Origin of the sequence: Streptomyces sp. NPDC005898 (genome assembly GCF_040629635.1) — a bacterium.
In the GTDB taxonomy this organism is placed as follows: Bacteria; Actinomycetota; Actinomycetes; order Streptomycetales; family Streptomycetaceae; genus Streptomyces.
The window spans coordinates 1-57,671 of sequence record NZ_JBEXWC010000032.1 but is presented as its reverse complement, the minus strand read 5'-3'; the positions used below and the strand labels follow the sequence as shown (position 1 = coordinate 57,671).

The 57,671-nt window shown below is 72.4% G+C and carries 40 protein-coding genes and 1 pseudogene (1 of these 41 running past the window's edge); 19 read left to right on the top strand and 22 right to left on the bottom strand.

The genetic code is table 11. From position 1 onward, the window contains the following. The 5 genes from ABZ385_RS30005 to ABZ385_RS29985 form a co-directional block, all read right to left on the bottom strand. Positions 1-4,515, bottom strand: the 5' portion of a protein-coding gene (locus tag ABZ385_RS30005; RefSeq protein WP_358913882.1) for an SDR family NAD(P)-dependent oxidoreductase. The gene continues 1,680 nt to the left of window position 1, outside the view; the window shows 4,515 of its 6,195 coding nt (coding positions 1-4,515); its start codon is at positions 4,513-4,515; the stop codon falls past the left edge of the window. Positions 4,516-4,648: 133 nt separating this feature from the next. Continuing rightward, the gene (locus ABZ385_RS30000; protein ID WP_358913881.1) at positions 4,649-5,527 is read right to left on the bottom strand and encodes a class I SAM-dependent methyltransferase; all 879 of its coding nucleotides are present in this window, start codon (positions 5,525-5,527) and stop codon (positions 4,649-4,651) included. Positions 5,528-6,096: 569 nt separating this feature from the next. Continuing rightward, complete coding sequence (locus ABZ385_RS29995; protein ID WP_358913880.1) at positions 6,097-6,828, bottom strand: hypothetical protein; 732 nt, start codon at positions 6,826-6,828, stop codon at positions 6,097-6,099. Continuing rightward, entirely contained in the window at positions 6,825-7,172 is a 348-nt protein-coding gene (locus tag ABZ385_RS29990; RefSeq protein WP_358913890.1) for a DUF6114 domain-containing protein, read from the bottom strand. Before ABZ385_RS29990 ends, ABZ385_RS29995 begins: the two co-directional genes overlap by 4 nt. Then, complete coding sequence (locus ABZ385_RS29985; RefSeq protein ID WP_358586830.1) at positions 7,169-7,801, bottom strand: DUF6230 family protein; 633 nt, start codon at positions 7,799-7,801, stop codon at positions 7,169-7,171. The genes ABZ385_RS29990 and ABZ385_RS29985 overlap by 4 nt, the downstream gene beginning before the upstream one ends. 275 nt (positions 7,802-8,076) lie before the next feature. Between ABZ385_RS29985 and ABZ385_RS29980 the strand changes: the two genes are divergently transcribed. Genes ABZ385_RS29980 through ABZ385_RS29970 form a run of 3 tightly spaced genes read left to right on the top strand, consistent with a single transcriptional unit; the run spans position 8,077 to position 11,498 of the window. Continuing rightward, positions 8,077-8,247 (top strand): hypothetical protein, encoded by a 171-nt coding sequence (locus tag ABZ385_RS29980; protein ID WP_358586832.1) that lies wholly within the window; start codon positions 8,077-8,079, stop codon positions 8,245-8,247. A gap of 12 nt (positions 8,248-8,259) precedes the next feature. Continuing rightward, positions 8,260-8,610 (top strand): GNAT family N-acetyltransferase, encoded by a 351-nt coding sequence (locus ABZ385_RS29975; RefSeq protein WP_358586834.1) that lies wholly within the window; start codon positions 8,260-8,262, stop codon positions 8,608-8,610. Continuing rightward, the gene (locus ABZ385_RS29970) at positions 8,592-11,498 is read left to right on the top strand and encodes an AAA family ATPase (protein WP_358913879.1); all 2,907 of its coding nucleotides are present in this window, start codon (positions 8,592-8,594) and stop codon (positions 11,496-11,498) included. Before ABZ385_RS29975 ends, ABZ385_RS29970 begins: the two co-directional genes overlap by 19 nt. Before the next feature lie 15 nt (positions 11,499-11,513). Here ABZ385_RS29970 and ABZ385_RS29965 read toward each other — a convergent pair whose 3' ends face one another. After that, positions 11,514-14,231 carry a LuxR family transcriptional regulator gene (locus tag ABZ385_RS29965; RefSeq protein ID WP_358913878.1) on the bottom strand — a complete coding sequence of 906 codons (2,718 nt, stop codon included), beginning with the start codon at positions 14,229-14,231 and terminating at the stop codon, positions 11,514-11,516. Positions 14,232-14,436: 205 nt separating this feature from the next. Between ABZ385_RS29965 and ABZ385_RS29960 the strand changes: the two genes are divergently transcribed. Further along, positions 14,437-15,300, top strand: a complete 864-nt coding sequence (locus tag ABZ385_RS29960; RefSeq protein ID WP_358913877.1) for a helix-turn-helix domain-containing protein — start codon at positions 14,437-14,439, stop codon at positions 15,298-15,300. On the opposite strand, the gene ABZ385_RS29955 is transcribed toward ABZ385_RS29960, so the two are convergent. Then, entirely contained in the window at positions 15,271-16,368 is a 1,098-nt protein-coding gene (locus tag ABZ385_RS29955; protein WP_358913876.1) for a helix-turn-helix domain-containing protein, read from the bottom strand. The two genes, ABZ385_RS29960 and ABZ385_RS29955, sit on opposite strands and share 30 nt — an antisense overlap. Positions 16,369-16,720: 352 nt before the next feature. On the opposite strand from ABZ385_RS29955, the gene ABZ385_RS29950 reads away from it, so the two are divergent. After that, positions 16,721-17,716 carry an alpha/beta hydrolase gene (locus ABZ385_RS29950; protein WP_358913875.1) on the top strand — a complete coding sequence of 332 codons (996 nt, stop codon included), beginning with the start codon at positions 16,721-16,723 and terminating at the stop codon, positions 17,714-17,716. A gap of 13 nt (positions 17,717-17,729) precedes the next feature. Here ABZ385_RS29950 and ABZ385_RS29945 read toward each other — a convergent pair whose 3' ends face one another. Continuing rightward, entirely contained in the window at positions 17,730-18,686 is a 957-nt protein-coding gene (locus ABZ385_RS29945) for an AraC family transcriptional regulator (protein WP_358913874.1), read from the bottom strand. Positions 18,687-18,732: 46 nt separating this feature from the next. Further along, positions 18,733-20,136: a PLP-dependent aminotransferase family protein gene (locus tag ABZ385_RS29940; RefSeq protein WP_358588549.1), complete on the bottom strand. Its 1,404-nt coding sequence runs from the start codon at positions 20,134-20,136 to the stop codon at positions 18,733-18,735. A gap of 125 nt (positions 20,137-20,261) precedes the next feature. Here ABZ385_RS29940 and ABZ385_RS29935 point away from each other — a divergent pair, with 125 nt between their 5' ends. The 5 genes from ABZ385_RS29935 to ABZ385_RS29915 all read left to right on the top strand — a co-directional run bounded on the left by ABZ385_RS29935 (position 20,262) and on the right by ABZ385_RS29915 (position 25,827). Further along, positions 20,262-20,714: a carboxymuconolactone decarboxylase family protein gene (locus ABZ385_RS29935; RefSeq protein ID WP_358588533.1), complete on the top strand. Its 453-nt coding sequence runs from the start codon at positions 20,262-20,264 to the stop codon at positions 20,712-20,714. A 157-nt stretch (positions 20,715-20,871) separates the two neighbouring features. Continuing rightward, complete coding sequence (locus ABZ385_RS29930; protein ID WP_358913873.1) at positions 20,872-23,286, top strand: excinuclease ABC subunit UvrA; 2,415 nt, start codon at positions 20,872-20,874, stop codon at positions 23,284-23,286. A 74-nt stretch (positions 23,287-23,360) separates the two neighbouring features. Then, the gene (locus ABZ385_RS29925) at positions 23,361-23,894 is read left to right on the top strand and encodes a GNAT family N-acetyltransferase (protein ID WP_358588528.1); all 534 of its coding nucleotides are present in this window, start codon (positions 23,361-23,363) and stop codon (positions 23,892-23,894) included. A gap of 200 nt (positions 23,895-24,094) precedes the next feature. Beyond that, positions 24,095-24,394: an alpha/beta fold hydrolase gene (locus tag ABZ385_RS29920; protein ID WP_358588526.1), complete on the top strand. Its 300-nt coding sequence runs from the start codon at positions 24,095-24,097 to the stop codon at positions 24,392-24,394. Between the two features lie 110 nt (positions 24,395-24,504). Further along, entirely contained in the window at positions 24,505-25,827 is a 1,323-nt protein-coding gene (locus tag ABZ385_RS29915) for a cation:proton antiporter (protein ID WP_358913872.1), read from the top strand. 30 nt (positions 25,828-25,857) lie between these two features. Here the strand turns inward: ABZ385_RS29915 and ABZ385_RS29910 are convergent, their stop codons facing one another. Continuing rightward, positions 25,858-26,145 (bottom strand): NUDIX domain-containing protein, encoded by a 288-nt coding sequence (locus ABZ385_RS29910; protein WP_358588521.1) that lies wholly within the window; start codon positions 26,143-26,145, stop codon positions 25,858-25,860. A gap of 297 nt (positions 26,146-26,442) precedes the next feature. Here ABZ385_RS29910 and ABZ385_RS29905 point away from each other — a divergent pair, with 297 nt between their 5' ends. The 8 genes from ABZ385_RS29905 to htpG all read left to right on the top strand — a co-directional run bounded on the left by ABZ385_RS29905 (position 26,443) and on the right by htpG (position 37,559). After that, on the top strand, positions 26,443-30,045 hold the full coding sequence (locus ABZ385_RS29905; protein WP_358913889.1) for a nitrate reductase subunit alpha: 3,603 nt from the start codon (positions 26,443-26,445) through the stop codon (positions 30,043-30,045). 1 nt (position 30,046) lies between these two features. After that, positions 30,047-31,696: a nitrate reductase subunit beta gene (narH, locus tag ABZ385_RS29900; RefSeq protein ID WP_358582072.1), complete on the top strand. Its 1,650-nt coding sequence runs from the start codon at positions 30,047-30,049 to the stop codon at positions 31,694-31,696. After that, the gene (gene narJ, locus ABZ385_RS29895) at positions 31,693-32,319 is read left to right on the top strand and encodes a nitrate reductase molybdenum cofactor assembly chaperone (RefSeq protein ID WP_358913871.1); all 627 of its coding nucleotides are present in this window, start codon (positions 31,693-31,695) and stop codon (positions 32,317-32,319) included. Before narH ends, narJ begins: the two co-directional genes overlap by 4 nt. Beyond that, complete coding sequence (gene narI / locus ABZ385_RS29890) at positions 32,316-33,074, top strand: respiratory nitrate reductase subunit gamma (protein ID WP_358913870.1); 759 nt, start codon at positions 32,316-32,318, stop codon at positions 33,072-33,074. The genes narJ and narI overlap by 4 nt, the downstream gene beginning before the upstream one ends. Beyond that, a complete protein-coding gene (locus tag ABZ385_RS29885; RefSeq protein WP_358913869.1) occupies positions 33,074-34,192 on the top strand; it encodes a tellurite resistance/C4-dicarboxylate transporter family protein in 1,119 nt (372 codons plus the stop codon). The genes narI and ABZ385_RS29885 overlap by 1 nt, the downstream gene beginning before the upstream one ends. Before the next feature lie 289 nt (positions 34,193-34,481). Next, positions 34,482-34,811 carry a MerR family transcriptional regulator gene (locus ABZ385_RS29880; protein WP_358582082.1) on the top strand — a complete coding sequence of 110 codons (330 nt, stop codon included), beginning with the start codon at positions 34,482-34,484 and terminating at the stop codon, positions 34,809-34,811. 90 nt (positions 34,812-34,901) lie between these two features. Further along, positions 34,902-35,651 carry an endonuclease/exonuclease/phosphatase family protein gene (locus tag ABZ385_RS29875; protein ID WP_358582084.1) on the top strand — a complete coding sequence of 250 codons (750 nt, stop codon included), beginning with the start codon at positions 34,902-34,904 and terminating at the stop codon, positions 35,649-35,651. Positions 35,652-35,720: 69 nt separating this feature from the next. After that, complete coding sequence (gene htpG / locus ABZ385_RS29870) at positions 35,721-37,559, top strand: molecular chaperone HtpG (RefSeq protein WP_358582086.1); 1,839 nt, start codon at positions 35,721-35,723, stop codon at positions 37,557-37,559. A gap of 93 nt (positions 37,560-37,652) precedes the next feature. Here htpG and ABZ385_RS29865 read toward each other — a convergent pair. Together ABZ385_RS29865 and ABZ385_RS29860 are read right to left on the bottom strand one after the other, a co-directional pair. Further along, a pseudogene (locus ABZ385_RS29865) lies at positions 37,653-37,802 on the bottom strand (DNA recombination/repair protein RecA); the annotation flags it as partial. A 28-nt stretch (positions 37,803-37,830) separates the two neighbouring features. Then, positions 37,831-39,108 (bottom strand): erythromycin esterase family protein, encoded by a 1,278-nt coding sequence (locus ABZ385_RS29860; RefSeq protein WP_358700131.1) that lies wholly within the window; start codon positions 39,106-39,108, stop codon positions 37,831-37,833. Positions 39,109-39,457: 349 nt separating this feature from the next. Here ABZ385_RS29860 and ABZ385_RS29855 point away from each other — a divergent pair, with 349 nt between their 5' ends. Then, a complete protein-coding gene (locus ABZ385_RS29855) occupies positions 39,458-40,681 on the top strand; it encodes an MFS transporter (protein WP_358913868.1) in 1,224 nt (407 codons plus the stop codon). A 50-nt stretch (positions 40,682-40,731) separates the two neighbouring features. Here the strand turns inward: ABZ385_RS29855 and ABZ385_RS29850 are convergent, their stop codons facing one another. From ABZ385_RS29850 to ABZ385_RS29805, 10 genes are all read right to left on the bottom strand, one after another. After that, positions 40,732-41,706: an aldo/keto reductase gene (locus ABZ385_RS29850; RefSeq protein WP_358913867.1), complete on the bottom strand. Its 975-nt coding sequence runs from the start codon at positions 41,704-41,706 to the stop codon at positions 40,732-40,734. A gap of 92 nt (positions 41,707-41,798) precedes the next feature. Continuing rightward, the gene (locus ABZ385_RS29845; protein WP_358913866.1) at positions 41,799-48,077 is read right to left on the bottom strand and encodes an amino acid adenylation domain-containing protein; all 6,279 of its coding nucleotides are present in this window, start codon (positions 48,075-48,077) and stop codon (positions 41,799-41,801) included. 131 nt (positions 48,078-48,208) lie between these two features. Further along, positions 48,209-49,192, bottom strand: coding sequence for an amidohydrolase family protein (locus ABZ385_RS29840; RefSeq protein WP_358913865.1), 984 nt, complete (start codon positions 49,190-49,192; stop codon positions 48,209-48,211). After that, positions 49,189-49,437 (bottom strand): phosphopantetheine-binding protein, encoded by a 249-nt coding sequence (locus ABZ385_RS29835; protein WP_358582101.1) that lies wholly within the window; start codon positions 49,435-49,437, stop codon positions 49,189-49,191. Before ABZ385_RS29835 ends, ABZ385_RS29840 begins: the two co-directional genes overlap by 4 nt. Then, positions 49,434-50,507 carry an amidohydrolase family protein gene (locus ABZ385_RS29830; protein WP_358698346.1) on the bottom strand — a complete coding sequence of 358 codons (1,074 nt, stop codon included), beginning with the start codon at positions 50,505-50,507 and terminating at the stop codon, positions 49,434-49,436. The genes ABZ385_RS29835 and ABZ385_RS29830 overlap by 4 nt, the downstream gene beginning before the upstream one ends. Continuing rightward, a complete protein-coding gene (locus tag ABZ385_RS29825; protein WP_358698352.1) occupies positions 50,504-52,018 on the bottom strand; it encodes an AMP-binding protein in 1,515 nt (504 codons plus the stop codon). Before ABZ385_RS29825 ends, ABZ385_RS29830 begins: the two co-directional genes overlap by 4 nt. An 89-nt stretch (positions 52,019-52,107) precedes the next feature. After that, positions 52,108-53,817 (bottom strand): aminotransferase class III-fold pyridoxal phosphate-dependent enzyme, encoded by a 1,710-nt coding sequence (locus tag ABZ385_RS29820; RefSeq protein ID WP_358913864.1) that lies wholly within the window; start codon positions 53,815-53,817, stop codon positions 52,108-52,110. Next, entirely contained in the window at positions 53,789-54,454 is a 666-nt protein-coding gene (locus tag ABZ385_RS29815) for a GNAT family N-acetyltransferase (RefSeq protein WP_358582109.1), read from the bottom strand. Before ABZ385_RS29815 ends, ABZ385_RS29820 begins: the two co-directional genes overlap by 29 nt. A 20-nt stretch (positions 54,455-54,474) precedes the next feature. Then, a complete protein-coding gene (locus ABZ385_RS29810) occupies positions 54,475-55,431 on the bottom strand; it encodes a fatty acid desaturase (protein ID WP_358913863.1) in 957 nt (318 codons plus the stop codon). 164 nt (positions 55,432-55,595) lie between these two features. Next, positions 55,596-56,954 (bottom strand): condensation domain-containing protein, encoded by a 1,359-nt coding sequence (locus ABZ385_RS29805; protein WP_358913862.1) that lies wholly within the window; start codon positions 56,952-56,954, stop codon positions 55,596-55,598. Positions 56,955-57,671 lie beyond the last annotated feature (717 nt).

Genomic DNA, 57,671 nt, shown 5'->3' with positions numbered 1-57,671 from the left:
CTGCACGCTCCAGGATGTGATTCCTCGTGCGCCGCCGGTGACGAGCAGGAAGTCGTCCGCGGTGAGTTCGACGTCGACGTCGGGGGCCGGCAGGACGGGATCAGGCGACCGGGACAAGATCGGTGTCCGCCGTCCGCCGTCGGTGTCGAGTCCGACTTCGCACACGTCCGTCGCCAGGTCAGCGATCTCGGCCGCGAATGCCGTGCCGATCTGCTCGGTGGTCGACCCTGGGGCCAAGTCCACAGCCCGGCAGAAGAGGGTGGGTGCCTCGAGGGCGGCGACCTTGACCAGTCCACCGATGCCACCGGCCAGTGCCTGGAGCGCGTCACCGCCCGTGCCGGCGTGACCGAGGGCGCCGTCCAACTGGGTCACGGAGACCAGGGCGGCGCGGGTGCCGCTTTCGGCCGCCGACTGCAGACGGGGCAGCACGTGCTTGGTCATGAGGACGGCGTGACAGAGCCGTTGCGTCATCCGGCACCTGTCGTCGTCCGCGTCGCGGCTGAACGGCAGGACGCACAGATCCACGCGCGGGTCGTGGGCGAGGAGCTCTGTGAGACACGAGACAGTGCTTGCCTCGTCCCAATCGGGGAGCACGGCGTGGTCCGCGGTTGCCGGGCCGTCGTACGTCGTGACACCGGGGAGGTACAGCAGACGTGTGCGCCAGCCGAGAGCCGTCAGCGTCTGTGACAGCACGGTCGCCAGCTCGCCGCCGTCATCGAGCAGCAGGGCGGACGGCCGGTCCGGGTAGAGACCGACGCAGACGTCCACAGGAGGAAGAGGACGGAGCGTGACGAAAGTGGGGCCGGTGTCAGAGCTCAGTGGCGTGATGACCAGTTCCGACCGGGGTTCCGTCCGGGTCAGGACGCTGCGTAGCATGTCCGTCAGTTCCCCGACCGTCCTGGCCTCGGTGAAGCGGTACAGATCATCGCGGCCGATGGCGGGATAGCGGCGCCAGATCTCCGCACCGATCTCGACCTGCTTCAGCGAGTCGATGCCCAGCTCCTCCTGGATGTGCATCCCGGGCTCGATCATGTCGATGACGTAGCCCGTCTTCTCGGCGACGACGGCGCGGCAGACGTCCTCGAGTTCCGCCAGGTCCACTTCCTCGGTCGCCACCGCGAGCTTCGTGAGCCCGGCCCCGCCCTGGTCGGCCGCCCAGAGTTCAGCGAGAGCCGTTTTCGTGGGCGGTGGTGTCCGGTCTTCGCCGGACCTGGGGTGTGCGGCAGGTGCGCTCGGCTGCGTGGGCAGCGCCGGCGTCGCGCCTCCCTCGACGGCGAGGGGCGCCAGGCTGTCGCCGTTGGAGCGGGGCGAGGTGAGCGCTGGATTCTCACCCCCTGACTGATCCGGGACGTCTCCCACAGAGGGAATGCGCAGCAGACGTGACACGACCTCGCTCGCCCGCTCGTGCGTCCGACCCACCGCCATGCTGTGCTCGGCGACAGTGTGCACGGCTGTGGCCAGCGTCGTGTCGAGCCCTTCGCCCTGGCTGCCCCGCTGGAGCAGGTCCGTCAGCTGCTCCGCCGTCCGCAACTGGGCGTCCAGGTAACGGGTGTGCACCGCCAGATGTTCTGCTGCCGCACGAGCCAGGGGATCGTCCTGAGCCGCTGTGGCGCCGACCGTAGGGTTCCCTGACGAGTTCCCTTCGCCCCACTCGGCGGGCGCGGCCACCCGTGCGGTGTCCTCGGCGAGCCGCTGCTCATGGGCCGGCCGCAGATCTTGCATCGCGAACATCGGTCCCTCCAAGGTGCGTGCGACCTTGGAGGGTTGCGCCTTGTCTTTTCGCGCGACCTGAGCACACGGGTCGACCACCGATGCCATGACTCCCAGAACGGCCAGCCTTACCGCTGCTTCCTTCAGCACGGCGGCACCGTTCGTCCCGGGACCGTGGTCGCAGGCGATCGTCTCCACCTCGCGGTCGCCCAACGTCCGCTCCACCAGCTGTGTCAGCATGCGCCGCGGCCCGAACTCGACGAAGACACGCACTCCGTCCGCGTACATTTCCTCCAGACGCGCGGCGAAGTCCACGGGTTCGAGTAGCTGTTCGACCAGCGTGCGACGGTCGGCGTTCTCATCCCCGGTGTACGCGGCGCCCCTGGTGGCGCTGTAGACCTGTAGGGACGGCGCGGTGAAGGCGGTCGCGGAGCAGGATGCCGCGAACGCCTCGGCTGCGTGGCCCACGAGCGGCGTATGGAACGCAGCCGCCACATCCAGCCGCTTGGCACGCACACCGCGGGTGGCACACAGCTCGGCGAACCGGAGGGCGGCCGCGGTCGGGCCCGCGACCGTGTACTGCCCCGGAGCGTTGTAACCGCTGACCGTCAGTCCGGGGATCTCGCCGAGCAGAGCCTCGAGTTCGGCGCAGGACGCCTGGACCGAGATCATCGTTCCCGGGTCGGTGTCCGCACCGGCCGGCAGCTCCATGGCCCGCCCGCGGGCGCGGGCCAGTTCTGTGAAGGCGCCGTCGTCCAGCACCCCGGCTGCCCACAGTGCGGTCAGCTCACCGAAGCTGTACCCGAGTACGCCCTGGGGTGTGAAACCCATCGTCCGCAAGTACCGGTACTGCCCCATGGACAGAGCTCCGATGGCTGACTGGGCGTGTCCGGTCCGACGCAGCCTCTCGTGCCCGGTGTCCGGCTCCTCCGCCACTGGAGGGGGGAAGACCGCTTCGGCGAGGCTGTCGTTCGAGGGGAAGTGGACGTTGGCGTCGTCGAAGGCGGCGCGGACGGGGGGGACCGCCAGAGCCGTGCTCAGTCCCATGGTCACGTACTGGCTGCCCTGACCGGCGAACAGAGCGCCGACGCCCGTCTCGGGCGGCAGTGCCGAGGAGCGGTAGTGGATTCCGCGGGGGTGCCGCCATTGGGGCAGGCCGGTGTCGTGTCGCAACCGGTCAGCAGCGAGAGCGAGCAGCTCGTCGTACTCCTCCACGCCAGTCGCCACGAAGCCGATGCGGGCGTGCTGGGGCGGCGGCGGTTCGGTGGCCGGGGGGTTCCCCCGCTCAAGACACCGCAACAGCTCCTGCCCATCCGGTGCGTGCCACAGGGCCAGGCGAGGGACGTCGTGCAGGGGGTGCTCACGATGGTCGCCCGAGCCTGGATACTCCTCCAGAACGGCGTGGTAGTTCACCCCGCCGAAACCGAACGACGAGACCCCGGCCCGACGTACTGGCCGGGACGGATCGAGCACCCACGGGCGGGCATACGTATTCAGATAGAGGGCGCTGTCCCCGCCCACCGTCTGGGCATGGGGCTGTCGCACGTTGATGGTGGGCGGCAGCAGCCGGTGGTGCAGTGCCAGCGCCGCCTTGATCATTCCTGCGGCACCCGCCGCGGCCTTGGTGTGTCCGATCTGGGACTTCACACTGCCGACCGCCGCGAAGTGATGTTCTTTCGACCCGGACAGCACCTCGCTGAGCGCCTTCAGCTCGACATCGTCACCCGCCCGAGTACCAGTGCCATGGGCCTCGATCAACTGGACCGCCTGGGGAGGGCAGTCCGCGTCGCGGTAAGCCCGTCGCAGCGCCGTGACCTGCCCGTCGATGTGCGGGGCGTAGATGCTGCCCGTTCTGCCGTCGCTGGAACTGCCCAAGCCCCGCAGAACCGCGTAGACGCGATCACCGTCACGCTCAGCGTCCGCGAGGCGCTTGAGCACCAGGATGCCGATGCCCTCGCCCACCAGGGTGCCGTCGGACTTGGCATCGAACGGACGGATCTGTTCGCTCGGGGACAAGGCGGGAGTTTTGCTGAAGCACATGAACGACACGATCGCGTTGTCCGCGTCGCAGCCACCGGTGAGCATCAGGTCCGCCCGTCGGCTCTGCAGCTCATCCACGGCTGAACGCAGCGCGGCCAGGGAGCTGGCACAAGCGGCATCCACTGTGTGGTTGGCCGCTCCCAGGTCCAGCCGATTGGCGATTCGTCCAGAGACGACATTGCCGAGGACGCCGGGGAAACTGTCCTCCGTCCACTTCGGAAAGGCCGCCAGTTGGCTGCGCACGACGGCGTCGACCGTGTCCTCCGGCACGCCCTGGGCGCGCATGACCTCGGCCACTTGGGGCACGAACAGCCGGGCGGCCAGCGGCAGGAGAGTGGAGTTGGTGCCGCACACTCCGAGCACCACGCCGGTGCGTGCCGCCTCGTACCAGTCCGCTCTGCCCTGCCCCGCGTCTTCGAGGGCCTCCTTGGCCACGACAAGACTCAGAAGTTGCACCAGCCCTGTCGAGTCAAGGGTGTTCGGCGGCATTCCGAACTCCTTGGGATCGAACACCTCGGGGGTCAGGAAACCGCCGCGTCGGCAGTAGGTCTTGTCCTGGGCGAACGGGTCCGGATCGTAGTACTCGTCCGTGCGCCACCAACTGGACGGCACGACGTCGGAACAGTCGCGCGCGGACACGACATTGTTCCAAAACTCCCGGACGTCGCCTGCTTTGGGGAAGCGTCCCGCGAGCCCGACGATGGCGACGGGGTCTTTGGCAAGCCGTCGGTCAACAGTGGATGGTTCAGGGGCAGTGTGTTGCACCAGGACCTCATGGTGTGGGCGTAGGAGTGGGATTACGTCAGCCGCTGCTTACTTGTTCGGAGGTCTGCACATGCAGCAATGGAGGTATTGCAGAGCCGTCGCGCGCCTGTGGAAGGATGCCATCCGCGTTATGTCAAGGGGTTTCCGCGTGGCAGAAAGTCGTGTCGAGAGGTGGACCATTCCGGGTGTCTCCCGCACGCGGGAACGTGATGCGCACAGTCGCGGGAATGCACCCGCCTACGAGGGGGACACGGTGGCCGAGGCGGTGGAACAGCCGAAAAGGACCAGAACTGTGCTGGGCTGGGACATGTGCCACGGATGTTCCTGCGGGCAACTGGGACCGCAAGTGTCCCAGGCTGCGCGGTGACAGGCTGCTGGACATGGCGGGGACACGGAATTCCCCGCACCGCAGCTTCTTGAGCCGGGACAAACCGACGAACCACCAGGGCGCGGTGTCAAAAATGGCGGTGTGGCCGGGATACCTCTGCCCGAGTGCGCGGAGCAGGCCAATGACCTGCCCGGGTTTGAAGTACATGAACAGACCCTGGGCGGTGATCAACAACGGAGCACCGCTCGGCACTTGTTCCGTCCAGTCGAGGGCGAGCACTGAACAGGGAATGTGGGTAACGCGGTCCGATGGCGGCATCAGCTCCTGTCGCAACCGAATGACATCAGGCATGTCGACACCGATCCAGCGCAGTTGACCGTTATCTACTCGCCAGAACTGTGTGTCGAGACCCTCGCCCAGATTCACGACTACGGCGTCGGAATGGCGAGACAGGAACAGCCGGATCTCGGCATCGAAGACCCTGGCACGTTGTGCGAAGTAGTGCGCCATGAGCGAAGTGCGACGTCCCATGACGGGGCCCAGCGTCTGTCGCCTGCGCTGAATCTTGAGGAGAACCTCCTGGGCCACGGTGTCGTGCAGGTGCATGGTGCGGTGATGCAACGCCCACACGGCCGTCAGAGCAACTCCGCTCAAGGGGGCGATGCGAGGTGGCTCCTGACCCATAAAAGTCTCCTTGTCACGCGCTGCGGATCGGGCTACAGCCGTTATGCAAACTGTCCTCTCGGTACAGCAACACCAGTCGAGGAGGGTACCGGCAGGAAAGGACTCGGCCCGGGCCAACTCTTTGCAACCGGCGGGAACCGGCGAGCCGTTACTGGCGTCGCCCAGAGCTTTCGTGCCAGGTGAGAGGCGGTCGTGCGGGAGGCGGTGCGCTCCTGTGAAGCGGCAGTCTTAATACCCGGACGGGTGAGGAACGTGGCATGTGAGCGACGCTGTAAAAGGGATTATGAATACGATCGACAAATTCCGGACGCCCGCTCATGCCCGGCTCCGAGCCAGCTCGCTCGCCATGGCAGGTCCGGCCACGCGGGGCGCGAAGCGCATGACCGGACCCGTGGCGCAGGACGAGGGCGTGAGGGCCGCCGAGTTGCTCTGGCTGCACGTACAAGGCGATTGCCACACGGCAACGCGCGCTCGTCCAGCACGCTCCGGGCCCTCGCGCGGTCCTTGGTAGCCGCAGGAAGGCTGAGCGCGGGGACGGCGCGAAGACAGTGTCGACGGCGAAGAGGGCGTCATACGTCCCCTGGGACCGGACCCGCGCCGTCCGGGGCGGCGTCCCCGCAGACGCCGCTGCCCGGGCCGATCGTCACCGCCGTGCCCGCAGCCTCACCGGCCTTCGCCCACAGCCCGTGCGCGACCACCGCGTCCAGCCGCAGGAACGGGACGGGCACGGGCGGCAGTGCCCGGGTGGAGACGGTCAGGGGCAGGACGCCCAGGAGCCTCCCGCGCAAGATCGCCGCACGGAAGAGGACAGTGCCGGTCAGGGAGAACTCCTCGGCGACCAGGCACGAAGCTGCCTCACCGCGCCCGTGACGGATGCGGGCCCTGGACAGGTGGATCGAAGAGGCCCGGCACAGGTCCGCGGCGGGCGGACAGTAGAGGCCCGTGACGGACAGGGTGGCCGCCCGCAGCGTCGTCCCGCCGGACTCTGCGGTCCGTCCGCCCGGTGCGGCTGAGGTCAGGCAGTCGGCCAGTGCTCGCGCCGCCGTCTCACGCTGCCCTCGCCGGGGTTGAGCGGAGGGCAGGGTGCCGGGAGCACAGCCGCGGTCAGGCCCCGCTCCGTCAGCGGAAGCGGCGCCCCTCGGCCCGCCGGAGGGCGCGGCACTCTCCGGGGCGGGAGCGAAGACCTCACCGGAGGGGCCGGCCCGCCCCGCCTCGTCGGCAGTACCTACCCAGGCCGACGTGAGGGAGGCGGTCAGGCCCGCGCCCACAGCGAGCCACAGCCGCGCACGACCAGGGCTCACCCGCCGTTCCCCGCGGCCTGGAGGGACGCGGGTCGCCAGGCCACTGCCAGGGCTCCGCCGACCAGCGCGAGCAGCATGCCCAGGAGGAAGCCGCCCAGGTTGGCGAACGGATAGGAAAGGACACCCAGGGCGATGGCGGCAGCTCCGCTGAAGCGGGCGCGTGCCGGCGCGGTCCACAGGTGCACCGCGCAGCCGACCAGCGCGAGCGCGAGCATGACGGTGGCCGCCCCGCTCACTCCCTGCACCGGCAGCAGACCGACCTGGGCCAGTGGAAAGTAGCCGATCTCCGCCCCGGCGGCGGCGACGCACACGATGGCCCCCCGCGGGCGGTGTCCCCGCCTCACGCGCACGGGTGCTCCCCCGCGCGGACGTCCATGGTGGCGTCGCCCAGCGTGAACAGCCCGGCGGTCAGCGACCAGGCGTCCATCCTCATGTGCCGGATCGTCAGTGAGTCCGCGTACTGACCGTACGTTCCCGGCGCTCCTCGGGCGCCACGCAGCGTGGCGGCGTCACGCCCCATCTCCACCGCGTGGAACCGCATGTCGCCCCGGATGGACGACAGGTCCAGCGCCAGCGACGAAGCCTTCACCGCCCGGTGGTCACCGGATCGGATCCGCAGCGTCGCCGTGCCCAGCGGGGTCCGTGCCACCGCGGACTGGCACAGCCCGTACAACGCGGCCTCCTCCAGCCCGACCGCGGCGACCGCGTGCCGCCTCCCCGACGTCTCCTGACGGAACGAGGCGAACTGCGTCACCCCTTCGGCCTCCAGCCTGTGCGCCGTGACGGTGAACGGGCTGCCCGCCACGGCGAACGACACCGGGATCGCCGCCGCCGTCGTGGCCGCGACCATCGCACCGGCCAGCACCAGCGCACCGGTCACGGCGAGCGCGAAACGCCGCCAGTCCGTCCGTCCGCCGGCGCTCCGGTGACGGGGGCCGGTGACACCTGGTACGCGTACGCCACTGCGCCTCATGAGGTTGCCTCCCGGAAGACGGTCTCTCGCCGGTTAACGTGCCGTGTCCGGCGCAGGTATGCCGCCCATCCGGGTGATCGGCGACACGGCCTACGGGCAATACCGGTGATCTGACCGTACGCCAGGGGCCCTTGGCGCCCCTGGCGTGCTCCACGTGCAGGGGAACAACCGCGTGGGGGAAACTGCGCACCCGTCCATCACCTGATGCCGGCCTTTTGCTGCCCTCTCCCAGCGAACTAGGCTGTTGACGTGCACGAACGCCCCGTCGGTATGAGATGTCATGGAACTTCATCGGCCGCCGCCATGACGACATCGTCGAGGCCGCGCGGGCATGGCAGGACGCCTTCGACCGCTTTGGCACCGTCCCGGGCTACGCGCGCGGACGACTGCCCGGCCCCGCCCTGACCCGTGTACGCCTCACGCCGCGCGCCGACCCACGTCCCTGAAAGGCCACCCCCATGACACGCCCCGTCCCCGCCCCCGTCGTCCGCCGCGTGGATGCCCGGCACCGTTACGAGATCCTCGTCGGCGACACCACCGCCGGCTTCACCGCCTACCGCGACCAGGAGGACCGGCGCGTCTTCCACCACACCGAGATCGACGAGGCCTTCGCGGGACAGGGCCTGGCCGCGACGCTCGTACAAGAGGCGCTGACCGACGTGCGCGCCGCGGGCAAGCGGATCGTGCCGGTCTGCCCCTACGTGGCGAAGTACCTCCACAAGCACGGCGACTTCGCCGACATCACCGACCCGGTGACCCCCGAGGTGCTCACCTGGCTGCAGGACAGGGCGTGGCAGCGGACCTCATGAACGACGGCGGCGGTGAGCGGACCGCCGAGGTGCTCGCCGGGCGGGACGCGCACCTCGCCGCCATCGGAGCGGCCCTGGCCGGTATCGCCGACGCGGGGACGTCCGTACTGCTGCGGGGCGACCCCGGCATGGGCAAGACCGCGCTTCTGGCGGCCGCGGAGGCAATGGCGCGCGACGCCGGACTGCGGGTGCTGCGGATGACCGGCGCCGAGGCGGAGACGGGCCTTCCCTTCGCCGCCCTGCACCAGGTGCTCTGGCCGCTGCTCGACGGCACCCGGGCGCTCCCCGACGAGCAGCGCGACGCCCTGGAGAGCGCGTTGGGCGTGCGCGAGGGCATGCCGCCCGAAGGGTTCACCGTGGCGGGAGCCGCGCTCGCGCTGCTTGCCCACGCCGCCGCCCGGCGCCCCGTCGTCGTACTCCTGGACGACCTCCAGTGGGCCGACCCCTCCAGCGTCGCCGTCTTCGGGTACCTGCGACGGCACCTGACGCCCCTGCCCCTCGTCCTCGTCGGCGCCACCCGGCGCGAGGGCGACGCGGGCGGCGGGGCCGGGGGTACGCAGGGGAGCGGGGACACCGAGAGCCTGCCGGGCCGGGTCATGGATCTGGAGCCCCTCGACGCGGAGCAGGCCGAACGGCTGCTGCGCACGCTCCACCCGTGGCTGCCCGCCCCCGCGCACCGCCGCGTGCTGCGGGCGGCCGCCGGAAACCCTCTCGCCCTGCACGAACTCCCGGCCCAGCTCAGGAGGTTGGCGCCCGACCATCCCGCCCTCCTCGCGGGCGCCCGCGCCGAGGACGGCGACGAGCTCTTCGGTGAACTGCCGCTCGGCGCCCGGCTGGGGCGGCTCTACGAGGACGGGCTGCGCGCCCTGCCGGACGACGCCCGCCAACTGCTGCTGGTCGCGGCCGTCGGCGGCTCCTTCGCCCAACGCGTCGGCGCCCTGCGCGCCATGGCGCGCGAGGTCACGACCACGCCATGGGACCGCACGCAGCGCCACATCGAGGCGTCCGGCCTCGCCCGCGTCGACCTCAAGCGCGACCGCGTACTGTTCCACCACCCCCTGGTGCGCGCCTGCCTGGCGCACATCGCCTCCCCGGCGGAGCGCCGCGCCGCACACCGGCTGCTGGCCCGGCACCTGCCCGCGAAGAGCCCGCAACGCGTCACCCACCTCGCGGCCGCCGCCGTCGGCACCGACGACCACCTCGCGGAGCTGCTGCACGCCGAGGCCGACAACATGGCCGCGCAGGGCGGGGACGCCGAGGCCGCCGGGATGATGGCGCGCGCGGCGGGCCTGACCCCCGACCCCGCGCGGCGGGTGGCGCGCCTGGTCGCCGCCTCGGTCATGGCCGCCCGCGGCGGGCGGCTGCGCCTGGCGGCGGAACTCGTCGCCCAAGCGGAGACCGAGGCCCGCCCGGAACCTCCCCGGCCCGCCGCCCCGCACGCCTTCGCCGTCGCCTACACCCGGCTCCAGCTGGCGGGCGACCCCGCACCCGCCGTCGAACTGCTGCCCGGCGCACTGGACCTGCTGGCGGCACCCGAGGGCCGGGACCAACGCGCCGGGCTGCTCGAACCGATGCTGTTCCTGCTCATCGTCGTCGCCGTCCACACGGGGGACGAACGCGCGTGGGCCGCCGCCGAACGCCACGCACCTGGCGCCTCGCGAGCGGCGGCGCTGTGCCGGCGCGCCTGGGCGGGGCCACCCCCGCACACCGCGACCGGCACGCCTCGCGACACCGGACGCGCCGTCGCCGGCACCGACGACCTGGCGGGGCGCCTGCGCGAGGCCGTCGCCGCGCTGCCCGAGGACCGGGAGACTCCCGCCGCCTGGCTGCTGCTGTGGGCGGCCGCCGCGCTCGACGCCGTCGGCGAGCACGAGGCGCTGTCCCGCCCCTTCGCGCGCGGCCACGCGGTCGCCACCCAGGCCTTCCTCGACGGCCTGCGCGCCCACGACGACTTCCTGCACGGCCGCTGGGACGCGGCCCTCGCGCTCGCCCGCGACGGCGCGACGACGTCCCGCTCCCACGGCCATGTCTTCAACGAACTGCTGTTCCTGCAACACACCGGTCAGGTCCTCGCGGCCCGGGGCGAGTGCGAGGCCCTCGCCGCCCTGGAAGCCCCGCTCGTGGGCGCGGCACGCGGGCAGCACGCGCGCCGCGTCGCCGAGCGGCTGCACGGCCTGAAAGCGCTGTGCGCGCTCGGTCACGGCCGGGCCGACGAGGCATGGGACCACGCGCGCTCGCTCACCGCACCCGGCGTGCTCCCGCCGCGCTCCCCGTGGTTCCACCTCGGCCTCCTCGACTGGATCCAGGCCGCGGTCGACAGCGGCCACCGGGCGGACGCCCTGCGCCACCTGCGGGCGATCAGGGACGCCGGCACCGCGCCCACCTGCGCCCACCACGCCTTCCTGGCGGCCGTCGCCGAAGCCGTCGCGGCCGACGACGACGCGGCGGACACGCGCTTCGAGGCCGTCTACGCCTTCCCGGACGCGGCACAGTGGCCCTTCCCGCTCGCCAGGGCCCAACTGGCCCACGGCGCGGGGTTGCTGCGGCGCGGACAACACGTCACGGCGGTCACTCTGTGCCGCGCCGCACGCGACACCTTCACCCGGCTCGGCGCCACGTCCTGGGCGGCACGAGCGACGCGCGAACTCGACACGGCGGCCGCGCGCCCCAGCGGCCATCCCCTGCTCTCCGCACAGGAGTTCCGCATCGCCGAACTCGCCGCCCAAGGACTGACGAACCGGCAGATCGGGGACCGGCTCGGCCTGTCGCCGCGCACCATCGGCGCACACCTCTACAAGGTCTTCCCCAAGCTGGGCATCACGACCCGGGCCGGAGTGGCCCGCGCCCTGGCCCTGACCCGCGCCGAGCGGCCGGGCGGTCCCGCATAGGGGCGCCGGGACGGCTCAACCGCCCGGCAGCGCCCTGGCCAGTGCCGCCCGTGAGGAGATGCCCAGCTTCGGGAAGATCCGGTAGAGGTGGGCCCCCACCGTGCGCGGGGACAGCCGCAACGCGGCACCGACCTCCTTGTTCGTCAACCCGGTCGCCACCAGGCGGGCGATGCGCAGCTCCTGCGCCGTGAGCCCACCGCCATCCGCCGAACCACCGCCCAAGGGGGCCTCGACGGCGCGCAGTTCGGACCGGCACCGCGCCACCCACGGCTCGGCCTCCAGGGCGCGGAAAGTACGGCAGGCGGCCCGCAGTACGCCGCTCGCCTCGGCGCCCCGCCCCCTTCGCCGCAGCCAGGAGCCGTGCGCCAGCCGCAGCCGCGCCCTCTCGAACACCCACTGACAAGAGCCCCGCACGGCGTACGCGGCCGCATAGGCCGTATCGGCCTCGCCGTCGTCGGCCGTCATCGCGGTCGCCGCCGCCAGCAGGAAGGCGTGGTGCGCCGAGATGCCGTCCATCCGCGCCGCCCGGCCCGCCGCCACGTGCGCCAGCGCCTCGGCGCGGCGCCCGGACCCCAAGCAGGCGTCCACCAGGTCGAAGAAGGGCAGATGGAACCACGCCAGACCGCACGGCAGCTCACCGGGTGCCATCAGGCGGCGCAGCCGCGCGTACGCCTCCTCGTGCCGGCCGTTTGCCAGCAGGACCAGCGCCTCCAGCCGCTCCAAGTGGTCGGTGACCAGCCGCATCCGCGCCCTGGCGGCGGCCGGCCCGATCCGCTCGCGCACCTCGCGCAGCGCCGGCGCGTCCCCGCGACCGGCAAGGAAATGGGCGTAGTAGAACCGGAACAGCAGCGCGTTGCAGTGATACCCGGCCTCGTCCGCACGCTCGGCTGCGGCCACGGACTCCTCGGCCGCCTCCCACTCGCCCCGCAGGAACGCCTGGTGGTACCGCGCCTTGGCCACCGAGCCCTGCGTGGCGTACGCGTGCTCCCCGCCGAAGAGCCGCCACAGGTCGGCGTCCGCCGCGTCGACGGCCGCCGCCGCCCACAGCACCAGCCAGGAGTTCCCGGCCTCCCGCCCGGCCGTCATGCGTGCCGTCAGCACCCGCAGATCGGCCTGCGCGCCATGCGCCGTGCGCGGCGGGTCCGCCCAGGCGCGGTGGCACAGCCGGGCGGCGGGGGAGACATGCGCCGTGTACCGCTCCAGGGCCCGCCGGCCCCGGGCGTCGCCCGTGTACGACACGGCCAGCAGCAGCTTGAAGAACATCTGCTCCACGAGGTCGCCGCTGTCGGGAGCGCCCGGCGCGGTCAGCGCGGCCAGCGCCCCGGGCAGCAGCTCGATCGACGACGCGAAGTCGACGTGGTAGCTCTGATCGACGTACACGACCGCGTAGGCGAACAGCGGGGCCACGTCCTCGGGCACCGGCCCGCGCCGCACCTCCTCGACGAGGCTCGCCGCGTACGCGAGCCGCCCGCCCCGCGCCGACATCACGGCCGCCCAGGTCAGCCGGCGCGCCCGGTCGCCGGGGTCGGGGCCGAGCGCCGCCGCGCGTTCGAGGAGCAGGGCGGCCTCCGCGTCGCCGCCGCGCAACGCGATGCGCTCTCCCGCCCGGTGCAGCCGCGCGGCGAGCCGCTCGTCGGGACCGTCGGCGGCCAGCGCCTCGTGCGTCAGCCGGCGCGGATCGTCCTCGCGCAATCGTGCGGCCAGCGTCCGGTGCGCGGCCTGCCGCTCGGCCCGTTCCGAGGAGGCGATGACGGCGCTGCGCACCAGCGGGTGCCGGAAGACCAGCCGTCCCGTGGCGTCGAGCCGGGCAAGACCGCTCACCTCGACGCGCTCGACAAGTTGCTCCGTGCCGCCGAGGCCGGGCTCGCGGAGCGCGCCGCCGCCCGTGGCGTCGATCCCGTCCAGCGCCGTGAGCAGCAGCAGCCTCCTCGCGTCGGCGGGCAGGGCGCGCAGGCGCCGGGCGAAGAGCGACTCGAGGCGCCGCCCCAGCGGCAGCCGGTCCGGCAGCGGCACCACGCCCCTGCGGTGCCCGTACGCCAACTGGCCGGGCAGTTCGGCCAGCGCCAGCGGATTGCCGACGGCCTCGTCCATCACCCGCTGCGCGGTGGAGGGCGCCAGGCCCGGATGCCAGTGCCGCAACAGCGCCCGCGCGTCCTCCCGGGACAGCACCCCCACGTCCACCGTGTGCTCGTCCCGCCCCGGAGCCGCCCCGTCCTCGGCGCGGCTCGCGCCGACCATCACCACGCGCAGCCCGGTGATCCGGCGGTGCAGGAAGACGAAGACGGCGACGCTGGAGGAGTCCACCCAGTGCAGGTCGTCGACGAGGATCAGCACCGGACGCCGGCGCGCCTCCCCGGCGAGCAGGGCCAGGACCGCTGCGCCGACCATGAAGCCGCTCGGCGGCAGGCCCTCCCGAAGCCCGAGGACCCTTTCCAGCGCGGCCAGTTGGGGCCCGGGCAACGCGCGCGCGTTCGCCCACAGCGGCCGCAGCACCTGGTGCAGCGCCCCGAAGGCGACCCCGGTCTCCGGCTCGTGTCCCGCCGCCCGCAGCACGGTGAAGCCGTCGCCGTCGGCACGCGTGGCGGTCCAGTCCAGCAGCGCGCTCTTGCCGATGCCGGGATCGCCCCGCAGCACGGTCGCCGAGCCGCCCGCGCCGGTTCGCGCGTCGTCCAGCGCCCGGCCCAGCAGCGCGCGTTCGCGCCGTCGGCCGACGAACACCGTCCCGTCGCCCATCACCGCCCCCTGTCCTCGGTCCGCCCAGGAACACCGTGACACCGCGGCATTGCCCCAGTGTGCACAGCTCCTGCCCCTGCCCGCAGAGAGCCCTCCACAGCCTCCCACCTGGGACGGAGCGACCACAGGATGGATCCGCGCGGACCCGCGCCGAGCACCGGCGACCGCGCGCAGCACCGGACCGACGCCCAGATCAGGGGGACTGATGAACCCGATGCCCGCGCCCGCAGGCGCCGACGAGCACGCACTCGGCTTCCTGGGGGTGAGCACGCTCCGCGGCACAGCGCCCAGCGTCGTCCGCGTGCCCACCGCGGAACAGGGCGGGCCGTACCTCCTGCTGGGCTTCCACACGAGCGGCGAGGCGACGCTCGTCCGCCGGGGGAGCGCCGTGCCGTGCCGGCCCGGGGACCTCTTCGTCGTCGACGGGACGCAGCCCGCCGTCCTGCGCGAGTCGACGGCGTACGAACTGCACCTGGTCCGGATCGCGCGCCGCGCCCTGACCCTGACCGACCAGCAGGCCACCGACCTGAGCGGCCGGGCCCCGGCCGCCGACGGCCCGGTGGCCTCGCTGCTCGGCACGCTCCTGCGGGAACTGGTCGCGGTGCCCGCCGAGGACGCGCCCCGGACCGCCCTGCGGCTGGCGGGCGCCGTCGCGGAGCTGGTGGACCTGCTGGCCGTGCAGGACGCCGACCCCGGGCCCCGGGGCCGCGCGGAGCTGGTGGGGCGGCTGCGCGCGTACGTCGACGCCCATCTCTGGGACCGGAACCTGACGCCCGCCACGGTCGCGGCGGCCCAGCACATCTCGATCCGCTACCTCCACAAGCTCTTCGAGGGCCACGGCAGCACGGTCGGCCGGTGGATCCAGCACCGCAGGCTGGAGGAGGCCCGCCGGGAACTGGCCCGCCCCGGGCGCGACGGCGTCACCGTGTCGGCGGTCGCCCGACGCTGGGGTTTCGCCAGCGCCACGCACTTCAGCCGCAGCTTCCGCGCGGCGTACGGCATGTCGCCCAGTGACTGGCGCGACGGCCGGACCGGGCCGTCAGCCGATGCCGGGCCCGCCTCCGGCTGACCGGGGCCCCGGGCCCGCTGCCGTCGCGGTCGGCGCCGCGAGGCCCGACGCCGGGGAGGCGAGCACCAGGCGGCGCCACTGCTGCGGCGGGTGACCGTGCACGGCCTTGAAGGCGCGGCTGAAGTGCGCGGCGCTGCGAAAGCCCCAGCGGGAGGCCACGACGGCGAGTGAGGGGCCGACCCGTGCGCGCCGCGCCAGCTCCCGCGCGCACTCCTCCACCCGGCGGCGCTGGACGAGCCTGCTCACCGTGGTGTCCTCACCCTCGAAGAGGCGGTGCAGATAGCGGACGGAGATGAAGTGCGCCGCGGCGATGCGCTCGGCGGACAGCTCGGGGTCGCCGAGGTTCCGGTCGATGAACCGGCGGACGGACAGGACGAGGTGGCGCGGCCCGTTCTCCGCCGCCTGCCCCGCTTCCCCGGCCGGCTCACCGACGAGGGCGGCGACCGCGTCGGTCACCACACCCCCGAGCCGTTCCGCCACCGCCGCGGGGATCGGGGCCGCGGACTCGTCCAGATGCCTGAGTACGGGGGTCAGCAGCGCGGCCACGGCCGGCGACGGGTCGAGGACACGGGCGGTGGCGCCCCGCAGGACCGCCGCCGGGACGTGCAGCGCGTGCACGGGCAGCCGGAACAGAAGCGTCCGGGAGCACTCGGCCCGGCCGCCGTACCCCACCGGCCCGGCATCAAGGGCGGGCCCGCCCCCCTCGACCTGCCCGCCCGTCAGGTCGACCGAGAAGGGGCGGCTCAGGTCGAGCAGCGCCAGGCGGCCGCTTTCGACGTGGGTGCCGCGGCCGTCCTGGGTTATCCGTGCGGTGCCGGTCCGGGGCACCAGCAGCGCCACCGCCTCCGGGCCCGGGGCCGGGCCCGGGCGCCGGGTGAGAGCGAGCGGCCCGGTGACGCAGGTGATCATGTCCACGTACCCGAAGTGACGCAGTGTCACGGAGCCGGCCGTCGCGGCGCCCCGGGGGACGTCTTCCTCGACGGGCGCCAGCCACCGCGACAGCGCGGCCACGACGTCGGTGGACGCGCCGCCGCCCGGTGAGATCGCCGTACCGGCTCGAGTGCTCACGTGGGTTCCCTTCAGCCGTCCCGGAAGGCCTGTGCCGGTGCGAGGGGAGGGACGGCCGCGCCCTCGCACCGGTACGAGTCTTCCGAAGGTGCCCGGGAGGGGAGTAGGTCATATGACTGCACTTCGAGCGACCCGGCCCGCCACGGGCGTTTCGCGCCGGCGCCCCGCGAACTGTGCACGCAGCGGCACGGACGCGTACCGAGACCCCGCCCGGTTCCCGGCGCCGACCGCCTAGGGTGGGTGCCGCGTGCCGGCAGAGCCGCTGTGCGGCACCGAGCGCCCGCTCGTCCGGCCGTCAGTGCGCGGCGGCGCCTTCGAACGGCCCGTGCCCCGTCCCCGCGCAGGAGTTCCCGTGCAAGAAGACGCCCCAGCCCTGGGGGAGAGACCTGCCCTCGAACGACGGACACGCGCCTTCCTCCGGGAGCACGCCTGGGCCGCCGCCCCGGACACGGACGCGGACGCGGACGCGGACCCGGGGGAGTCCAGGGCGCGCATGGCCGCCCTGTGGGACGGGGAGGGCCGCGACGACCCGGACGTCGACGAGGAGTGGCTGGCACTGCCGGGAGGCGACGGCCACCGGATCAGGGTGCGCATCCTGCGCCCGGCCGGCAGCGACGACGCCCTGCCGGTGGTGCTGTACCTGCACGGGCTCGGCTGGATGACGACCGACGCCTACGCCCATCGACGGCTGGTGGCCGACCTCGTGCTGGGGGCGGACGCCGCGGTGGTCGTCCCGGAGTACGAGGGCCCGAACGACGCACGGCATCCCGGCGCCGTGGAGCGGGCGCACACCGTCGCCCGCTGGATCGCCCGGCACGGCGGGGAGTGGCGGCTGGACGGGGCCCGGATGGCGGTCGTCGGAGCCAGCGCGGGAGCCCAGCACGCGGCTGCCCTCACGCTCCTCGCGCAGGAGCGCGGCGGGCCGCGCCTGCGCCACCAGGTGCTGATGTGTCCGGTGACCGACGCGGCGATGGACACACCGTCCTACCGTCAGTTCGCGGACGGCTACTTCCTGAGCCGGGCCACGATGCGGCGCTACTGGCAGCAGTACGCCCCGGATCCGGCGAGCCGGACGCACGGCACGGTCTCGCCGCTGCGCGCGCCCGTCCACAGCCTGCGCGGCCTGCCGCCGGCGCTCGTCCTCACGGCCGAGGCCGACGTCCTGCGCGACGAGGGGGAGGCGTACGCGGCCCGCCTGAGGGAGGCGGACGTCCCGGTGGTGTCGGTCCGCTACCACGGGACGATCCACGGCTTCGTGCTGTTCGACCCGCTGCGCGGCACGGACGCATCCCGGGCGGCACGCATCCAGGTGACGGACACCCTGCACGCCGCCCTGCACGCGGCCTGACCCTGCCCCCGGCTCAGGCGCGCCGGCGCCGCCATTCGCCCGGCGTCATGCCGTACTCCGCCCGGAAGCGGCGGCTGAAGTGGCTCGGGCTGCTGAACCCGCACCGGGCGGCGACGGCGGCGACGGTGAGCCGGTCGTAGCGCGCGGCGGCCAGCATCTGCCGTGCCTTCGCGAGGCGTTCGCCGATCAGCCACTGCTCCAGGCTGATGCCCGCCTCGCCCAGCAGGACGTACAGGCCGCGCACCGAGATGGCGTGCTCCGCCGCGATCCGCTCCGGCGTCAGGTCCCGGTCCGCGAGGTGCCGGCGCACATACGCCCTGACCCGGGTCAACAGCGTCTCGTCCAGCACCGACCTGACCGCCGGGGCGTCCTCGGCGTGCGCGGCCGACAGGAGCAGGGCGCGGACCAGCTCCGTGGTGGCGCTCGCCAGCGCCGGCGCGCCCGCGTCGCCCTCAAGGCGCGCCGGATCGCGCCACACCTCGCGCAGATGGTTCAGGACCAGGCCGTACAGCGGGCTGGCGGGCAGCCGCAGGGACGCCCTCTCGACGACGTCCGGCGGCACGCCCAGGCGGTTCGCGTCGAACATCATGGCCCGGGAGGCGCCGTCCCCGGACCAGCCGTACACGCGGGACGACAGTTCGTGGAAGACGCAGATGTCGTCCCGGCCCAGCGTCCTGCGCGTACCCCCGACCTCGGCGCGGTGCGTCCCCTCGGTCTGCAGCGAGACGGAGACGACGGGGTTGCTCCGGTGGTGGCGCACGTGCCGTTCCGTGCGCCGCACCTCGAACCCGGAGTTGCGGGTGGCGAAGAGGTCCAGTCCGCCCACCCGCCACGCCGCCATGCGCGCGTGGATGCCGGCCTCGGGCTCCTCGTGGACGACGTCGTTGGGCACCGACGAGTCGGTCAGGGCGTGATGGAACGCCTCCGCCCGCTCACGCGGCGCGACCGCGTTCAGATCGACGAGAAGCACACATACCCCCACACACACAACCGGCCCCCGGGGGGAGCATTCTGCCTCATCGGCGCCGTGCGCCCCGGCCTGCCCCGGGCTCGTCCATGGCCGGTACGGGATCGGGGAGGGCCAGGCACAGGGCCTCCAGAGCGGCGTCGAAGGCGTGGTCGGGCGGGGTGCCGTAGCCGATGACGAGGCCGTCGCGGGGCGGCATGGCGCTGTCGGGGTGGCGGTAGGCGGCCAGGCCTTCGAGGGCGAGGCCCCGGCGGGACGCGGCGCGCACCGCCGCCGCTTCGCTGCCCGGCGGAAGGTCGAGTACGGCGTGCAGCCCCGCGGCGATACCGCCGACCCCGATGTGCGGGGCCCGCGCCCCGAGGGTGGCGAGCAGCCGGTCGCGGCGGCGCCGGTAGTTCAGCCGCATCCGGCGCACGTGCCGGTCGTAGGCGCCGCAGACGATGAAGTCGGCCAGCGTGAGCTGCTCCAGGGCGCCGGTCCACAGCTCGCGGGCGCCCTTGACGGCGAGGATGTCGTCGACGAGGTGGTCCGGGACCGCCATCCAGCCGATGCGCAGGGCGGGCGAGAGGCTCTTGCTGGTCGAGCCGATGTAGACGACGCGGTCGGGGTCCAGGCCCTGGACGGCGCCGACCGGCTGGCGGTCGTAGCGGAACTCCCCGTCGTAGTCGTCCTCCACCACGAGCCCGCCGCCGGCCCGCGCCCAGTCGATCACGGCGGCCCTGCGCGCGGGATGCAGCGGCCCCCCGGTCGGGAACTGGTGGGCGGGGGTGAGCAGGACCGTGCGGGCCCCCGTCCCCGGCAGCTCGTCGATCACGGCTCCCCGGGCGTCGACGGCCAGCGGGACGGTGCGCCGCCCGGCCGCCGTGAGCAGCGAGCGGTGGAAGTCCAGTCCGTACGACTCGACGGCCACGTCACCCGGCAGGACCCGCCCGAGCATCTGCAGGGCGTGGGCGAATCCGGCGCAGACGATGATCCGGTGGGGCGCGGTACGCACGCCACGGGCCCGGGCGAGGTACTCGGTGAGCGCGGTGCGCAGCTCGATGCGGCCCCGCGGATCGCCCACGCCGAAAGCGTCGTTGGGCGCCGCGTTGAGCGCGCGGCGCGAGGAGGTCAGCCAGGCCGCGCGGGGAAACATGGCGGCGTCCGGCGAGGTCGGCATCAGGTCGTGGGCGGGGCGGCGCACCGGTGGCGCCGAGCGGCGCGAGCGGTCCGGCGGCAGGGGGGTGCTGCGCCGGGCGACCCGGGTCCCTGAGCCCTGCCGCGCCGTGAGCCAGCCCTCGGCGACCAGTTCGCCGTAGGCGTCGCCGACGGTGTTGAGGGCGATGCCGAGATCCCTGGCCAGACTCCGGTACGGGGGCAGCCGGGTGCCCGGGGCCAGCCGGCCGGTGCCGATCGCCTCGCGCAGGGCCCGCATCACCTGGTCGCGCAGCGCGCCCGTACCGCTGAGCTCCAGGTGGAAGTCGGTTCCCGCACTCGCGTCCGGCGGCGGGAACCCGCGCCCGCCCGAGGAATTGCCCCAATGATTGGCCACGGGAATGCACCATACCCGGGGGCTAATCGGCTCCTAGAGTTCTGGTCATGACAGCGATTCAGATTCCGCAGCGCATGAACTTCGCCACCGTCGCCCCCAAGGTCTTCAAGGCCGTCCTCGCCCTGGACGCCGCGGCCCGCGAGGGCCTGGACCCGGTGCTCCTCGAACTCGTCCAGATCCGCGCGTCGCAGATCAACCGGTGCGCGTACTGCATCGACTACCACACCGGCGACGCCCGCCGGGCGGGGGAGACCGAGGCCCGCATCCATCAGCTCAGCGGCTGGCACGAGTCCAGCCTCTACACGGCCGAGGAGCGTGCCGCGCTCGCCCTGACCGAGGCGGTCACCCTGCTGCCCGACGGGGTGCCGGACTCCGTGTACGACGAGGCGGCCCGGCACTTCGACGAGGAGCAACTGGCGCACGTCATCGCGCTCATCTTCACCGTGAACACCTGGAACCGGATGAACGTCACCACCCGCAAGACCCCCGGAACCGAGTAACCTCCGCCTCCACCCTGTCCATGGGCGCGGACGCCGAGGCGCGGTGCGGAACCACTGAGCGGAAAGATCAGGAATGGAGAAGCGCCGTGCTCGTGTCACCGCTAGCGTGACCGAGCCGCGCAGACGGCGCGCCGCACGACCCAGGGAGACACGACCGATGAGCAAGGCCCCGAGAACGGCCCCGCGGGCGTCCGCGCCGCACGCCGCCGACAGCCACGACCTGATCCGTGTGCACGGCGCGCGCGAGAACAACCTCAAGGACATCAGCATCGAGATCCCCAAGCGCCGGCTGACGGTGTTCACGGGCGTCTCCGGCTCGGGCAAGAGCTCACTGGTGTTCAACACGATCGCCGCCGAGTCGCAGCGGTTGATCAACGAGACGTACAGCGCCTTCGTGCAGGGCTTCATGCCGACCATGGCGCGGCCCGACGTCGACGTCCTCGGCGGGCTCACCACCGTCATCAGCGTCGACCAGAGCCGGATGGGCGCCGACCCGCGCTCCACGGTCGGCACCGCCACCGACGCCCACGCCATGCTGCGCATCCTCTTCAGCCGGCTCGCCGAACCGCACATCGGCCCGCCCAGCGCGTACTCCTTCAACACCGCCTCCGTCCGGGCCAGCGGCGGAATCACCGTCGAACGCGGCGCGGCAAGGACGAAGACCATCAAGGCGACCTACCAGCGCACCGGCGGCATGTGCACGCGCTGCGAGGGCCGGGGCAAGGTCTCCGACATCGACCTCACACAGCTCTACGACGACTCCAAGTCGCTCGCCGAGGGCGCGTTCACCATCCCCGGCTGGAAGTCGGACAGCCAGTGGACCGTGCAGGTCTACGCCCAGTCCGGCTTCGTCGACCCCGACAAGCCGATCCGCCGCTACACCAAGAAGGAGCTGCAGGCCTTCCTCTACGGCGAACCGGTCAAGGTCAAGGTCAACGGCATCAACCTCACCTACGAGGGCCTGATCCCGAAGATCCAGAAGTCGTTCCTGTCCAAGGACAAGGAGGCCCTCCAGCCGCACATCCGGGCGTTCGTGGAGCGGGCGGTCACCTTCACCACCTGCCCCGAGTGCGAGGGCACCCGGCTCAGCGAAGGAGCCAGATCCTCCAGGATCAAGGGCAGGAGCATCGCCGACCTGTGCGCGATGGAGATCAGGGACCTCGCGGCCTGGGTGCGCGACCTCGACGAGCCGTCGGTGGCCCCGCTGCTCGCCTCGCTGCGCCAGACCCTCGACTCGTTCGTGGAGATCGGCCTCGGCTACCTCGCCCTCGACCGGCCCGCGGGGACCCTCTCCGGCGGTGAGGCCCAGCGCGTCAAGATGATCCGCCACCTCGGCTCCTCGCTCACCGACGTCACCTACGTCTTCGACGAGCCCACCGCGGGCCTGCACCCCCACGACATCCAGCGCATGAACGACCTGCTCCTGCGCCTGCGGGACAAGGGCAACACGGTGCTCGTCGTGGAGCACAAGCCGGAGATGATCGCGATCGCCGACCACGTCGTGGACCTCGGCCCCGGCGCCGGCCAGGCGGGCGGCACCGTCTGCTTCGAAGGCACCCTGGAGGGGCTGCGGGCCTCCGACACCATCACCGGCCGCCACCTGGACGACCGATCGGCGGTCAAGAAGAGCGTGCGCGCGGCCACGGGCGCCCTGGAGATCCGCGACGCGACGGCGAACAACCTGCGGAAGGTCGACGTCGACATCCCGCTCGGCGTCCTCACCGTCGTCACCGGCGTCGCCGGCTCCGGGAAGAGCTCCCTCGTGCACGGGTCCCTGCCCGCCGACGCGGGCGTGATCTCGGTCGACCAGAGCCCGATCAAGGGCTCCCGGCGCAGCAACCCCGCCACGTACACGGGGCTGCTCGACCCGATCCGCAAGGCGTTCGCCAAGGCCAACGGCGTGAAACCGGCGCTGTTCAGCGCCAACTCCGAGGGCGCCTGCCCCACCTGCAACGGCGCGGGCGTCGTCTTCACCGACCTCGGGATGATGGCCGGCACCGCCACGACCTGCGAGGACTGCGAGGGCAGGCGGTTCGAGGCGTCGGTCCTGGAGTACCGCCTCGGCGGCCGCGACATCAGCGAGGTGCTCGCGATGTCCGTGAGCGAGGCCGAGGAGTTCTTCGACACGGGCGAGGCGCGCACCCCGGCCGCCCACAAGGTCCTGCGGCGGCTCGCCGACGTCGGGCTCGGCTACCTCACCCTCGGCCAGCCGCTCACCACCCTGTCCGGGGGCGAGCGGCAGCGCCTCAAGCTCGCCACGCACATGGGCGAGAAGGGCGGCGTCTACGTCCTCGACGAGCCGACCACCGGCCTCCACCTCGCCGACGTCGAACAGCTGCTCGGCCTGCTGGACCGGCTCGTGGACTCCGGCAAGTCCGTCATCGTCGTCGAGCACCACCAGGCGGTCATGGCGCACGCCGACTGGATCATCGACCTCGGCCCCGGCGCCGGCCACGACGGCGGCACCGTCGTCTTCGAGGGCACCCCCGCCGACCTCGTCGCCGCCCGCTCCACCCTCACCGGCGAACACCTCGCGGCCTACGTCGGCGCGGCGGAGCGGCCACGGCAGTGATCGGCTTCACACGGTGAGGGGGCGGGGGAGCGCCGATTACCGGTGGGGCGCCTCCCTTGGGCAGGATGGGGTCCATGACCGAGATCCGCACCCCCCGCCTCCTCCTGCGCCCCTGGCACGACAGCGACCTCGCGCCGATGGCGGAGATCAACGCGGACCCGCGGGTCATGCGCCTGGTCGACGACGGTCGCGTGCGTGACCTGGAGCAGACGGCGCAGGACATCGAGCGCTGGGAGGAGGAGTGGGACGACGAGGGCTTCGGCCTCTTCGCCGTCGAACTCCTCGCCTCGGGCGAGCTGGCCGGCTTCACCGGCCTGTTCGTGCCCGAGTTCCTGCCGGAGGCCGCGGCCGACGCCGCCATCGCCTGGCGGCTCGGCACCCAGTTCTGGGGTCAGGGGTACGCCTCCGAGGCGGCCCAGGCCACCTTGGAGTTCGCCCTCCAGGACCGCGGACTCGAAAGGGTCGTGTGCATCCACCGGGCGCAGGACCAGGCCTCGGAGAACGTGGCCCGCAAGCTCGGCATGGTCCTGGAGCGCGAGACGACGCACCCGCGGTCCGGCCATGCGCTGCGCGTCCACGGCATCGACCTGACCGAGTACCAGGCCTGAGACCGTGGCCGGAGTGCCGGCCGGGGGCGCCGCCTGCCGGGCCACCCGGGCGGCGGCGACCGGCCCCGTGGCAGACCTGGTGACCCCGTGACGGCCACCGCCGCCCCTGACGCCCCGAGGCGCCCATGGACCCCCGTACCGCACCGGCACCGTGACTGGTCCGCCGCCGCGAGCGCCCCGAGGCGCCGCTGAACCTCTACGTGTTCGCGCACGCGGGCGGCTCCAGCGCCGAATACCTGCCGTGGGCCGACGAACTGACGGACGTTCAGCTGTGGGGCGTACGGCTCCCCGGGCGCTCCGCGCGCCTCGCGGAACCCGCGCACGCCGCGCTGCGCCCCCTCGTCACCGCCCTGGTCCGCGAGGCGGTGTTCACCGCGCCCTACGTCCTGTTCGGCCACAGCTTCGGCGGCCTCCTGGCGTACGAGACGGCGAGGGCGCTGCGCCGCAGCCACGCGGCGTGGGCTGAAGGTTGTCGACGCTGCGGCGTGCGGCGCCGTTGAGCTGCCCGCCGACATCTGCTTCTGTTGACTTCGGGTGCGCCGAACTCCCCACGCAGAACGAGTACGTCGCCGCCCTCCGGGCGCAGGCCTAGGGAGTTGGCACCAGCACCGTGTCCAGCAGCCGACTGACCGTCCTCTTCGTCGACCTCGCGCTGATCGTCGCCCTGGCCCGGCTGGCCGGCGCCATCGCCAGGCGCTTCGGTCAGCCGGCCGTGATCGGTGAGATCGTCGCCGGCATCCTGCTCGGGCCGACCGTGCTGGGCGGCGGGCTGTCCCAGTACGTCTTCCCGTTGGAGATCCGCAGCGAGCTGAGCGCCTTCGCCGACCTCGGGCTCGCCCTGTTCATGTTCAAGCTCGGCACCGAGTCCGACTGGGTCGCGGGGCGTCCGACGCGGCGGACCGCCGTGGGCATCGCGACGGCCGCGATGGTGTTCCCCTTCGCGGCGGGCACCGGGCTCGGCCTCTGGTGGAGCCCCGGCGGCCCTCCGGCACAGGGCGTCGCGCACGTGCTGTTCATGGGGGTCGCCCTGTCGGTGACCGCGTTCCCCGTCCTGGCCAGGATCGTCGAGGACCGGGGCCTCGCCCGGGTGCCGCTCGGCCGGCTGGCCGTGGCCAGTGCCGCGCTCTGCGACGTCCTCGCCTGGGCCATGCTGGGCGTCGTCATGGTGCTGTGCGGCAGAGACACCCCCTGGCGCCTGCTGTGGTTCGTCCCCTATCTGCTCGTACTGACCGCCGTGGCACGACCGGTGCTGCGCACCCTCGCACGCTCCGGGCGCACCTCACTCGACCTCTCCCTCACCTGCGCCGGAGTCCTCGCCTCCGCGGCCGCCACCGAGTGGATGGGGCTGCACTTCATCGTCGGTGCCTTCGTCCTCGGCGTCGTCCGCACGCATGCCCTGCGTGGGCTGGACCACGAGCCGGGCGGACCGGACGGCGAGCGGGAGAAGGCGCCGGGCGCGCGGGCCGACGCCGACCTGCGCCGAGGTTTCGGCTCCCTCGACAGCCGGGTCCTGATGCCGGTGTTCTTCGTCGTCGCCGGCTGGCAGGTGGACCTGTCGGAACTGGATCCGGCCCAGCTGGTCGACCTGGTGATCCTGCTGGTGGCGGCCGGTGGCAGCAAGTTCCTCGCCGTGGCGGGCGCCGCCCGCCTGTCGGGGCTGACGCCGCGCGACTCGGCGGCGCTGGCCGCTTTGATGAACACCCGCGGGCTCACCGAACTCATCGTGCTCACCACGGGCCGGGAGCTGGGGCTCCTCGACGACGTCGGCTACACGCTCCTGGTGACCATGGCGGTGCTGACCACGCTGTCCACGGGGCCGATCCTGCGGCGCCTCCTCAAGGACGGACCCCCGACCACCCCCGGACCCGCGAACGCCCCCTCTCCCCAGCACCCGTCCGACATCGCCCCTGACCGGACCGGCACCGGAGCCTGAACGTCAGCCGCGCGTCCTTGGGGCAAGGGCTCAGTGCTGGACCAGGTCACCGACCGGTACGGGAGGCACATGGCCGGTCGCCGGAAGGCCCTCGGCGAGAGCGAGGCCGACATCGACCCGCGAGTCCACGCCCAGCAGCCGTTCGACCACCCCCACGCAACCCGTCTCCTCGGCCACCTCGCGGACCACCGCGTCGAAGGGATCCTCCCCGTGCTCGACCCTGCCACCCGGCAGCGTCCAGTTCCCCGACACGTGATGGGCGAGCAACACCCGCCCGTCCTGGACGCACACGGCGTACGCCGCCAGCCGAAAACTCATCCGCGCACCCTATCCACGCGGGCAAGTCCGCCCCGGTCGACACCGTTTCGAGCAAAAGGTCCAACCATTGCAAAGGGCAAGAAAAATAAGTTCTGGATACACCAAACTGGCCGAAAAGAAGTGCCTCCGGCGGGCCGGTCAGGAGGAGTGTGGCCCTCGTTCGTCGACAGGCGCGCGTCCGGGGTGACTGCCGGGCGCGCCGATCCCCGAGGGGAGCCCGAGGGCGTGGGACGTGGCAGGGCGAAGGTGGATCAGGTCGCGGCCGACGCGGCCGAGCGGCTCTTCGCGGTGGGACAGATGTTGCGGCGGGCTCCGGCCACGCCCGACGACCGGGCCGTATTCAAATCGGATCAACGGGTCAACGACCAACCGTACAGGGAGCGTTGGGCGCACGACAAAGTGGTGCGCTCCACGCACGGGGTGAACTGCACGGGGTCCTGCTCCTGGCAGGTGTACGTCAAGGACGGTCTGATCACCTGGGAGACCCAGGCGACCGACTACCCCTCCGCGGGACCGGACAGGCCGGACTACGAACCGCGGGGCTGTCCGCGGGGCGCGTCGTTCTCCTGGTACACGTACTCGCCGACCCGGGTGAAGTACCCGCACGCCCGAGGCGTCCTCGTGGAGATGTTCAGGGATGCAAAGCGCCGCCTCGGCGGTGACCCGGTGGCGGCATGGGCCGAGATCACCGGCGACCCCGAACTGCGCCGCCGCTACCAGTCGGCCCGGGGCAAGGGCGGCCTGGTGCGCATCGGCTGGGACGAGGCACTGGAGATCGCGGCGGCCGCCCATGTGCACACCCTCAAGGAGTTCGGGCCGGACCGGATCGCGGGCTTCTCCCCGATCCCCGCGATGTCGATGGCCTCGCACGCGGCCGGCGCCCGCTTCCACGCGCTGATCGGCGCGCCGATGCTGTCGTTCTACGACTGGTACGCCGATCTGCCGATCGCCTCGCCGCAGGTCTTCGGCGACCAGACGGACGTACCCGAGTCCGGGGACTGGTGGGACGCCGCCTATCTGATGCTCTGGGGCTCCAACGTGCCGGTCACCCGCACCCCGGACGCGCACTGGATGGCCGAGGCCCGCTACCGGGGGCAGAAGGTCGTGGTGGTCTCGCCGGACTACGCCGACGCGACGAAGTTCGCCGACGAGTGGCTGCACCCCCACCCCGGCACCGACGGGGCGCTGGCCATGGCCATGGGGCACGTCATCCTGCGGGAGTGCTTCGTCGAACGGCAGGTGCCGTACTTCACCGACTACGTCAAGCGCTTCACCGACCTGCCGTTCCTCGTCGCCCTGGACGAGCACGGCACGGACGAGCACGGCACGGACGCGCACACGCCCGGCGCGTTCGTCACCGCCCGCGACCTGGATCTGGCACCGGACGCCGAAGCCGGCTCGCGGCGCTGGATGCCCGTCCTGTTCGACGCGGCCACCGGCCGGCCCCACGTCCCGAACGGCACCCTGGGGGACCGCTGGGCCAAGGAGAGCGAGGGCCGCTGGAACCTCGACCTCGGTGACATCGATCCGCTGCTGAGCTTCCACGGCCGCCCCGGCGCGACGCCGGCCACCGTCGCCCTGCCGCGCTTCGACACGCCGGGCGCCACGCTGCGGCGCGCGGTGCCGGCCCTGCGCGTCGGCGGGCGGCTGGTCACCACCGTCTTCGACCTGATGCTGGCCCAGTACGGCGTGGGCCGCGAGGGCCTGCCCGGGCAGTGGCCCACCTCGTACGAGGACGCGTCCTGCCCCTGCACACCCGCCTGGCAGGAGGCGATCACCTCCGTGTCCGCGAGCGCCGTGGTGCGGGCGGCGCGCGAGTTCGCCCGCACCGCCGAGCGCACCCGGGGCCGCTGCATGATCGTGATGGGGGCAGGGACCAACCACTGGTTCCACTCCGACACGATCTACCGCTCGTTCCTGTCGCTTCTGCTGCTCACCGGCTGCCAGGGCGTGAACGGCGGCGGCTGGGCGCACTACGTGGGCCAGGAGAAGGTGCGCCCGTACGCGGGCTGGCAGCAGCTGGCCACGGCCGCCGACTGGACGCGCCCCGCACGGCAGATGGCCGGCACGCCGTACTGGTATCTGCACACCGATCAGTGGCGCTACGAGAAGTTCACCGCGGACGCCCTCGCCTCGCCCACCGCCCCCGGCGGCCTCACGGGCCTGCACACCGCGGACCTCGTCGCCCACGCCACCCGCCGCGGCTGGATGCCCTCGTACCCCACCTTCGGCGCGAACCCCCTGGAGCTGGGCGAGCGCGTCCGCGCGGCCGGCGCGGACCCGGCGCGGTGGGTGGCCGCCGAACGCGACGCGGGGCGGCTGTCCTACGCGTGCGAGGACCCCGACGACCCCGCCAACTGGCCCCGCGTGCTCACCGTGTGGCGGGCCAACCTCATCGGCTCGTCGGCCAAGGGCAACGAGTTCTTCCTGCGCCACCTGCTCGGCGCCAGTGACAACGCGAGCGCCGAGCAGGCCCCGCCCGGGTGCCGGCCCCGCGACGTGGCCTGGCGGGACGAGGCGCCGCGCGGCAAGCTCGACCTGCTGCTCGCCCTGGACTTCCGGATGACGTCCACCACCCTCTTCGCCGACCTCGTGCTGCCCGCGGCGACCTGGTACGAGAAGCACGACCTGTCGAGCACCGACATGCACCCCTACGTGCACGCGTTCTCACCCGCGATCAGCCCGCCGTGGCAGGCACGCACCGACTTCGAGATCTTCCACGGCCTCGCCGCGGAGGTCTCCCGGCTCGCCCGGGGCCGCCTCGACACCGCCCATGACCTCGTCGCCACCGCCCTCCAGCACGACACCCCCGGCGAGGCCCCGCCGGAAGGGCCGACCGGGCCGCACTTCACCGTCGTGGAACGGGACTACACCACCATCGGCGACCGCATCGCCGCCCTGGGGCCGCTCGCCGAGGAGCAGGGCATGACGGTCAAGGGAGTCATCGTGCGCCCCGGCCCCGAGGCCCGGTGGCTGGCCGCCCGGTGCGGGACGGCCGGCCACGGCCCGGCGCGGGGGCGGCCCCTCCTCGACACCGACGTCAAACTGTGCGAGGCCATCCTCGCCCTGTCCGGGACCACCAACGGCCGCCTCGCCGCCGAGGGGTTCGAGCGGCTCGCCGAGCGGTGCGGCGCGGACACCGGCCTTGCGGAACTGGCCGCCTCGGTGGCCGAGCGCCGGGTGGAGTTCTCCGACACCCAGGCGCGCCCCGTGCAGGTGGGCGCGAGCTTCGAGTGGTCGGGCAAGGAAGGCCCCGACCGCCGCTACGCGCCGTTCACGATCAACACCGAGCACTGCAAGCCCTGGCACACCCTCACCGGACGCCAGCACTTCTACCTCGACCACGCGTGGATCGCCGAGTACGGCGAACAACTGCCCGTCTACCGGCCCCCGCTGGACCTCGCGGCGCTCGGGGAGCAGCCGGGGCAGGGCGACGGCGGCCGGTCGGTGACGGTGCGCTACCTGACCCCGCACTCGAAGTGGTCGATCCACTCCGAGTACCAGGAGAACCTGCTGATGCAGACCCTGGCCCGCGGCGGGCCCGTGATCTGGATCAGCGTGCCCGACGCCGAGGAGATCGGCGTCGCGGACAACGACTGGATCGAGGCGCACAACGCCAACGGCGTGGTCGTGGCCCGCGCCGTCGTCTCACACCGGATGCCGCCGGGCACCGTGTTCATGTACCACGTCCAGGAGCGACTGGTGAACGTCCCGAAGTCCGAGGCCACCGGGCGGCGCGGCGGCGTCCACAACGCCCTCACCCGGCTGCTGATCAAGCCGACCCACCTCATCGGCGGCCACGCCCAGCTCTCCTTCGCCCCCAACTACTACGGCCCCACGGGCAACCAGCGCGACGCGCTCACCGTGATCCGCCGCCGTTCGCAGAACGTGGAGTACTGACATGCGCGTGATGGCACAGGTCGCGATGGTGATGAACCTCGACAAGTGCATCGGCTGCCACACCTGTTCGGTCACCTGCAAGCAGACCTGGACCAACCGGTCCGGCACCGAATACGTGTGGTTCAACAACGTCGAGACCCGCCCGGGCCAGGGCTACCCCCGCGCCTACGAGGACCAGGACAAGTGGCGGGGCGGCTGGCGCCTCAAACACGGCCGCCTGGTGCCGCGCAGCGGCGGCCGCGCCCGGCGCCTGGCCCGCCTGTTCGCCAACCCCGAACTGCCGGCCCTCGCGGACTACTACGAGCCGTGGACGTACGACTACGACAACCTCATCTCCGCGCCGCTCGGCGACGACGTGCCCACCGCGCCGCCCCGGTCCCTGATCGACGGCGAACCCACCGCGGTGACCTGGGGTCCCAACTGGGACGACGACCTCGGCGGCGGGCCCGGGCACCTCGCCGGCGACCCGATCCTCCAGCAGATGAACGAGCAGGTGCGGCTCGAGTACGAGCAGGCGTTCATGTTCTACCTGCCGCGGATCTGCGAGCACTGCCTGAACCCGTCCTGCGTCGCAGTGTGCCCCTCCGGCGCCCTGTACAAGCGCGTCGAGGACGGCATCGTCCTCGTCGACCAGGACCGCTGCCGCGGCTGGCGGATGTGCGTGACCGGCTGCCCGTACAAGAAGGTCTACTTCAACCACCGGAGCGGCAAGGCCGAGAAGTGCACGCTGTGCTACCCGCGCATCGAGGCGGGCCAGCCCACCGTCTGCTCCGAGACGTGCGTGGGGCGGCTGCGCTACCTCGGCGTCATCCTCTACGACGCGGACAAAGTGGGCGAGGCGGCGGCCACGCCCGAGGAGAAGGACCTCTACCAGGCCCAGCTCGACTGCTTCCTCGACCCCGAGGACCCCGCCGTGCGCCGCGCGGCCGAACAGGCCGGCATCCCGCACGACTGGGTGAGCGCCGCCCGGCGCTCCCCGGTGCACGCCCTGATCAGCCGCTACAAGGTGGCCCTGCCGCTGCATCCCGAGTACCGCACCATGCCCATGGTCTGGTACGTCCCGCCGCTGTCCCCGGTCGTGGAGTCCCTGACCGCCACCGGGCACGACGGGGAGGACCCGGCGAAACTCTTCGCGGCGATCGACTCCCTGCGCATCCCCGTGGAGTACCTCGCCGGGCTCTTCACCGCGGGCGACCCGGCCCCGGTGGAGGCCGCGCTGTGCCGCCTCGCCGCGATGCGCTCCCACATGCGGCGCGTCAACCTCGGCGAGGCGCAGGACCCGGCCATCGCCCGCGCCGTCGGCATGGACGCCGAAGGCATCCTCGGCATGTACCGGCTCCTCGCCCTCGCCAAGTACGACGAGCGGTACGTCATCCCCACCAGCTACACCGCCCCCCTGCCGGGCGACATCGATGCCGACGCGCCGGACGCGGGGTGCGGCCTCGACGGCCCCGGCGGCCCCGGGATGTACGACGCGGACGCCTTCCACGGACCCTTCGCGGGGGACGGCGGGGGAGCGGCCGACGAGGACGGCGACCGGGCACCCGAACACGCCGGCGCCTCACTGCGCGGCCGCGTCAACCTCCTGAACTGGAACGGCAGAGGGCGCCCCGAGGGCCTCTTCCCGCACGACGAGGGCACGGCACGGTGAGCGGCCCCGCCGTCCACCAGGCCGCCGCGCTGCTCCTCGGCTACCCCGACACGCGCTGGCCCGAGCGGCTGGACGCCGTGACCGCGGCCCTGGAGCCGCTGCCCGGCCCCGACGTCGCCCTCCTGCTGCGGTTCTGCGCCACGGTCCGCGACACGGCGCCGCTCACGCTCGCCGCCCGGTACGTCACGACGTTCGACCGCAGCCGGCGCCGCTGCCTCTACCTGACGTACTACACCGACGGCGACACCCGCAGACGCGGCACGAACCTCGCCCGCCTGAAGGCGCTCTACCGCGACCACGGCTGGCAGTCGCCCGAGGACGAACTGCCCGACTTCCTGCCCCTGATGCTGGAGTTCGCCGCCCGCGCCCCGCAGGCCGGCACCCGCCTGCTCGCCGAACACCGGCCCGGCCTGGAACTGCTGCGCCTCGCCCTGACCGACCACCACAGCCCGTACGCCGACATCGTCGAAGCCGTCTGCCACACGCTGCCCGGCCCCGGCCCGGCCACCCGGGAGGCGGCCCTGCGCCTGGCCCGCGGCGGCCCTCCCACCGAGGCGGTCGGCCTCCTTCCCTTCCCCCAACGGCCAACGGACGCCCCGCACGCGGAGGAGACCTCCCGGTGAACCACCTGCAGACCACCCTGTGGGGCGTCCTGCCCTACCTCGCCCTCGCGGTCCTCGTCACCGGCACCGCCTGGCGCCACCATTACGACCGGTTCGGCTTCACCACCCGCTCCAGCCAGCTGCACGAGAGCCGGCTGCTGCGCGTCGGCGGGCCGCTGTTCCACTACGGAATCCTCTTCGTCGCCGCCGGGCACGCCATCGGTCTGCTCGTCCCCGAATCGCTCACCGAGCGGGTGCGCGTCCACGAGTGGCTCTACCACGCCAACGCCCTCCTCGTCGGCGGCACCGCCGGCCTCGCCACCCTCGCCGGCCTCGCGATCCTCCTCTTCCGGCGGCTGCGGGTACCCGCCGTCCGGGCCGCGACCAGCCGCAGCGACCGGGCCGTCTACCCGATCCTCATCTGTGTCGTCCTGGCCGGCCTGACGGCCACCGCCACCACGCTGCGGCCCCACCCCTACGACTACCGCCTCGGCGTCTCGGTGTGGTTCCGCTCCCTGTTCACCCTCGACCCGGACGTGCCCGCCATGGCACACGCCCCCCTCACCTACCAGGTCCACGCGCTCCTCGGCATGGCCCTGTTCGCCCTGTGGCCCTTCAGCCGCCTGGTCCACGCCTTCACCGTGCCGTTGGGTTACCTGGTGCGCCCCTACGTCGTCTACCGCTCGCGCGGAGCCCGTCACGTGTCGGCCGCCCACGGCCACGACCTCCGGCCCCCACGGCGCCAGACCGGGCGAAAGCCCCTCGTCCGCCGCTGATGCGGGAAGAACTGCTCGACCGGTGCCGGCGCCTGCCGCCCGCGTGCTTCGCCCCGGTGATGGCCACCGGCATCGTCTCCCGAGCCGTGGCGCAGGCGGGAGCCCCCAACGTGTCCCGCGTGCTGTTCGCCATCGCCGTGGCGTCGTACCTGGTGCTCCTGACCGGCACCGCGCTCAAGGCCCGATGCCACCGCGCGACTCTGCGGGCCGAACTCCGGGATCCCGCGCGGCTGTTCGGGCACTTCACCCTGGTCGCGGCCAGTGGCGTCCTCGCCACGCGGCTCGGCGCCGGCCCGCTCCGGTACGCGGCCCACGTTCTCCTGTTCCTCGCGGCACTCGTGTGGCTGCTGCTGGCCCGGGCCGTCGGGCGGAGCTTCGTCCGGGCCGCCCCCGGAGCCGAGGAGCGCGCCATCGCCGGGAGCGGGACCGGGGGCGGTCAGGAGACGCCCGGCCCGCGCGCGGTGGTGCGGCGGGCCGACGGCAGCTGGTTCCTGGCCACCGTAGGGCTGCAAGCGCTGGGCCTCGCCCTGACCGGCCCGCACCCCGATCACGCTGTCCTCACCCTCGCGCTCGTGCTCTGGAGCGCCGGCTCACTCCTGTACGCGGCCACCCTCGCGCTGGTCGTCCGGCGCCTGCGCCACCAACCGCCCCCGGCCGCGGAGTTGACCCCCGCCTACTGGGTCACCATGGGCGCCGCCGCCATCAGCACCCTGGCCGGCGCCCGACTCCTCGCCCATGGCGACCTGCTGCCCGGCGCCGCCCGTGCCTTCCTGGCCGTCGCGGTCCTCGCCCTGTGGGCCTGGGCCACCCTCCTGATCCCCCTGCTCCTGGCCGCGGGCATCTGGCGTCACCTGCGCCACCGTATCCCGCTCACCTACGAGCCCGCGCTGTGGACCATCGTCTTCCCCCTGGGCATGTACGCCACGGCGACCACCGAGATCACCGCCGTCGAAGGCGGCAAGGCCTTCCCTCTCTCACCTCACCCCCTGGCCTGGCTCGCCCTGACGGCCTGGACGGCGGTCACCGCACGCTGCCTGGGGAACCGGCTTCCCGCGCAGGGACGGAGAGTCGACGATCCAGACCCTCGTACGAGAGGAAATCTGCTCTCACGGGAGTAGACATCGTGCTGCGCGCAGGTTAGTGTCTTCTTCGTAGCCAGGAAGTCGAAGAGGGCCCGGCAGGGACGAACTGCCGGGCGAGCAGGTCAAGGAAGGTCCGGTGCCTCGCCTACCCCCCAGGCGCAGGGCAGCGGAAAACGAAGGCCGGCTGAGGCAAGCCGGTGGATGATGAGGAAACTCGGGGCCCGGGTGCCAGTACGGCGCCCGGGCCCCTCGGCGCGTCCCTGAAACGTCTCCCGAACGTCCTTCGAAACGTCTCCCGAAAGTTGTCCCGAAAGAAGAAGGTTCTATGGACCCAGCCAGTCTCCGTCCCGTCGACCATCTCGATGACGACGACTATCCGGCGTACACCATGGGCCGGGCCGCCGACATGCTCGGCGTCAAGCCCGCCTTCCTCCGCGCCCTCGGCGAGCACCGCCTGATCACCCCCCTGCGCTCCAAAGGCGGCCACCGCCGCTTCTCCCGCTACCAGCTGCGCATCGCCGCCCGGGCCCGGGAGTTCGTCGATCAGGGCACCCCCATAGAAGCGGCCTGCCGCATCATCGTCCTGGAGGACCAGCTGGAGGAGGCCCGCCGCATCAACGAACAGCACCACCAGCGGCACGAGAGCACCGCTTGAACCGCCGGCAATCCCGGAGGCCGGGGCGGGCGGGCGTACAGGACGGGGCGAGAATGAGACGGTGAGGAGAGTGCCCAGGAGAGGAACAGCGTGCGGGATCTGCCTGATGCGACGACGGAGCGAGACGGAAGCGCGGTCGTGCGCGTGCTCAGCTACAACGTCCGCTCCATGCGTGACGACGTCACCGCCCTCGCCCGGGTGATCCGGGCCTGCCGGCCCGACGTCGTCTGCGTCCAAGAGGCACCACGGTTCTTCCGCTGGCGCAAGGCCGCCACCCGTCTCGCGCGAAATAGCGGGCTCGTGTACGTGGCGGGCGGTGCCACCGCCTCCGGGCCGATGATTCTCTCCTCGCTCCGTGCCCACGTGGAGCGCGCCGAAGACGTGCTGCTGCCCCGCACCCCGGGTCTGCACCAGCGTGGCTTCTCGACCGCCGTGCTGCGGTTCGGCCGGGCCCGCCTCGGCGTCCTGAGCTGCCACCTGAGCATCGACGACGACGAGCGCTACGCGCAGGGGCAGATGCTCCTGGAGCGGCTGTCCGCCCTCAAGGAGCCCCACGCCGTCGTCGGCGGCGACTTCAACGACCGGCCCGACGGCCGCACCTTCGGTCTGCTCAGCCACGCCCTCCAGGACGGCTGGGCGACGCAGCCGTGGGGGCGCGAGCACACCACCCGGCTGGGCGACCCGTTGCAGCGCATCGACGCCGTCTTCGCCACACCGGGGGTGCGGGTGCTGGGGTGCGGAGTGCCGATGGGCCTTACCGGGGTTCGCGAACAGGACCTGCGCGCGGCCACGGACCACCTGCCCGTGCTGGCGGCTGTGCGCGTCCCGGTCGCATACTGATCGCTGTCCATTCCGATCATGTATTCCGATCATGTTCGGCAGAGCCACCAACCGACCAGAAGGGAAGTCATGAGTACCGAGACGCTGGAGTTTCAGGCCGAGGCGCGGCAGTTGTTGGAACTGATGGTCCACTCGATCTACTCGAACAAGGACATCTTCCTGCGCGAACTCATCTCCAACGCCTCTGACGCCCTGGACAAGCGGCGCCTGGCCGGCCTGAAGGACGACAGCCTCAAGGCGGACGACCCGCACATCGAGATCGAGGCCGACAAGGAGGCCCGCACGCTGACCGTGCGGGACAACGGCATCGGCATGACGCGCGACGAGGTCGTGGGACTGATCGGCACCATCGCCAGATCCGGCACGGCGGAGACGCTCCGCCGGCTCCGGGAGAACAAGGAGAACAAGCAGTCGGCCGAGCTGATCGGCCAGTTCGGCGTCGGTTTCTACTCCGTGTTCATGGTCGCCGACAAGGTCACCCTGCTCACCCGCAAGGCCGGTGAACAGACGGGCGTGCGCTGGGCGTCGGACGGCGACGGCACGTACACGATCGAGACCGTCGAGGACGCCCCCGAGGGCACCTCGGTCCGCGTGCACCTGCGCCCCGCCGACGAGGAGGACGCGCTCTACGACTACACCGACGAGGCGAAGATCCGGGAGATCGTCAAGCGGTACTCGGACTTCATCTCCTTCCCCGTCCGGATGGGGGAGAGCACCCTCAATTCGATGAAGGCGCTCTGGGCCCGCCCGCGCTCCGAGGTGAGCGAGGACGAGTACCGGGAGTTCTACCGGCACATCAGCCATGACTGGACGGACCCGCTCGACATCATCCAGATGCGGGCCGAGGGCACCTTCGAGTACGAGGCCCTGCTGTTCCTGCCGTCGCGGGCCCCGCACGACCTCTACCAGCGGGACGCCCGCCACGGCCTCCAGCTGTACGTCAAGCGCGTGTTCATCCTGGACGACAGCCGCGAACTCCTGCCCGATTACCTGCGCTTCGTCAAGGGCGTCGTGGACGCCGCCGACCTGTCGCTGAACATCTCCCGCGAGATCCTCCAGCAGGACCGGCACATCCAGCTCATCCGCCGCCGCCTGGCCAAGAAGATCCTGGCGTCCATCAAGGACCTGATGGCCAAGGACGCCGACAAGTACCGCACCTTCTGGCGCGAGTTCGGGCCCGCCGTCAAGGAGGGACTCCTGGACCGGGCGGAGGACCACAAGGCGATCCTCGACATCGCCTCCTTCGCCTCCACCGCCGGCGAGGAGCCCACCACCCTGGCCGACTACCTCGCCCGGATGCCCGAGGGCCAGGACAAGATCTACTTCATGACCGGCGAGAGCCGCGCCCAGGTCGAGAACTCCCCGCACATGGAGGCGTTCCGGGCCAAGGGGTACGAGGTCCTGCTGCTCACCGACCGGGTGGACGAGATCTGGGTCGAGGCCGTCCACGACCACGAGGGCAAGGAGTTCCAGTCCATCACCCGCGGCGAGGTGGACCTGCCCTCCGAGGAGGAGCCGTCGCCGGAGGAGGCGGGGCAGTACGAGGCCGTGCTGGCCTGGCTCAACGAGACGCTCGACGACGTCAAGCAGGTGCGCCTGACGACCCGGCTCACCAGCTCACCGGCGTGCCTGGTCAGCGACACCGACGGCCTCACGCCGGCCCTGGAGAAGATGTACAAGGCGATGGGGCAGGACCTTCCGTCCGTCAAGCGCATCCTTGAGCTGAACCCGAAGCACCCGCTGGTCAGCGCGGTCAAGGCAGCACATGACAAGCGGCCCGACGACCCGGAGCTGAAGGGGACGGCCGAGCTGCTGTACGGCACCGCGCTGCTCGCCGAGGGCGGCGACCTGGCCGACCCGGCCCGCTTCGCGGCCCTGCTGGCCGACCGCCTCAGCAAGACGGTCTGAGCCGGGTGAGCCGCGACGTCTGAGACCGGCCGCCCGGCGCGTCAGGACGCCGATCGCCGCGAGCACGGACGTGCCCGCGGCGATCGGCGTCCTGACCGCGTCCGTGCCGTCCTTCAGGGTCTCGATACGGCGGATGTCCATGCGCACCGAGGCGTAGAACTTCAGCACCCGGCCACCGGTCGTCGTCTCCGGAGAGCCGAACATCACGCCGATCTTCCCGCGGAGCTGGTTGATGAGAATCGCCGCCGAGGACATTTCGGCGGCGCCGGGCTCATGGCTTCTCCAGGGTGGTGGGGGACGAGGTGGGGGCGCTGAGGATGCCATCGAACGCGTCGATGACCGGGGTGCGCTGGTAGATGCTCTGCATCCGGATGTGGTCGGGGCCGGTCAGTTCCGCTGCCCGGGCGGGACGGAGATCGGCGACGGAGAGTCCGAGGCCGGTGTCGGCGAAGGCCGCTTCGATGCTTCCGGGCACGGCCGGCTCCAGCGGGGTGTCGTGGATGCTGAACCCGAAGGAAGCCTCTTCGTCGCGGCGCATCTCGGCCGTTCGCCCCGTGACGCTGGTCAGGCCGAGGGCGAAGTAGCTGTCCCCGAGGGCGTCGTGCAGGTGCTGCCCCATGGGGAAACCCGTGAGGTGGCCGTCGAAGACGATCGGGGTCTTCTGGATGTGGGCGTTGTGGGCAACCAGGACGACGCGGGCCGCGCGGGGGAGCCGGTCCAGGTGCCACAGGAGTGATTCGGCCATGTAAGAGTCACGGGCGGAGGTGTCGGCGGTGAGACCCTCTCCGGCGAAGAGGGCGGCCATGGCACGGAATGTGTAGTCGCCGTGGCAGGCGGCTTCCAGGCATCGCAGGGCGGTGTCGTAGCCGTGCTGGTCTCCACGGGAGAGGTACAGCGGTCTCAGGGCACGGAACCGGACGTGCAGCCGTGCCAGGAGTGCGGTGAGGGTGTCCTGCTCGGCGGTGGTCAGGCGCGCCCACGCGGGTGCTGCCGCGGCTGCGGAGTCACCGGCGAAGGAGGCGGCGATCGTGATCGCGCCCCGCACCGCGGGCAGGCTCTCCGGGTCGATCCGGCGGAGGTAGTCGGCCACGGGGTCCAGGGCGGGGAGCAACGACCCGCCGGCGGCCGGGACGTCGATCCCCGCGAAGCGGACCGGTGTCGCGGCGGAGCGGTTGTGCCGGCGGAGGAAGCGCAGGGGCTCCGGGAGCCCGATGGGGACCGACGATGCCAGCAGCGCGGAGAGGGCGTCGTCGGCTCCGTGGCCTTGGACCCAGGCGTCGAGGGGGATGGCTTCGCTGAATCCGTACTCGAAGGCCAGGACGGTGAAGCCGCAGCGTTCGACGAGGAAGCGCAGGATGCGCCCGCGCAGCGCGGCGAACTCGTCGATGAAGTGGGAGTGCTCGCCCAGGGCGACCACGCGGACACCGTCGAGGACTGCCCGCAGCGGTTCCAGGTCGTCCAGGGGTGCGGCCGGGTCGAGGTGGCTGAGCGGGATGGCATGGCGGTGGAGCCAGTCGGTGAAGGGAGTTCGGTCGGTCGCAGTGGGCATGCTGGTGGCTCTTCCCGGAGAGGGGGTGGTCGGGACTGTCGGCGTACGGGTGGGTTGCCGCCGACGATGCCGTGGTCGGGGACCGCCTCGGCGCCGTCGGCCGTACCCCCCGCATGTCGATACGGCGCGGCACGTGCCGTATCGACAGCATGCCCGAATCGGGGGAACGCCGTGCCCTGGTCGGCGAGGCCCAGAACCCCCCCGGCGTCGCCGCCGTGCTCAACGAGTGCTTCACCCCCGCAGCAGGGCTTCTCGGCCAAAGTGGCCTCAAGCAGTTCACCGCGCACGGGAGTTGTGCGTATGTTCAGGCGGAGTGTGATCGACAAGCGGGCGAGCGGGAAGAGGCTGCATGGCAACGGCACCGGCGGCGCGTCGGCACAGGCTGGCGGTGCTCGTGGCCCTGATGCTGGCCGCGTTCACCTTCAACACCACGGAGAACCTGCCGATCGGGCTGCTCAAGCTCATCTCGGACGACGTGCGGGTGTCCCTCTCGGCCGTGGGCTACCTGGTCACCGCCTATGGACTGACCGTCGCCCTGGTCTCCCTGCCCCTCGCGCACGTCACCCGCTCCATGCCGCGCCGCCATGTGCTCACCGTGCTGCTGGCCGCGCTCGTCCTGTCCAGCCTGGTCTCGGCCCTGGGCTCCAGCTACTGGCTGCTGATGGCCGCCCGGCTGGTGACCGCGCTCGCCCAGGCGCTGTTCTGGGCGGTGATGGGGCCGGTGGCGGTCGGCCTGTTCGCCCCGGCGGTGCGGGGGCGGGTGATCGGGGTGCTGTCGGTGGCCGGTTCGCTGGCCCTGGTGCTGGGCGTCCCGCTCGGCACCTGGCTGGGCCAGCAGAGCGCCTGGCAGGTCCCGCTGGTCGTGCTGGCCGGGCTGGGGCTCGTCTCGCTCGTCACGATTGCCCTTCTCCTCCCGACGTCCCGTCCGGAGGAGGGCCACGCCGCCTACGGTTCGGCCCCCGACAAGCGGCGGTTCAAGCTCGTGCTGGCGACCACCGCCCTGTCCGTCACGGGCGCGTTCGCCGGCTACACGTACCTCGTGAAGTTCCTGGGTGACGTGAGCGACTTCTCCGACACCTCCGTCAGCGCCCTGCTCATGGTCTCCGGTATCTCGGGCGTGGTCGGTGTGACGGTCGCGGGGCCGCTCCTGGACCGGTACCCGCGCGGCACGCTGGCCCTGCCGGTGGTCACCCAGGCGACCGGCATGCTGGGCCTGTACGCGTTCGGCGGCGCCCAGGCCGGAGCCGTCGCGTCCCTGGTGCTGCTGGGCGGCTCACTGGGCCCGGTGTTCATGGCCACGCAGAACCAGATGCTGCGCTTCGCGCCCGGCCGTACCGAGATCGCCCTGGCGGCCAACTCCGGTGCCTACAACCTCGGGATCGCGGGCGGGGCACTGCTGGGCGGCCTCGTCCTGCCCGCCTGGGGCGTGCGGGCCACGTTCCTGGTGGGCGGGCTGCTGACCGTCGCCTCGTTCGCGCTCCTGCTCGCCGAGCGGATGCTGCCGCCCGCGCAGGAGGGCCGTCCGACCGAATCCGGCCGGACGGTGGACAGCAGCCCCGCCGAGCACCGCTGACAGCGCGGGGCGGCGCCCCGCGTCGGGCCCACGCCCCGCCACGGGCACACTCACCAGGCGTACGCCTCAGGGGCAGGTCCGCCGGGCCCGGGGAAAAGCCCGTCGAGGTCCTTGAGCTGGCTCTTCTCCAGGGAGATCTTCAGCGCCGCGAGTCCCTGGTCGAGCTGCTCGGCCACGCGCGGGCCAAGGATCGGCGCGGTGACGCCCGGCTGGTGCAACAGCCAGGCCAGGGCCACTTGGGCGGGCGGCAGCCCCTGGTCGGCGCACCACTTCTCGTACGCCGCGATCCGCTCGTGGTGCCGCTTGAGCCGCTTGCCCGACGCGGGCTCCGCCGCGCGACCACCGCCGGCGCCGCGGCGGACCGCCCCGCCCAGCAGACCGCCCTGCAGCGGGCTGTAGGGGAGCAGGCCGATGCCGTACTCGCGGCAGGCGGGCAGCACTTCGAGCTCGACGGTGCGTTCCAGGAGGTTGTAGACGGACTGCTCGCTGACCGGGCCAGGCGTGTGGTGCTGCCGGGCGTGCTCCTGGGCCCTGGTCAGGTGCCAGCCGGCGAAGTTGGAGGTACCGATGTAGGTGACCTTGCCCTGGGTCCTCAGCAGGTCCAGTGCCTGCCAGGTCTCCTCCCACGGTGTGGTCCGGTCGACGTGGTGCACCTGGAACAGGTCGATGTGGTCGGTCCGGAGCCGGCGCAGCGAGTCCTCGCACGCCTTCCTGACGTGGAAGGCGGACAGCCGGCCGGAGTTGGGCCTGCGGCCCATCATCCCGTAGACCTTGGTGGCCAGCACGATCCGGTCGCGGCGGGCGGGGTCCTCGGCGAGCCAGTTGCCGATGATCTGCTCCGTGATCCCCTCGCCCAGCCGCGCGCCGTAGGTGTTGGCGGTGTCGAAGAGGTTCACGCCCTTGTCGAGCGCCAGGTTCATGATGGCGTGCGCCTCGGGCTCCGGGGTGTGGGTACCGAAGTTCATGGTGCCGAGGCCCAGGCGCCCGACGACCAGCCCCGAGCGTCCCAAGTTGGCGTGCTTCATGTTGCGGGTGCCTCCACGTCGTGACGGAAGCCCGGGGACCGGGCGGATCGGGTGTGCTCTCGGTGTGTATGTGTGTATGTGTGTATGTGCGTCTATGTCTCTGTGCGCAGGCGCGTGGCGAGCACGGCCACGGTGGGCGCTTCGAAGAGCGTCCGGACGCGGATGCCCGCGTCGAGGTCCGCCCGGATGCGCGCGATCAGCCGGGTGGCGAGCAGGGAGTGTCCGCCGAGGTCGAAGAAGCTGTCGTCGATGCTGACCCGGGGCACCCCGAGCACCTGCTCGAACAGGTCGCACAAGGCCTTCTCGTCCGGCGTGCGCGGGGCCCGCCCCGCCCCGGTTCCCGCGGTGTCCGGCGCGGGCAGGGCACGGCGGTCGAGTTTGCCGTTCGCGTTCAGGGGGAGCCGGTCCAGCTCCACGAACGCGGCGGGGAGCATGTACGCGGGCAGGGTCCGCTCCAGGTGCGCGCGCAGTTCCGCCGACGAGGGCGCGTCCCGCGTGCCGCGGCCGGGCACGTAGTACGCGACCAGCGTCTTGTCGCCCGGCCGGTCCTCCCGTACGACCACGGCCGCTTGGCCGACACCGGGGTGGCCGGTCAGCGCCGCCGACACCTCGTCCGGTTCGACGCGGAAGCCACGGATCTTGACCTGGTCGTCCGTCCGCCCGATGAACTCCAGGCAGCCGTCCCGGTGCCGACGTACCAGATCACCGGTGCGGTACATCCGCTCGCCCGGGCCGCCGAAGGGATCGGCGACGAAGCGCTCCGCGGTCAGCACGGGGCGGCCGAGGTAGCCACGCGCCAGCCCGGCGCCCGCGATGTACAGCTCACCCACCACCCCGGGCGGTACGGGCTTGAGGTGCCCGTTCAGCACATGGAGACGGGTGTTGTCGAGGGGGCGGCCGATGGGCGGAGCACGGTGGCCGCAGTCCTCGCCCAGCCAGGCCGTGGCGTAGACGGTCGTCTCCGTCGGCCCGTAGACATTGGCGATCCGGGCCCCGGGAACGGCGGCCCGCACCTCCGCCACGACATGGGCGGGCAGCGCCTCGCCGCCCAGGACGACCGTCTCCGCCCGGAGGTCCACGTCGTGCTGGCCGAGGAGATGGGACACGGCCGAGGGCACACCGCTGAGCAGACTGCCCGTCCAGCGTCCCGCCGGGCGCTCCGCCACCGCGAGCACGTCGCGGACGACCTCGACGGTGCCGCCGCACAGCAGGGGGCACAGGATCTCGAAGACGGAGACGTCGAAGGTCAGCGAGGTGGCGGCCAGGACGTGGGAGAGCCCCTGGCGCCCGAAGGTGCGCCGGGCCCAGAGCGCGAGGTTCACGGCGGCGGAGTGCGGGACCGCCACGCCCTTGGGGCGGCCGGTCGTCCCGGACGTGTAGAGCACGTACGCGGTGTTGCCGGGGAGCGGCGCTCGCAGCGGGCCGTCGTGGGGGAGAGGGCCGTCGGTGAGGGCGTCGTCGGCACGCAGCACCGGAACGCCGTCGGGAAGCAGTGCCGAGGTCTCGTCGGTGGCGACCGCGCAGACGGGGGCCGCGTCGGCCATGACCAGGGCGATGCGCCCGGCCGGGTGGCGCGGGTCCAGGGGAAGGTAGCCGGCGCCGGTCTTCAGGACGGCCAGTACGGCCACCACCATGTCCGCCGACCGGGGCAGGGCCAGGGCCACCAGCCGGTCGGGCCCCGCTCCGGCCGCGCTCAGCCGCCTGGCGAGCCGGTCCGCACGGGCGTCGAGCCGGGCGTAGGTGAGACGGTCGCCGCCGCAGATCACGGCCGTCGCCTCCGGGGTGCGGGCCACCTGGTCCCGGAAGAGGGCGGGCAGGGTGGTAGCGGGCCTGGGACGGTCGGTCCGGGCGTGTTCCGCCAGCAGCCTGCGGTGCTCCTCGGGGGTCAGCACGTCCAGGGCCTCGACGGGCGTGTCCGGGGCGCTCACCGCCCGGGTCAGCAGGAGGGTCAGCCGGGTGACCAGGCCGAGGGCGGTCTCCCGGTCGAACAGGTCGGTGCTGTATTCGAGGAAGCCGCTCAGCCCGTCCGGCGCGCCGTCCGCCGTCCGCCGCTCGGTGACGTTGAGCAGCAGGTCGAAGCGGGCCGCCCCCGGGTGCAGGAGTTCGCTGTCGATCTCCAGCCCGGGGGTGGTCCAGCGGGGTTCGGGGGCGTTCTGCAGCGCCAGGGAGACCTGGAAGAGCGGATGGCGGCCGATGGCACGGGCCGGGTTGAGGTCCTCGACGAGGTACTCGAAGGGCACGTCCTGGTGCGCGTAGGCGCCCAGCGCGGTGTCGCGGGTGCGGTGGAGCAGCTCGCGGAAGCTCGGGGAGCCGGAGGTGTCCGTGCGCAGCACGAGGGTGTTGACGAAGAATCCGACGGACCGGTCCAGGGCCTGGTCGGTGCGCCCGGCGACGGGTGAGCCGATGGGGATGTCGTGTCCCGCGCCCAGCCGGGTCAGCAGGGCGGCCAGGGCGGCCTGCAGCGCCATGAAGAGGCTGGTGCCGCTGCGGTGGGCCTGCTCGGCCAGCGCACGGTGCAGTTCCGCGTCCCAGGCGAGGGGCACCGTCGCGCCCCGGTACGTGGGGTCCGCGGGGCGCGGGCGGTCCGTGGGGAGGTCCAGCTCCGCGGGCAGCGTGCTCAGCTCCCGCCGCCAGTAGGCGAGTTGGCGGGCCAGCCGGCCGGCCGGGTCACCGGGGTCGCCGAGCAGGTCGCGCTGCCACAGCGTGTAGTCGGCGTACTGCACGGGCGGCCCGGAACGACCCTCGGACCGGCTGCCGGCCGCATGGGCGTCCTCGGTCCGCACGCCGGCGGCGCGCGCCTCGTAGGCCGCCATCAGATCCTCGGCCAACGGCGCGAAGGACCAGCCGTCGCAGGCGATGTGATGGATCACGAGCAGCAGCGCGTGCCGGCCCCGGCCGAGGGTGAAGAGGTGGGCGCGCAGCGGAATGTCACCCGCGAGGTCGAAGGGCCGCTCGATCGCCTCGTCGAGGGCGGCGGTCAGCGCGTCGTCGGTGACGCGCCGCACGGGCAGGGCCGCGCGGATGTCCGCCGGGTCGAGGATCCGCTGGCAGGGCTCCCCGTCCTGGTCGGGGAAGACCGTGCGCAGGACTTCGTGGCGGGCGAGCAGGTCCTGGAGGGCCGCGTGGAGCGCGCCGGTGTCCAGTTCGCCGGTCAGCCGGACCAGCCAGGGCACGTGGTAGGCGCGGCTGGGTCCTTCCAGGTGGTGCAGGAACCACAGGCGGCGCTGGGCGAAGGACAGCGGCAGCGTGTCGGGCCGGTCGGCCGGCCGCAGCGCGGGACGGGTGTCGGTGTCGAACCCGCGGTCCTGGATCCGGTCGGCCAGCTGGGCGACGGTGGGGCTGTCGAAGAGGGCGCGGACGGGCAGTTCGGTGCCCCGCGCGGCCCGTACCCGGGCCGCGAGGCGGGTGGCCAGCAGGGAGTGGCCGCCGAGCGCGAAGAAGTCGTCGTCGATGCCGATGTCCGCGACGCCGAGGATCTCGCCGAACAGGTCGCACAGCTCGCGTTCCAGCTCCGTGCGCGCGGGACGGCCGGAGCCGGCCTCGACGGCGGGGGCGGGCAGCGCCGCCCGGTCGAGCTTGCCGTTGACCGTCAGGGGCAGCCGCTCCAGGAGCACGATCGCCGCCGGCACCATGTAGTCGGGCAGCTTGTCGCGCAGGTACGCGCGCAGCGCGGCGGTCAGCCGTGTGCCGTGGCGGGCCGCCGCCGGGCGGGTGGCGTAGGCGGCCGGAGGGCCCGGCTCCGCGGCGGGCTCGTACGCCTGCAGCGTGGTGTCGGCGCGGGAGAAGAGGACGTCGACGGCGTCCACGTCCGTCGGCGACGGCGCGACCGCCACCCGGTAGCCGAGCCGCGCACCGAGTGCGTACAGCTCGTCGGGCTCGATTCCGTGCGGTGCGGCCGACAGGAGGTCCAGCGCCTCGGCCGGGGTCGCTCCCTCGTCCAGGGCCCGGACGGCGGCGGCCTCCCGGGTCGTCCGCCGGTTGGGGATCGCGGACATCCGCAGCTGCGCGGGACGGTGCTCGCCCAGGTACGCGGTGAGGGCGGCGAGGGTGTCCTCATCGCCGGTCCAGAGCAACCGGTGGGGCGCCTCGTGCGGGTCGGGTGCGTGCGGTGCCGTCGTCTTGTGCAGCACGGCGTCGTAGCGGAAGCGGGTCATCTCGTTGTGGTGGAGGCCGCGGCGCACCTGGATGTCGACCGTGCCGACCGACGGCTGGCGCCGGGCGAAGGCGTGGAAGTAGTCGGGCGCCAGGAGCAGTTCCTCCTCCAGCGCCAGGGCCCGTTCCACGGCCCGGCGCAGCCCGGCTGCATCACCGCCCGCGGCCGAGCGGCGCAGTTCCACGGCGGTGGTGAAGCAGCGCAGGGAGCGCGCGTCGCGGACGTCGCCGACGAACAGGGCCCCGCCCGGCGCGAGCAGCGCAAGGGCCCGCGTCAGTACGTCGTGGAGGTAGCCGGGGTCCGGGAAGTACTGCAGGACGGAGTTGAGGACGACGACGTCGAAGTGGCCGGCGGGCAGCTCGCCGATGGTGTCGGCCGCCCGGCAGCTCAGCCGGACCCGCGGGGCCAGCGCGGGCCGGGCCGCCACCTCGCGGCGCAGCAGGTCCACGGCCTGCCGGGAGACGTCCGTGCCCCAGTACTCCTGGCAGTCGGGAGCCAGTCGCGACAGGAGCAGGCCGGTGCCGACGCCTATCTCCAGGACGCGCCCGGGGCGCAGGGCGCGGATGCGGCGTACGGTCTCCTCGCGCCATTCCCGCATGTGCGGGACGGGCAGGGGCGCGCCGTCGAGGTAGCTGTCGTGCCAGCCGGAGAAGTCCTCGCCGAAGGCGGGGGCGGGGGTGTCGGCGCGGGGCGTGCGCGCGTACTGGGAGTCGAACACCTTCGCCCAGTCGCCGACCTGCTCGGCGGCGGTGTCGTCGGCCGCCTCGCCGGCCCCGGGGGCGGTGACGGCGTAGGCGGTCAGGCGTGGGTCGCCGGGGCGGTCCTCGCGGACGACGACGGCCGCCTGGCTCACGGCGGGGTGGGTGGTGAGGACCGACTCGATCTCGCCCGGCTCGATGCGGAAGCCGCGGATCTTGACCTGCTGGTCCGCGCGGCCGAGGAACTCCAGCGCGCCCTCGGCGTTCCGGCGCGCCAGGTCGCCGCTGCGGTACATGCGGCTGCCCGGCGGCCCGAACGGGTCGGCGACGAAGCGTCCCGCGGTGAGCCCCGGCCGGTTCAGGTAGCAGCGGGCGAGACCCGGCCCGGAGATGTACAGCTCGCCGGTGACACCGGCCGGCACGGGGCGCAGGGCCTCGTCCAGGACGTGGGCCGACAGGTCCGCGAGCGGGGCGCCGATCCGGCCGGCGGGCCGGCCGAGGGTGTCCTCCCGGGTGAGCGCCGTGTAGGTGACGTGGACGGTCGTCTCGGTGATCCCGTACATGTTGACCAGGACCGGCGCGTCGTCGGCGTGGCGCTCGTACCAGGGGCCCAGCTTCGCGAAGTCGAGCGGCTCGCCGGCGAAGACGACCGCGCGCAGGGCGAGCCGGTCGCCTTGCGCGGGCCGGTCCCGGTCGGCCTGGATCAGGGGGTAGAAGGCCGACGGGGTCTGGCTGAGGATCGTGACGCGTTCCTCGGCGAGCAGGGTGAGGAAGCGCTCGGGCGTGCGGCTGACGTCGTACGGGACGACGACCAGCCGTCCGCCGTGCAGGAGGGCGCCCCACATCTCCCACACCGACACGTCGAAGGCGTAGGAGTGGAAGAGGCTCCACACGTCCTGTTCGGTGAAGTGGAAGTGGGGCGCGCTGTGGGTGAAGAGGCGGACCACGTTCCGGTGGGTGACCACGACACCCTTGGGCCGGCCGGTGGACCCCGAGGTGTAGATGACGTACGCGGCGGTGTCCGGGCCCAGGGGCGCGGTGCGGTCGGCGTCCGTCGGGGGCCTCGGGTCCTGTTCCGCCAGCTCCGCGGTGGTTTCCGGGGCGGACAGAACCAGTCGGGGCGCCTCGGCGCGCAGGTCGAGGGGGTCCTGGCTGAGCAGGAGCAGCGGGCGGGCGTCCGCCAGGACGCCCGCCAGCCGTTCCGCGGGGTGGTGCAGGTCCAGCGGGAGGTAGGCGGCGCCGGACTTGAGGACCGCGAGAACGGCCACGACGAGGTCGATCGAGCGCGGCAGGGCCAGGGCGACGAGCTGTTCGGGTCCCGCGCCGCGCCGGATCAGGACGCGCGCCAGCCGGTTGGCGCGCGCGTCGAGCGCGGCGTAGTCGAGACGGTCGCCGCCGTGGTTGACGGCCGTGCGCCGGGGATGGCGCAGCGCCTGGGCCTCGAAGAGATCTGTCAGGGCCGTGCCGCCGGCCGCGGGCCGGTGGCACGCCGGTGCGCTTTCCGATCCGGTGAATGCCATTGCTCAGTACCTCACTTGTTCGGCCGGCGGATCCCGCCGCAGGGCTGTTCCGGGTCTTGGGTCCGGGGCTGTGGACCGGGTACGGCGGCCGGTGCGGTCCGGAGCGCGCGGCGGGCGGGGCCGTCGGGTCGTCAGCCGGTGGCGCCGGCGGCCCCGTTGCGCGGTGCGGCCACCGGGTGCCCGGCGGGGCGGCTGCCGGGCGCGAGGACGCGCAGCAGGTTCTCGGACAGGAGGAGTCGTCGGTCGGTGCGGGAGACCCCGGAGAAGACGGTCGGCCCGTGCAGGATCTCGTCGGTCAGGCGTTTGAGCCCGCCGCCCATGCGGCCGAGCGGCCAGTCCGTACCGAAGATGATCTTGTGGTTGATGCCCGCCCGGAAGAGCCGGTTGAGATGCTCCGGCCAGTCCGGGAGGTTCGGGGAACTGGCGAACCCGCCGATGTCCAGGTACACGTTGGGCCGGTACGCCGCGAGGTAGCCGCCGGTGTCCACATGGGTCAGCCCCGCGTGCCCCAGCACGAAGTCGACCCGGGGGAAGTCGCGGGCCGCCGCGTCGATTCTGATGGGGTCGGCGGGCTCGTAGTCCAGGCTCGCCGCCGTGGGCCCGGTGTGGACGAACACGGGCAGCGACAGGGCCGCGCAGATCTCGTAGTACGGGTAGAGATCCGGGTCGGAGGGCGAGTAGCCGCAGGGCGGATACAGCTTCACCCCGTCCAGGGCGTACTCGTCCACCATCCGCGCGAAGGCCCGCACCCCCTCGGGGCCGCGCCGCGGATCGACCCCGATGTAGACCCAGAAGCGATCCGGGTGGCGCAGCCGGATCTCGTGGTGGAGCCGGGCCGCCTCGGCGGGCGGCACGGTTCCGGGCATGCGCAGGCTGAAGTCCGGTACCAGCAGCACCGCCCGGTCGATCCCGGCGGCGTCCATCTCGGCGACGAGGCCGTCGGCCAGGTGGTCCTGATGCTGGTCGGCGTAGCCGCGGGCGATGCGGGCGACCGAGGGGGCCGGGCCCCTCGCGGCGAGCTTGCCGCGGACGTTGCCCGCGACGTCCTCGACGAACGCCCGGGGGATGAAGCGCGTGGACGCCACATGGCAGTGGCCGTCGTAGACGGTGGTCATCCGACGCAGTGCCGGACGATGCCCCGGATGGTGACGCCGTCGCTGTGGTCGAAGGTGGCGAAGTCGAAGGTCGTGTCGGTCTGCTCCTCCAGGTGGGCGATCAGACCGACCACCGCCATGGAGTCGAGCAGACCGGTGTGGCTGAGGTTGGTGTCCGCGTCGACGACGGTCTGCGTCTCCCCGGCGTTCCACTCCTCCACCCATGTGATCAGCGACTTCTCCAGTTCCGCGCTGTCTGGCTTCATGTCTGGCCACTCCTGTGCGTCGTCGCGCCGTCGTCGGGTCGTGGTGGTGTGCGGTGCGGCTCTTCGGACGTGCTTCCCGCGGGCTTCCTGCGGCCGGTCAGGCGCAGGCTGTTGCCGCCCATCAGCAGCCGCCGTTCGGCCTCCCGCAGTCCGGCGACGGCGGGGGAGCCCGGGGCGAACGCGCCGACCAGGCCGCTGAGCGACTCGGAAAGGCGGTACGAGGGCCAGCAGGTACCGAAGAGGATCTTGTGGCAGATGCCCGTGCGGAACAGCCGGTTCAGGTGCGCCTGCCAGCCGTCCGCGGCCAGGACCGAGTGGAACTGGCTGATGTCCAGATGCACGTTGGGCCGGTGGGCGCACAGATAGGTCGCCTCGTCGACGTGGGTGACCCCGCCGTGCCCCAGGATGAAGTCGACCTGGGGGAAGTCGCGGGCCGCCCGGTCCACCAGGAGGGGACTGCCGTACGAGAAGTCCAGGGGCCCCCAGCCCGGACCCGTGTGGGTGAGGACCGGCAGGCCGTGGTGTGCGCAGATCTCGAAGTACGGATCCAGCCGCGGATCACTGGGCGAGTAGCCGCACAGCGGATACAGCTTCAGCCCGGCGAAGCCGTACTCCGTGACGCACCGTTCGAAGAGATCGACGCCGTCCTGCCCCGCTCGCGGGTCCACACCCCAGAAGACGTGGAAGCGGCCCGGGTGGCGGCGGGCGACCCGGTCGTGCCAGGCCGCCAGTTCGGGGCGGGACAGACGGCACCGCGCCACCTCGGAGAAGTCCGGGACGACCAGGAACGCCTGGTCGACGTCCGCCTCGTCCATCTCGGCGACCAACTTGTCGGCCTCGTCGTCCTGGTGGAGGGCGAGTATGTGCTCCAGGGTGCGCGAGGGCCGCGTCCGATGGCCGTACGAGGTGAGCCGGTGGTGGACGTTGGCGGCCTGGTACTCCAAGAAGGCGCGCGGGATGGCCAGTTCGCTGCCGAGCTGCACCTGCGCGTCGACGACGAGGAGTCGGCCGGAGCCGCCGGCCCGCGGACCGGCGCCGACGGCCGCCACGGGCCCGCCCGGCTCGTTCACCGGCCCCCCTCGTCCGCTGCCGGGTCCGCCGCCGGCGCGGCGGAGATCGTGGCGGCGAAGTGCTCGGCCGCACGGGCCCTGCTCAGCTTGAGGTTGCCGGTCATGAAGGCGGGGTCGGACCGCAGCGGCCGCTCGGAGAAGATCATCGACATCACGCGCTGGTGGGGCGGGAGCGAGCCGTTGACCTCCTCGACCCGCTTGCGGAGCTGTACGCGCAGGTCGGCGTCCGCGGGGTCGGTCGGGGTGATGATCGCGCCGAGCCTGGCCGACTGCGAGGTCGGCACCACGATGATCTCGCTGAGGCCCTCGACGGCGGCGAACGCGCTCTCGATCTCGGCGGGGTGCACCTTGCGTCCGCTGCCGAGCACGATGACGTCCTTCTTGCGGCCGATCAGGGTGAGGTACCCGTCCTCGTCCAGCCGGCCGTAGTCACCGGTCAGGATGGAGCCGTCGGGGCGGAAGCAGTCCTCGGGCGCGCCGTCCTCGGTCTCGAAGTAGCCCTGGCTCAGCGGCGCCGGACGCTTGATGACCACCTCGCCGTCGTCCAGGAAGATCACCGCTTCCGGGTCGATCAGCTTGCCGACGGAGCCGAGGCGGTAGGCGTCCTGGGTGTTCCAGGCGACCATGCCGGTCTCCGTGAGCCCGTACGCCTCAAGGAGGCACACCCCCTGCTTCCAGTACCCTTCGAGGGTTTCGCGCCGGATCGGCGCCATTCCCGTGATCAGGAAGCGGATGCGCCCGCCGAGGAAGTCGCCCAGGCCGGTGCCCGCGCCGCTCGACGCGCTGAGCTGCAGCGCGGTGTCGTAGAAGACGGGCGGGCCGATCAGGAAGGTCGGCTGCTCCTTGCGCAGGGCCTGGAAGACGCGCTGGTAGGGGGCGAGGACCAGGTCCGCCCCGAGCCACAGGCAGCAGTAGACCGACAACCGCTGCTGGTAGTTGGAGAGCGGCAGGAAGATCAGGTGCCGGTCGGCGGCGGTCATCCGGTAGCTGTCGATGAAGCGGTTGATGACGTACTCGGTGCCGCTCGCCGTGATGCGAAGTCCCTTGAGCCGGCCCGACGTGCCCGAGGAGTAGACCAGGCTGTGCACGTCCGCGTGGTCGTACACCTCGGCGCTCGGCGGCACCACGTTCTCCCCGGGGACGCCGTCCGGCCGGATCACGGTGGGTGCCGTGAGCGGTACGGAGTCGTCCGCGACGAGCAGGGCCAGGCGGTGCCGGGCGGTGAACTCCGCGGGGTCGGTCACCTCCGTGGAGTCCGGGAACGCCTTGAGCAGGGCGCCGGTGGCCAGTGCCGCGAGGTCCCAGGCCAGCCAGTCGATGCTGTTGCCCGCCTTGATCCCGATGAGGTGGCCCCGGCGTACACCCGCGGCGGTCAACTGCCCGGCGCGCTCGGCCGCCAGGGCGTGCAGATCGCTCTGCGTCATCTCCCGGCGGGTGCCGGAGACGTCGATCTCCACCACGCGGGCGTCTTCGTGGCCTCCGTACCGGTCGGTGAGGCCGTGCAGGGTCATGCTCACTTCGGGTTCGCCTTTCGTTGCCGCTGTTGCCTTCTCGTCGTGCGGGGCGTCGGCGGGGCGGCCCGCACGGGGCCGCGCGCGGGTCACACGGTCTCCCGCACGGGACCGAGCGCGGACCGCAGCGCCGCGACGCACTCGGTCAGCGCCCGGCCGGCCAGGAAGCCGATGCGGCCGCCGAGCAGTTCCTCGTACGAGCCGCTGTCGGTGTCCCAGGTGACGCGCAGGTGCAGGACGCTGCCGCCGTCGGCGGCGGGCGTGACCCTCGCCTCGCGGCAGAGGGTGCGCCACAGCCAGCCGGCCTCGGCGCTCAGCCGGACCCCCTGGGCGGTGGTCTCCGCGCGGTCGGCCCAGACCACGGTGTCCGCCCCGAGCCGTCCGGCGAACTCCGCCTCGTGCCCCGTCGACCCCTCGCCGGTGGCGGCGAAGGGATCCAGGATGCGGGGCCGGGCGTGCAGGAGCTCCAGCACCTCGTGGGCCGGGTGCGGCAGCGACACGGTGCGGGTGAGCGGGGACAGTTCGGTGCCGGAGCCGTCGGCACGTCCCTCGTCGACCGCGCGCAGATGCGCGTCGGCCTCCGCGAGCAGGGTGTCGAGGACCGTCAGGCAGTGGTCGAGCTCGTCAAGGCCGATGACCATGGGGGGCTGGACCCGCAGCACCTTCGCGTTGTACAGCGAGTACGTGGACGTGATGCCCTCTTCCAGCAGTCGCCCGAGGACGAGACCGGCCAGGGCCTGGTCGTGGAATTCCAGGCCGTGCATCATGCCCACCCCGCGGTGTGCGGCGAGCACGCCGGGATGCCGCTCGGCGGCAGCGGCCAGCCGGTGTCCGATCGTCAGCGCCCTCTCCCGCACCCCGTCGAGGAAGAGGGGGTCCGAGGCGATGGCGACGCTCTCCAGGCCGACCCGGCACGACAGCGGGTTGCCGCCCAGACTCGATCCGAACGTCGAGGGCAGTTCCCGCAGGACCTTCCACACCTCCTCGGTGCCCAGCACCGCCGAGACGGGCAGCACACCGCCACCGAACGCCTTGCCCAAGCACACCAGGTCGGGGACGATGCCGGACTGCTCGTAGGCGAAGAAGGTCCCGCACCGTCCGAAGGCCGTCTGCATCTCGTCCAGGACGAGGAGGGCCCCTGCCTCGGTGCACAGCCTGCGCACCTCCTGCAGGTAGCCGGGCGGCGGCACGATCACCCCGGCCTCCGCCTGCACGGGTTCGAGCAGGACCGCGCCGACCGAGTCGTCGAGCGCGGCGGCCAACTCGGCCGTGTCACCGAAGTCCACCTGCCGGAAGTGCTCCATGAACGGGGCCAGGTGCGCGCGGTGTTCGGGGCGGTTGGAGGCGCTGAGGGTGGCGAAGGTCTTGCCGTGGAAGCAGCCGCGGGCGCTGATGACACCGGGGCGGCCGGTCGCGGCCCGGGCCAGTTTCAGCGCGTTGTCGATCGTCTCCCCGCCGCCGTTGGCCAGGTACGAGTACGGCAGCCGCTGCCCGGTGAGCTGCGCGAGCCGCTCGGAGAGCCGTATCTGCACGTCCTCGAACATGATTTTGGTGCTGTTGAGCACCCCGGTGTCGAGCTGTTCCCGCACGGCCGCGACGATCCGCGGATGGGAGTAGCCGAAGGACTGGTTGCCGTACTGGTCGAACATCGCGAGGAACGACCGTCCCTCGTCGTCGCTGACGCGGCTCCCCTCGCCCCGGTCCTGGACCTTGCAGCCCATGACGAACGCCATCTTGGCGTAGGTGGGGTGGTTGTGCGCCGCCTTCAGTTCAGCCAGCCGCTGGCGTCGAGTGCGCATACACGGCCCCCTTCGGATCGGTGGGCGCGTAGCTGTCGTAGTCGCCGAAGAAGTACTGCAGCACGCGGTTGCCGCGCTGTACGTCGTCGCGCGCGGCCTGCGCGGCGGCGGCCACGTCCAGGGCCGCCACCAGGCTGAGCGGCGCGCCCTGGAAGCGTTCGTCCGTGTACGGCTCGCCGAGCGCCACGAAGCCGATGTCCCGGTAGAAGCTGCGCAGGCCGCCCGTGTCGTCGACGAAGAAGTCACCGATGATGTGCGTCGCCTCGTGCGTGCGGACGGCGTGGACCAGCGCCTGGCGCATGAGCGCCATGCCGATCTCCCGGTGCCGGAGCTCCGGCAGGGTCATCAGGTGGCCGAACTCCACCAGCCGGTTTCCCGGCCGCAGCGAGGCCAGGTCGACGGTGTCGTCGCAGGGCAGCCCCGAGGGTGTGTCCGGGACGACCTTGACGGTGCCCACCGGCGCGCCGTCGAGGTAGCCGACGATGTATTCGGCCGTCCCGTCGAAGCGGTCGAAGGTGGCCGCCGTGTCGGCCGTGTCGGCGAGCCGGCCCTGGTCCTGCACGTAAACGGCGTCACGCAGCAGGATCACATCGGCTCGTTCGGCCTCGGTCCGGGCTATTCGATAAGTGACGTCCACGACCCTCACCCCTTTTGAGATCACTTGCGGAGCAGCTTCACGAAGAAGTCGAGATATCCGGTGTGGAAGTACCGGATGCGGTCCCGGACCTCGGTGTGGAGAGCGGGCAGCCGCTCGATCGGAAGATTCGGCATCAAATGGTGTTCGACGTGGTAGTTGTTGCCGTTCGTGAACCACATGGCGAGCTGATTGGAACGTATGGTCCGGGTATTGGCGAAGGGATCCCGATTGAGGGTCTCGCACTGGTAGTGCTCGGGCAGTTCGATCACCGCGTGCACCGGAGCGGCGACGAGCAGGAGCGGCAGCAGCCACACCCAGAGGATCACGGCCTGACCCGTCCACCAGGTCAGTGCGCCCAAGGCGGCGACGCCGGCCGCCGCGAGGAAGTGGTCCCGTCGGATCCTGCGGGACACCACGGCGTTCTCGCCGGGAATGTCCCTGCCCAGGAGCGAGCGGCCGAGATTCGCGACGAAGAACACGTAGTGGTGGGCCATGGAGAAGCGAACGACCTGGTCGAGAGCGACGGCGAGTCGCGAGCGGTCCCCCCGCGCGCCGTACTGGTCGCCGTAGTCGAAGAACTCACGGTTCATCGGGGTGCCCAGATCGCGGTGGTGGCGCATGTGCGTGGCCCGGTAGGCGGCGAAGGAGATGAGCATGGGCAGGCCGAGGACGATGCCGCTGACGGTGTTCGCCCGGCGGCTGCGAAAGGCCAGGTTGTGCAGCGTCTCGTGCTGGAGCTCCGCGGCGTGCGCGAACATGGCGCCGGTCAGGATGACGCCGAGGATCCGGCACCAGAGGATCGGTTGCAGCGCCAGCGCGATGCCCGCCCCGGTGAGGGCGGCGCACAGCGCCAGCTTGAGGGAGAACACCCAGCCCCGGGGCTCGGTGCGCAGGTGTTTCAGCGTTGCCTTGAGATCAGCGGCCTCCTGATGCCGGGACGAACGAGGGACTGCCGTCTCTCCTGCGGACGCGTCCATGCTCCTGCCTCCTTTCCGATCGCGACGCAAGGTGCGCGTGTGCCGAGGGCGCGTACGGGCGGGGTGTGTTCGCGGCACACCGCCCTCGGCTCGGCCCGGTCCGGCCCGGTCCGGGGCCGGCCGCGGCCGGTTCGTGGTTCGGCTCTGCTCGGGTCGCCGCGTGGTCAGCCCGTCGCCGCACCGGGCCGTGTCGCACCGGCCCCGCTGGCGCCGGGCCGCTCGGGCGTGGGGCACAGGGCGTGGAGGGGCGTGTGCGGACCGGCCTTCTCGATCGCGTCGAACATCGAGAGCAGCCTCGCCAGATGCGCCTCGGTCTCGGCGGCGCTGTAGAGGTCGGGGTGGGTGTCGAGGATGAGTTCCATGGTCCCGTCGGACGCGGTCTGGATCAGGTAGAGCGTCATGTCGACGGTGAGGGGGAGCGAAACCGTGTGCTGGATCGCCGGGACTCCCGCGAAGTCCAGCTTGTGGTCGAACAGCATGACGTTGACCATCGCGGCCCACAGCCGTCCGCTGCCGCCCTGTTCGGCGATCTCCCGCGACAACGCGGCCGTGGGATAGCGCGAGTGCGACAGGAGTTCGCGCACTTCCCGCGAGACGCGTCGCGCGTGCTCGGCCAGGGACGATCCGTCGTCGTGGGGGACCCGCAGCGGCAGGATGTTCGTCGTCATGCCGACGGCGTTGCGCACCCGCGGACTCAGCCGGCCGGCTGTCGGGAGCCCGAGGAGCACCTCGGGCAGCCGGATCGTGCTGCCCACGTACGCGGCCATCGTGCTGATGGCCAGATCGGACCAGGTCACGCCCAGGCTCTCCGCGACCTCTCCCAGGCGGGCGACCCGATCGGGCGTCAGCTCGTGGCGGAGCCGTCGGCCCGCGGTGACCTGGGCCCGGCGACGGGAGGGGCCGACGGGCTCCGGGTGGCCCGCCAGTTTGCCGTGCCAGTGCGCTCGATCCGCGAGGAATCGTCTGCCCTCCCGGTAGGCGGCCTCGCTCTCCCGCAGCCGCTCGAAGGGCTGCAGCATCCCCTTCTCGTGACTCCGCCCCTCTGCCAGGGCGCTGTAGACGGCTGCCACGCGGTTGAAGATCAGCGCGAGGCTCCAGCCGTCGACGACGGCGTGGTGGACCTTCCAGTACAGCAGGAAGCGGTCGTCCGCCGTCTTGAGGAGGGCGGCGGCGCACAACCTGACCGGGTCCACCGGACGGTGGACGTCCTCTTCCATCCAGGCCGCGGCCGCCGCGGCCGGATCGCTCCGTGCGCTCAGGTCGACCCAGCGCAGGGGAGTCGGGTCCGGGTGCACGAACTGGCGGGGCTCGCCGTCCACCGTGATGATTCCCAGGCGCAGCGCGTCGGCTTCGCGCTCGACCTGTAAATGTGCCGCGCGCAGGAGATCGGGGTCCACCGCGCCGCGGATCTCCAAGTAGTCACAGATGGAGAAGACGGGATTGGTGAGGTCGCCGATCTGTGCGTTCCAGGTTCTCGACTGTGCGGGGAGCAGCGGAAAGTGCTCCCCGTGAGGTGCGTGCACCGTGCGTCCCTTCTCTGGCGTGGGACAAACCGAAAGTATTCAGGAGGGGGGGCGAGGCGGAATTGGCTGGATGCACTTGTTTCGGCGGGATGGGCCGAAAATGACCTTCTTCGGTCGACCTCGGCGACGCTACACGCGCAACGAGAGGGCCTCAACCGTGAATGATCAACCTACGTTGTTATCAAGACAGGCTGAGATACGATCAAATTTGATCACTTTGTGTCAGGGGAAAGGGGAGATCCGCAGGTCACGGTAATTCCGTCGCCACATATGCCAGAGGTATTGGTGTGGTCCAACGTGCCTCGTGTGACCGGCGGCCGGAACGTCCCGCCCCCGCAGAGGCGGCCGGCGGCCGGGAAGAGACGGCTGGTGGCAGCGGTGGGAGCGGAACCGCCGGCGCCTTCCGGGAGGGCGTCACCACCAGCTGACCAGTTCCGCCAAGGCCGTCTTGACAGGGGTTCGACGACGCCGGGCGAGCGGCAGTGGGCCGTGGCCAGGGGGGACGAGAAAGCGGCAAGGCGTGTGGCGCGGGCCCGCGCCCGCCGGCGCACGTATGTGGTGCACTTGGCCGGATCATCCCCCCGCCCCCGACCACGTGGTCCCGGGGGGGGGGGCGGGCGCCCCCCCGGGCGCCACAGCGGGGCACACAACACACACCACACGCTACACCGCGGGGGTGCGCCACACCGAGAACCACCCGCCCCGCCGCTACGAATA

Bases quoted from the DNA above. Each gene is read 5' to 3' on its own strand.
- ABZ385_RS29885 (WP_358913869.1), top strand. From the start codon at position 33,074: ATGCGGGAAGAACTGCTCGACCGGTGCCGGCGCCTGCCGCCCGCGTGC.
- ABZ385_RS29910 (WP_358588521.1), bottom strand. From the start codon at position 26,145: ATGAGTTTTCGGCTGGCGGCGTACGCCGTGTGCGTCCAGGACGGGCGG.
- ABZ385_RS29965 (WP_358913878.1), bottom strand. From the start codon at position 14,231: ATGGGCGACGGGACGGTGTTCGTCGGCCGACGGCGCGAACGCGCGCTG.
- ABZ385_RS29960 (WP_358913877.1), top strand. From the start codon at position 14,437: ATGAACCCGATGCCCGCGCCCGCAGGCGCCGACGAGCACGCACTCGGC.
- ABZ385_RS29985 (WP_358586830.1), bottom strand. From the start codon at position 7,801: ATGAGGCGCAGTGGCGTACGCGTACCAGGTGTCACCGGCCCCCGTCAC.
- ABZ385_RS29980 (WP_358586832.1), top strand. From the start codon at position 8,077: ATGTCATGGAACTTCATCGGCCGCCGCCATGACGACATCGTCGAGGCC.
- ABZ385_RS29855 (WP_358913868.1), top strand. From the start codon at position 39,458: ATGGCAACGGCACCGGCGGCGCGTCGGCACAGGCTGGCGGTGCTCGTG.
- ABZ385_RS29935 (WP_358588533.1), top strand. From the start codon at position 20,262: ATGACAGCGATTCAGATTCCGCAGCGCATGAACTTCGCCACCGTCGCC.
- narH (WP_358582072.1), top strand. From the start codon at position 30,047: ATGCGCGTGATGGCACAGGTCGCGATGGTGATGAACCTCGACAAGTGC.
- ABZ385_RS29835 (WP_358582101.1), bottom strand. From the start codon at position 49,437: ATGAAGCCAGACAGCGCGGAACTGGAGAAGTCGCTGATCACATGGGTG.
- ABZ385_RS29860 (WP_358700131.1), bottom strand. From the start codon at position 39,108: ATGCCCACTGCGACCGACCGAACTCCCTTCACCGACTGGCTCCACCGC.
- ABZ385_RS29930 (WP_358913873.1), top strand. From the start codon at position 20,872: ATGAGCAAGGCCCCGAGAACGGCCCCGCGGGCGTCCGCGCCGCACGCC.
- ABZ385_RS29810 (WP_358913863.1), bottom strand. From the start codon at position 55,431: ATGGACGCGTCCGCAGGAGAGACGGCAGTCCCTCGTTCGTCCCGGCAT.
- ABZ385_RS29850 (WP_358913867.1), bottom strand. From the start codon at position 41,706: ATGAAGCACGCCAACTTGGGACGCTCGGGGCTGGTCGTCGGGCGCCTG.
- ABZ385_RS29975 (WP_358586834.1), top strand. From the start codon at position 8,260: ATGACACGCCCCGTCCCCGCCCCCGTCGTCCGCCGCGTGGATGCCCGG.
- ABZ385_RS30000 (WP_358913881.1), bottom strand. From the start codon at position 5,527: ATGGGTCAGGAGCCACCTCGCATCGCCCCCTTGAGCGGAGTTGCTCTG.
- ABZ385_RS29845 (WP_358913866.1), bottom strand. From the start codon at position 48,077: ATGGCATTCACCGGATCGGAAAGCGCACCGGCGTGCCACCGGCCCGCG.
- ABZ385_RS29905 (WP_358913889.1), top strand. From the start codon at position 26,443: ATGTTGCGGCGGGCTCCGGCCACGCCCGACGACCGGGCCGTATTCAAA.
- ABZ385_RS29840 (WP_358913865.1), bottom strand. From the start codon at position 49,192: ATGACCACCGTCTACGACGGCCACTGCCATGTGGCGTCCACGCGCTTC.
- ABZ385_RS29925 (WP_358588528.1), top strand. From the start codon at position 23,361: ATGACCGAGATCCGCACCCCCCGCCTCCTCCTGCGCCCCTGGCACGAC.
- ABZ385_RS29825 (WP_358698352.1), bottom strand. From the start codon at position 52,018: ATGACCCTGCACGGCCTCACCGACCGGTACGGAGGCCACGAAGACGCC.
- ABZ385_RS29880 (WP_358582082.1), top strand. From the start codon at position 34,482: ATGGACCCAGCCAGTCTCCGTCCCGTCGACCATCTCGATGACGACGAC.
- ABZ385_RS29820 (WP_358913864.1), bottom strand. From the start codon at position 53,817: ATGCGCACTCGACGCCAGCGGCTGGCTGAACTGAAGGCGGCGCACAAC.
- htpG (WP_358582086.1), top strand. From the start codon at position 35,721: ATGAGTACCGAGACGCTGGAGTTTCAGGCCGAGGCGCGGCAGTTGTTG.